The organism is Streptosporangium sp. NPDC050855 (assembly GCF_044456585.1).
GTDB classification, from domain to species: Bacteria; Actinomycetota; Actinomycetes; order Streptosporangiales; family Streptosporangiaceae; genus Streptosporangium; species Streptosporangium longisporum.
Genome location: NZ_JBITFY010000030.1, coordinates 1 through 53479, shown reverse-complemented (window position 1 = coordinate 53479; position 53479 = coordinate 1). Strand labels below are relative to the sequence as shown.

The window sequence follows — 53479 nt, the reverse complement described above, 5'->3', positions numbered from 1 at the left end:
GAGTCTGACAAATGGGACTTGTGGTGTCCATGGTTCTGGTCTTGGACGATGATCGATCTTTGATGACCTGACGAGTTTTCAATCTTGCTTCGCTTGTCATCTTCATCTGTCAGATCATTTGGTCCTCGCTGCCCTTCCCGCTCGTCCCCCGCGGCCTGTCCGGTCGGCGCGCGGCCGACTGTCCAGTCCGGAGGTGACGAGCGCAGCGAGGAGGCGGAGGACTTGACCGGCGGCAAGCGTCGGCCACACTGCCGGCCGAGGGCGAGACGGCCTGCGGATTGCTTCTGAGAACAGCAAGCGCGGGAGTGCCCCGATCCTCTCGACGTCACAAGATGTGACATGAAGCCCGACTTTCCGAGCGTCTCCTACTCGGAGGCCAAGTCCGCCGAGGGCAGCATCGGCCAGCGGCAGGCCGTAGGCACCGGGGCAAGGTTGCGTCCCATCAGGGGACGCTCGGTGGCGCCCGTCGGGTTGCTGGTCGGGCTGCTGGTCGGGTCGTCTTCGGCGGGGTCGAAGCAGTAGGAGGAGGACAGCTCCCACATCTCGACGGTGCGCTGGGTGACGGTGCGCAGCACGACCCGCCCCGCGCCAGCAGATGGCATGGGCCTGACCACATGCGTTGACAGGTATATGGAGCGGGTGTTTCATGAATATTCGCAGGACAGCTCGGATTCCGGGAGGGTCGGAATGACCGAAGAGACTGCATTCATGGACTTCCCGGTCGAGATCCGGAAGCGCGCAGCGAACTACCTCAGCCTGGTGTCGCAAAGCGGGATCCCCGAAGCGTCCACGGTCGGCACCGAGGGCAGTGAGACCACCGAACGTTCCGAGAGCAGCGAGAACAGCGAAAGCAGCGAGAACACCGAGCGCAAGGAAACCATGGAGAGACCTGTCGGCCTGTTCCGTGGTCCACGCTGACGGGACGACGGCATGAGCCCGACTCCCCTGGCGTTGCCGACGGGCGAGGGCGGTTCCGGTTCCGGTTCCGACGAGCAACGGCCGTTCATCCCCGCAGAGGCGAGGCCGGCGGTCGTCGAGGATCTCGCGAGGATCGCCTGGCAGGTCGCGGAGGCCCTGCTCTCCCTGGAGACCCCGCCACGATGACGCTCCTGGTCATCGCCCCGGACACGGACGAGACGGCCAGGCGGTTCGCCGACTTCGCCTTGAGCTGTGGTGTTTCGACGGTGGTGGCGAACGGGTTCGGCCGGGTCCAGATCACGGTGCGCGCGTCCCGCGACCGGGCCTGTCGCACGCGGATCACGGTCGACGGCGTCGAGGTGAGCGGGATCCTGACCCGCGGGGTGGGTGACTGGGGCCGCGAGCCGGACGCGGAGCGGGCATTCGTCTCCGCCGAGACGTACGCCGCCCTCTGGTCTGCCATCGCGCTGTGGCCGGGGCCGGTCGTCAACCGGCCGTCCGCGCAAGGGTTCTTCCCGCGCCTGGATCCTCTGCAGCTCGTCGGGTCCGGCGCCGTCGCGCCGCCGCCCACGGTGATCCTCAATGACGGGTCCGCGCCCGGAAGCGACGTGTACCGGCTGCCCGACTGGACGAGGGTGGACCCCGAGGTCTCTCGGAGCAGGTTCGACGTCGTGCAGATCAGCGACGGCGATCCGGCCCGCGCTCGCCGTATCCTGGTCGCTGGGACCGACGTGTTCGAAGTGAGCGGGACCGGAGAACGGCTCGGCGCAGGCATGGCCGACCTGGTGGCTCCCGTGCTCGCCTGGCTCCGGCGGAGCGGAATGGAGTTCGTCGCCTTCACCGTGGAGCCGGGACGCGGCGTCCCTCGGCTGCTCGATGTGTCGTGTTGGCCCGGCCATTTCCTGTTCCCGCACATCGAGGACCGGGTCTATGCGGCGCTGCTGGACAGGCTCGCCGCGTGATCCTCTGCCTCGGCCTCGCCGCTGATCCGACCTTCACTGCCGGGGTGCAGGCGCTGAGGCGGGCGGGAGTGGAGTTCCGGTCGGTCGATCTACCGTCCCTGGCGATGCGCGGCAGCGTGCGGATCCCCTTGGAGAGCCCTGGTGATACCGAGCTGTCGCTGGCCGGCGAAAGCCACCGCCTCGGCGACTTCGCGGCCGTCTGGTGCCGCCTCATGGACGTCTCCTCAGCCGCGCCGACGTCCGAACTGGCTGCGGCTGCCGCCGGTCAGGCCGAGGCCTTGGCCCGGATCCTGGAGTCGGTTCCCCCCAAGGTGATGAATTCCCCGCTGCGCGAGGCTTCCGGGTTCACCAAGGTCCTGCATGCGGTCACTCTCGGCGAGGTCGGCGGTTGGCGGATCCCCGAGACCTGTCTCACCTCGGACGCGGCGGAGGCTTCGCGATTCATCCGGAGCTGCCGCAACGGCACGATCTTCAAGGGCGCCAGCGCATGGAAGACGTGGGCGACGGTCTTCGAAGCGCGGCATGAACCCCTGCTGCCTCGCCTCGGACACCTGCCGGTGCTTTTCCAAGAGCGCGTCATTGGACCCGACGTACGGGTCCACGTGGTCGGCGACCAGTCGTTCGGCGAGCTGATCGACTCACCGGTGCTCGACTACCGAACGGTGCGCGGTGTCAACAAGTACAGCCCGCTGATTCCGCCCCGGGAAATCGCCGACGGATGCGCTCGGCTCACCGAGTACTGCGGAGTGCCGCTCCTGGGCGTCGATTTCAAGATCGAGCGCGCGACGGGGACCTGGTTCTTCCTGGAGGCCAACTCGATGCCGTGCTTCGAGGGGTACGACGAACGCGCGGGCGGCGCCATTTCCCGCGCGATCGTCGACTGGCTCAGCACACCGGACCGCTGACGACACACATCTCTTGTCGTCCCGACCCGTAAGAACGTCCGGCTTGCCCACGACGTACATGCTGATGTCCTTCTACTGGGACGACCTACTCGGCCTGGCCAAGCCACAACGCGACCCGGACGGGACATTGGCCTTCCATCTCCCGCTCGGCGACACGGCCATCGCGGCGTCGCCTCCGACGACATCGGCCGGCCGGCACTGCGTGTGCTGCGCCAGCTGTCGCAGACGATCGGTGCCACGGTTCCCGTGGTCGGCGAGTACCTGACCGGCGAGCAGATGGCGGCGGCGCTCAGCACGGTCCTCGGTGAGCCGATGGCCTACCCACGACCAGTTCCGCAGCGTCGGCTTCCCCGGCGCGGACGAGCTGGGAAACATATTCCAGTACTTGGCCTCCGAGTAGGAGACGCTCGGAAAGTCGGGCTTCATGTCACAGCTCTCCCGGGAGTACTTCAGGCAGGTTCTCGGCGCGCAACGGCTCTGGCAGGGTGGGCTGGCGTGAGCACCGATGAGCAGCACCTGGTACCAGCGTCGCGTCGCCGTGGCGGCCTGGCCGCCACCCGCGGTGGCCACCAGGAGGTCGAGCGTTCGTTTTTCTGCCGGATTTGCCAGCGCGCCGAGCGTGGGGTGTGGGTGCCGGCGGGCTGGTATCTGCTGGAGCGCGCGCCCGGCGGTAAGGGCCGCCACATCCGCCTCGGCTTGTACTGCAGCGTCGCCTGCCTGGTGCGCGCAGGCGAGATGCTGGAGGCCGGAGCGGCCGAGCACGCCGCCCGGATGGATCTGCCCACTGAAGAAGACCGGCGCCGCGAACGCGCCCGCGTCGTCGACATCGCCCAGACGTTACTCTCGGGCGGGCTGACGATCCGCCAAGCCGCCGAGAGCTTGAACGTGGAGACCTTCACCTTGAAGGCGTGGCTGAAGGAAGCAGGCATCCAGATCAGCCCGGCCATGGTCGCGCCGGTGGCGGCGGGGTCGTTGGGGACGTCGGTCGGGTTGGATTCGGGGGAGCGTCATCCGGTGAGCGTGTTGAACGAGCTGACCCAGCAGAGCCGCATCGAGGCGGTCACCTGGCAGGTGGAATCGACCGGAACGTCGCACGCGCCGCACTTCACCGCGGTCGCCGCCACCCGCCTGCTCGCCTCCGGCGCACCGGTGCGCGGCCAGGGGAGCGGGGCCAGTAAGGCGGCCGCTCGGGCGGCGGCCGCGGCCGCGGCACTGGCCCGCCTCGACGCGGTGTGACGGTGTCGACCGCAGTGTTGTGGAAGGTCTCCCACGATGGCGCCACGTCAGACAGTGCCGCCCCAGTCGCAGGCCGCTCTGCGCGGGTGACAGAAGTCAGATGATGAACGACGTCAGCCGCAGCGCCCGAACATCTGCACGTAGGTGACGGCCGGGGTGATGGATCCGGCAGCCGGGTCCGCGCTTCCCCAGGCTGTTCTGGTGTACAGCTCGGTGAAGGTCGGGTTGAGGATGGCGTCGCGGTGTGGCGTGCTGTTCATCCACCAGGTGACGGCCGCTCGTGGCGTGACGGAAGAGGTTCCCCATCCCGCATAGGTGTTCTCGGCGATGGAGAACGATGCGCAGCGGCGACCGTAGCCCACCGCCTGGGCGCGGCTGAGCGGGGTCGAGTCGGTCTGCGGGTTGATGTGCGGGTCGCACTGGCCGGGGTTGCCCTTCACCGGCCGGCAGTCCTTACCCGGTTCCGTCTTTCCCCACCAGCGCAGTTCGACGGCGGCCGCGGCGTGAGCCGCTGTGGCGGCGCTGAGGTTGAGGGATCCCTTCCTGCCCAGCGCGACGTATCTCTTCAGCGGTTGCAGGTTGGTCCGTTCGGCGTTGATCAGGCACAGGACCGCTGTCTCGATGGTGGTCGCCTGTGCCCTGAAGATGGCGCGTCCCGGACCGGTGTCGGGGAACGCGGATCGGGGCCGGTGGACGAAGTCGATGTTGGCGCAGGTTCCGGCGCCTTTCAACGGCGGGGCCGCAGCGGCTGCCGGCGGTGCCAGCGAAACGGCGCCGGTCAGGCTCAGCAGGACGGCACCGGTCACGGTGACGGCAGCCTGCCGGCGACGTGACGCGAAGCTGTCGGGCACGAGTGGCTGCTGTTTACAGGAACGGCGGGAGAGGCTGTTCATGGAGGGCTCCTCGGCTTTGGTGTTCTTCAGTGATATGCCGGAGCTCTTACAGATGTCTTGCACTGCCCTTAAAACCCCTTAGAACCTGCATGGGTTAGATAAACGGGATTTGGGGTGTCGGTAAGGCTCGTGCAGCCAGGGACAGGCGATCAAGTTCGCCCAGGTCAGTGGTGGCCCTACTGACGGACGGGGAGATGGGCAGCCGGTCCTCACCGGAGCCCGCGCCTTTGGGCACGTGCGCCTGCTCGGCCACCCTCTAGGGGTCCACCGCTCTCCTGTCTCGGTGAGCCGGTCGGGGAGGGCTCGCCAATTTTCTTCGGCCACGACGGCCCTTGCCGCCTGTAGCGTGCTCGTCCCGCACCAGGAGGGCGAGCTGGGGCGTTGCCCGCTGCGTAGATCAGGAAGGTCTGCCAGTGCGCCGAGGGCGGGTGTGCCTACGTCCCCGCGTTCTGGAGCGCGCTTTCTTTCACCAGGTACATAAACGACCCTTGAGAGCCTTCGGCGCCGAACAAGGCGATCACGACAGGGTTGGCCTTCTTGGGGATGTCGAAGACCAGCACTCTGGTGACTTTCTGGCCCGGGTTGATCTGGTCGTAGAGCCCTTGGCCGCTTTCCAGGTTCTGGCTGATCGTCGCCTCGGAGTCGATGACGTACTGATTGGTGTCGGAGTCCAGGAGGCCGGAGTTGGTTCCGTCGAACTGTGCTGGGTTCTTTCCGGTGTTCTTCACCAGGACGTGCACGACCACGTAGGAGCCCTGGGCCTTGTGGCTACCGATCAGGTTGCTGACGACCTGCCGGCGGTTGGCCGACAAGATCTTCAAGGCGAACGGGGCCTCACGGGCGACGGCGCCCAGGGCGATCGGTTTCGGCGCCTTGCTTGCAGAAGGCGTTGGGTCCTTCGTCGGCTTCGGGGCTGTCGATGAGAGCGCCTGGTTGATCTGCGTGGCCGCCTCGTCCACAGCGTTCACCGTGATGACCATCCCCCAGGTGGCAAGTCCCAGGGAGAGCAGGCCAAGGATCGCTCCGGCGAGCGCGACGCCGCCGTTGGAGGCGCCGCCCTTACCGGCACGGGCACGGCCGACGAATCCGAAGATGACCGCGAGCAGGCCGAGGAGGCCTGCGATGAAAAACAGCAGCGGAATCAGCCCGGACAGCACCCCGATGATGCCGAGAACCAGTGCGGCGATGCCCAGTCCGTTGCGCATCGGCGGGCGCTGATAGTGGCCCGGGCCTGGCAGGTGGGGGGCTGGCCCGTATCCGGGAGGTGGTGAGTTGTAGGGCTGAGGCTGGGCCATGTGTGGGGGTTGCTCGTACGGGTTGGACATTTGAAACCCCTCTATGACAGATGTGAACACATCGCCGCAGAGGGATTCCGTCTCATCCAGACCGCTTTGCGATGCGCGAAGGGTGATCGTAATGGCACGGTCCACACCTTTAAAAGAGGCATTGGTACGGAAATTAGGGACTTCTGTGACAGGCGTAGTAGCTCCGAGAGTGGTGAACGCCGGATGTATGGGTCGGCGGTTCACTTCACAAGTCGGCGCGTAGCCTCTCGGAGGAGCTCTGACCTGCGTGTCCGCTGAAATTTTCATTGGTGTCGGCTGAGGTCTCGTCAGCGTGTGTTCGCTGAGCGCGACGTCCGAGCTGGGCCTTCAGCCGGTCTTGGTGACCATGAGGCGAACGAATCTACACAGTAAAGGCCCGCGTTCTCATTTCTCAGGAGTACCAGCACCATGAATGGTGCTGCTGCTCCCGTGAATATGCGACATCCGGGGACGGTTCATCTCATCGGTGCCGAAAAGCCCGGCCTTGTGCGGCGCCGCGGGGAGGGTGTGGAGTGGTGGGTGTGCGGCTCGCTTGCCTTTACAAAGTAGATTCCCCGGTGCTGGTGGGCCCTGACCGTTGGCGTCATCGGTTTCCTCCGCCGTCCTTGCGGCGGCCGGCCGTCATCTGAACCAGCCAGGCGCGCTGAGCGGCGACGGCAGCTGGGTCGTCCAGGGGGAGACAGGGCTCGCGGGGGCTTGTCTCGGAGGTGTGCGGCAGGGCGTGGCGGTCGAGGACCTCGCGCTGGAAGACCTCCTCCGGCTCGGTAGCGCTCGTCAGGAGGCCGTGCTCCCTCTGCTGCGTGGTCGCGGCTGCGGCCGCGGTACGGCGCACCTGGCGGGCCTTGCGGGCTTGGCGGAGTTGCATCGCAGCCAGGGCGCTGGGGCTGCTGGCGGCCAGTTGCGCGCGCGCCGCGGCCGCCGCGGCGGCCGGGTCGGCGGCGCGGGTGGACATGGCGGCCGCGCGCCGCTGGCGGGCCTGAAGGGCCGCGGCGGCTGCGGCGGCCCGGCGTTCGGCGCGGGCCTGGGAGGGCGAGCGGGCTGGAAGGCCGGCGCTGGTCCAGGGGGCCAGGCGGTAGCGGATCCATCCGGGCACATATGAGGGGTCGCTGGTCAGCGTCCAGGCACTGCCATCAGGGCGGTGGTCCAGGCCGTGCAGCACATCATCGGCCGTCCAGCCGGCGGCGAAGAAGGGCCGCAGGATCGAGCGCAGGTGCCGCGCCGACAGGCGCCGCAAGATCACGCTGTGAAAGCGCAGCGCCTGGGCCGCGCGCAGCATGTCCATCTTCGTTCCCGGCGTTGCGGTCAGCGACCACGTCCACGCCGTGCCGCCCGCACCCGGCCGCCCCTCGGCGCCCCCAACGACGGCGCGATCCTCGCCCACGGGGAGATGATCATGCTTCGCGCGCGCGCGACGCGCGCCCGCGTTACGGGGATGAGGATCTTCGTTGGTTCTCTCCAAGAGAACCAACAAGGGGGGTCGTTTTCCATCCCCAGAACCACCTGTCCAGACAGCGGGCACCACCTGGTTCCTGGAAGGGCGGGGCGCTGTGCCGGTCAGCCGAGCTGGCGAGAGCGAGGAGGGCTGTGCTGCTTCTGGGGCATCACTCGCGGTGGGGGCGACCTCAAGGGCTCCGGCAGTGGGCGGCGGGCTGCTGGGTCGCGCTGAGGGCTGCAGGGAGGCGGGAATCATCAGTACGTACTCGGCGCCGAGGTTGGCCGCGCCGTCGTCATCGAGACCGCCTCGGGTGCCGGGCCGAAAGCGCGGGGTGGAGCCGGCCGTGACAGTGCCCAGGAAACCGGACTCGCGCAGCCAGCGCAGCCACTTTTTGACCGCGCTCTCCTTCAGCCCGGTCCGGCGCATGATCAGCGCCCGGGTCGGGATCGAGGTCCACACCCGCTCGGTGACCTCGCTGCGCCGGGCGCGCCACATCAGCACCCGCGCCACCGCGCACACGTTGCGCCAGCCATCGGCGCGCAACGCCGCCAGGTCCGGGTGGGCCTGCACCGCGCGCAGCCACACGCGCTGATCAGCAGCCGCAATTGCGCCGCCGGCCAGGCTGGATGTGGCCGCGACCGCGGACGCGATCGCCTCGCGCGTCAGCGCCTCGCAGGCAGCGCATCCGCTGCCGCGTCCTGCCCCGTGAACAGGGCAGCCAAGAAGATAGTTGACCTCACGGCCCGGCGTGTCGTCGCCAAGGCGTGGTGAGCTCAACGCCTGGCCTGCTATGGTCGTCTCCAGACGTGAATAGGCACGCCTGACCCGCTCAGCTCATCCCGGCCGCCAAACCATGGAGCTGAACGTTCAAGGTGTGTCGTGTGAAGTTGTCTCTCGAGAAGCGCCCCCTCTGGGGGCGTTTTCTTTTTGCCTGGGTAGCTCCTGGGGTTTAAAGCGGGGTATTCAGTCCCGCATCTTTCCACGATCTCCGAGTGCGTGGGGGCTGACGCGCCCGTGGTTCCTGCGGCGTGTCGCGTTCTGTGGTCGCATTCGCGCACGAGAGTGAGCAGATGGCCCGTGGGTGTCCACAAGCGGACAGCCACCCACCAGAAGGCCCCTATCGGCTTGACTCCTTGACTGGACTCTCTTCTTGACTCTGTCAATTGATCTTTGTCAGAATGTTCTGGGGTACAGGATGGCAGATTCGGCGCAGATGTGGGCATTGCGACACCAGGTGTGTCGAGCCGTGCAGCTTCACCGGACTCCGAACCGGGCTTCACCTGAGCGGTGGCGGGGGCGTTCTCGCTGGTAGGGCGGCAGTAGGAACGGCTCTGGCTGTTGTGCAGGAGCGCGGGGTCGTCGGAGGGCGAGGCGGCACACGCCTGGGGGGACTGTGCGGCCTCGTCGACCGGCGCCAGGCGGTGCGCGGCGCTGTCCCCGCCCATGCGGGGCGAGGACAGCGTCAGGATGCGGTTGGTCATGCTGTTAGGCCCCAGCCGTGGCAGGGAAGGCAGGCGCCGTAGCGGGTGGGGATGCAGTAGGACTGCTCGGTGCCGCAGTCGGAGCAGGTGCGCCGGGCCCGCATGGCCTTGTCCAGCGCGTTGAGCTGCTCGGCCGACGGGGTGCGGCGTGGCTTGGCCGCGGCGACCTCATACAGGTAGGCGACCGCGACGCCGCCGGCCGCGCGGCGCGAGCGCCACATCACCTGCGCGCACGGCGCCTGACCGCCGGGCCGAAGCCCCGCGGCGCGCAGCTGCCGGCGGGTGGCCAGCCCGTCCGGGGCGAACTTCCAGGGGAAGGTGGGCAGGCCGCCGAACTTGCGCCCCGTGAGGTCGTAGAAGACCCGGCGTGGACGGCGGCTCACTGGACCTGCCAGCTCTCGTCGAGCAAGTCGAACCAGCCGTCGAACGGCCGGGAGGGCAGTGCCCTCTCGCTCAGCCGCCCGTTGTTGTGCATCGGCATGACTAGGACCAGGACTCGGTCCGCCAGCGTCGCGATCACTGCGCCGCGCTCGCCGTGCATCTGTACTTGGAGCGGTACGTCCTCGTAGAGGGCGCGGGCTGGGGCCAGGCGGGCGAGGAGGGCGGGGTTGATCAGGAGGCGACCGGTCGGTGTGGACGTGGGGGCGAGGTGCCGGGCGAGGGCCTTTCGCCAGGGGAGATGCGACTCCTCGCCGGGGATGGTGTGGAGCTCGTCGCCGATGGTGACGAGCAGTCGGTTCGCCTCGATGGCGACGGTCACGGTGTCCTTGTCGCTGAGGGCCTTGACGAGGTGGCGAATGTGCCAGCAGGAGACAGCGAAGGCGCAGGTGAAGCCCTCGGTAGTCGATTCGAGAGGCTGGCGGACGATCGCCATCGTGTGGCGGTCGGTGCAGACGAGTCGCAGGTCTCCGTCACAGACCTCGATGTGGAGTTGGTCGAGCTCCGGGAGATCGTCCTCGTCGCAGGAGGCGTGTGCCAGGACCACATCGAACAGCGCCTTGAGGTCGCGGCCGGTGGTGTGGAGCAGGGCGCAAGGGCGGGTGATCGTGATGGTCATCTCAGGTCCTCGTGGTCATGGGTGATGGGGGAGGTCCCGGCCCCGCCCGCTGACGTGCGGGCGGGACTGGGCGGTGTGGCCCTACAGCAGGCTGGGCAGGCTGACCACGACGACGGCCAGGGCGAGCAGCATCAGGTCGGTGGCCACGCGCAGGCGCCGGTACTTGGCGGCGGCGATCTGCGACAGCCGGATGACGTCCTTCGCGCGGCGGGTCTCGGGGTCATCAGCCAGGGCGGACAGCAGCTGCTCGGCGTCGTCGAGCGTGGCGTGGGCGGTGAACCCGGTGCCGCTGCCCGGGCGGGGCAGGGAGGGGCGGATGACGGTGAGCACGGTCGCGGCCGCGGCCGCCAGCAGCGCCACCGCCGCCCCCAGCCCGACCCGGCCCGCCGGCAGCATGCCCGAGGCCAGCACGCCGAGGCCGAGCAGCACGCTGGCCGCGGTGCCGGCCACGCTCAGCAGCAGGCCGGCCTTGGTGTCGGTGCGCGCCAGCTCCGAACGCGCGGCGGCCGCCTCGGCGATCAGGTCGGTTGCACCCTCGGCGTCGACGCGCTGCAGGTGGGCCGGGACCGGTCGCCGGGTGGCCAAGACGGGGGCGGGAGCACGGTGCCAGGGCTGCTGGGGGTGGGCCTGCTGCCACGGCAGCGCCACCGCCGGCGCGGTCAGGTAGGTGGACCAGTCGATCGACGCCTTCTCGCCGTCGGCCATCGTGATGACGTCGGCCGTGATCAGCCACTCGACCCACACCGGCGCGATCCCGGGGTCGGCGGCGAACTCGGCGTCACTGAGCTGCAGCGAGGCATACAGCGCGGTGCGTGAGGCTCGCTCCTTCAGCTGCTCGGCGGTGTAGCAGTGCACGGCCTGAAGCTGCGCGATGCCCAGGGCCTCGAGGTCGACCCGGGCGCGATACAGGTGCCAGTTGTGCCCGTCGGGGCTGTCGCTGCCGGCCAGGCGCTCGCAGTGGTCGCCGCGCCAGGTCGTGGCCACCAGCTCCAGGCCGGTGAGCGTCAGGTCCAGGGCGTCGGCCACCAGGGCGCGGGCGGCCTGCTCGGGGTTGGGGTAGGAGTCGACGTGCCCGGTGAGGCCGGTGATGCCGTTCGCCGAGTGCAGCATCAGCCACCGGCCGGCCCCGGCATCGAGCAGGATGCCGACGCGGCGGTTGTCACACCGGGGCGCGGTGGGGGAAACCTCCGTCGAGGCGGCGCTGAGCGGGGTGGTGTACAGGTGCATGATGGTGGTTCCTGTTCTGGATGGGATGGGATGGCGGGCGCGCCCGGCGTGGAGGTCTTGGCAGATGCCACGCCGGTGCGCGCCCGTTGAGCGGGGTGGTCCCTGGCCGGGAGCCCCGGACCCTCACCCGGCGCCTGGCCGGGTGAAGACCCGCAGCCACCGTCAGGCGACCCGGCCGTTCGGCGTATCGCCCCGAGCGGTCGGGGTGGTGTTGAGCGTCTGGGTGGAGTCGCAGACCGTCGGCCTGGACTGCTTGTGCTCGTCGGCGTGCTTGTTCGCAGCTCTCCGGGCGGCCGGGGCGGTCAGGTAGTTGCTGCCACTCCATCGGCAGCACCCGCACCGCCAGGCGTAGCCGTCGCGGTAGGGGTTGGCCCACACGTCGATGCCGAAGCCGACCACGACCGTCCCGGCACCGATCTCGACGGTCGCGGCGAGCTCCTTCAGCAGCATCTGCAGCGCCGCCTGGTTATCGTGCACCGCGCGGTCGAAGGCGGCGCGGGCCCTGTGCAGGTCTCGGTCGTGGAGGGCGGCGGCGATGTCGTCGGCCACCTGGGCGAGCGAGGCGGTCATGGCGTTCCTCTCACGGTGCGGGTCCCAGACGGGCGCCGGGGCGGGTGTTCTACGTGCGGCTTGGGCAGTCACACTCAGGGGTCTGGCACCAGCCGGAGGCGTTGGCCCAGATGCGGTCGTAGATGGCCCAGCCGCCGGGTTTGGCGCCGCCGGTGTGCACGGCGTTTTGGTGTCCGCACCGCTGGCAGGGCGCTTGGAGTTCGGCCAGGGACGGCGCCATGGGTTCACCGTGATCCGCCGAGCAGTTCGGTGAGCAGGGCCCGGTGCGCGCGAAACAGCTGTCCCTGGCAGCGGCCCAGGTCGACCAGGAGCGCCGTGTAGGTGTCGGCGCGTACCCACGCGGCCGTCCTGGCGTCGTCGGCTCCCCGTACGAGGGGAAGCTGGGCCATCTGGCCCAGGTCGACGGTGGCCGGGGTGGTTACCATCCATGCCTCGTCCGTCGCCCGGGGGTCGGGCACGTACCGGGCAGCCAGCACCCGCCAGCGGGCGCTGGGCAGGATCAGGCCGCTTTCTTCGGCCAGCTCGCGGATCGCCGCACTCAGCGGCTCCTCGCCGGCCTCCAGGAACCCGCCCGGGACTGCCCAGCCGTGCTCGTCGTCCCGCTCGATCAGCAGCAGTCGCCGGGTACCGGCGAAGGAGAGGGTGACGACGGCGTCGGCGGCCTGGCCCTCGCCCCAGTGACCCAGCTCGCCGCGGCCGCGCTCGATGCCGGTGGGGGCGAACGGGTTGACCGGGCGGCCGCCGACGACGGCGAAGGCAATCGCGGCGACGCTCTGGCGAGCGGCCCAGTCGATCTGAGCCGGGTCCGTGCACGGATCAGCCCAGCCTTCCTGAACGCCTTTGCCCAGGACGTCGGGGTGGGTGTAGTCGCGAATCACCGGGCACCTGCTGACCGGCCGCTTGCGGCGACGGTGACCAGGTGGTGGCGCATCGCGCGGGCGGCCGGGTCGTTGCCGTAGGCGTACTGCGCGGCCGCCGAGCGGGCATCGACGGTGGTGATGCCGCCGCAGCAGCCGCAGGAGATCGTTTCGGTGTTGTGCGTCATGATGGTGGTGCCTCTCTGAGTGGATCGGTGGGGTGAGCGGGCGCGCCCGGCGTGGGTGTCTTGGCGGATGACCACGTTGGTGCGCGCCCGTCCCGCTATCAGCAGCCCGACGCGTCGTCCTGGGCGTCGGAGTCCTCGGAGCCGTCGCGGTAGGAACCGTCGGTGATCGGCTCGGGCGGCGCCTGGCCGTCGTCCTGGGAGCCATCGCGGTAGCTGCCGTCCTCGATGGGCTCCGGCGGCGCCTCGCCCTGCTCGTAGGAGTCGTCGCGGTAGGAGCCGTCGGTGATCGGCTCGGGCGGGGAGATCGTCGAGGCGGTCGCCGCGGTGGCGGCGCAGGCCGTCCCGCCCTCGTCGCACTTGGCGGCCACGCTGAGCGCGGTCGCCAGGGTCAGCACGATGACGATGGGGCGCAGGGAGAGCTTCTTCAGGGATTTCATGGCGGGTGCGTCCTTTTCGGTGGGTGGAGCGGGAGTGGTCAGGGCTTGGGGGTCTGCTGGGGGGTGGCCCTGGTGGAGGTGAGGGCGGCCTGGATGAGGGTGTCGGCGGACGTCTTGCCCTTGCCGACCTGGCCGCCGATGCGCAGTTGGGCGTCCTCGGTGACCGGGAAGAGCCGGATCTGGGCGGTGGTGGGTTCGTTGTTCTTCATGGGTGGGGCCCTTTCGAGTGGTGGTGAATCAGGGGTCGGAGAAGGTCAGCGCCGGTGCCGGCACGGTGCCGGGGCCAGGCGCAGGTAGCGAAAGCCGGTGATGGCGAACACGGCGAGCAGGGCGATCGTGAGCGCGGCCGGGGCTTCGGTGAGGGCGGCGGCGAACAGCGCGACCATGGCCAGCCCGAAGGCGGTTCGGGCGCGCACGGCCGTGCGGGACCAGACGGGGTAGCCGCAGACCAGGCAGGAGCCGGTGAGCGCGGCCATCGTCGGGTGGATCGGGTCCGGCGCGGTAGCGGGCTGGGCGAGGAGCCCGTCCTGGCATGCGACGGCGTCGCGCGGTGTTTCCCGGGCGGGCTCGGCCTGCAGCGCCGACCCCAGGGCCAGCGGCGCGGACGCGGAGACGTTCGGGATGACGAGCGCCTTGAGCCCGGTGGGGTCGGCGACCCGGTAGCCGGTGGCGGTGTCGTAGGCCAGCAGGCCGGTCACCACCCGTTCGCCCAGGCGGGCCAGCAGCCAGGTCCACGACTGGCCGGTGGCCGTCAGCACCCCGTCCAGGTCGGCGAGGGAGAAGGGGGAGCCATCGGCCCACAGGAGTAGGGCTAGGTGCAGCGTCTGCTCATCGGAGGTGATGCGGTCGCCGTGCGGGACGGCGGGGATCGAGTCGATCATGTCGGGGTCCTTCAGATCGGCGGGATGCGGATATGGGTGTGAGTGCGGGGGTCAGCGGCGCGTCGGCGTCGTGCCGGCGCGCAGGTCGGCCAGCAGCTCGTCCAGCTCGGCGGGGGTGATGTAGACCTCGCGGGCCTTGCTGCCGTCAGCGGGGCCGACCACGCCGCGGGCCTGCAGCAGGTCCATCAGCTGGCCGGCCTTGGCGAAACCGACGCGCAGCTTGCGCTGCAGCATCGAGGTGGAGCCGAACTTCGTGGCCACGACCAGCTCAGCCGCGGCGATCAGCAGCTCCAGGTCCTCACCGACGTCATCGCCGTCCGCGGCCGGTGTGGTGGTGGTGAGGTCGGCGATCTGGTCGACCGCTGAGGCGTGCTTGCGGCAGTGCGATACGACCGCGGCGATTTCCTTCTCGGAGACGAACGCGGCCTGCAGCCGGGCCGGCGCGGTCGAGCCCATCGGGGCGAACAGCGCATCTCCCTGGCCGATGAGCTTCTCGGCGCCCGGGGCGTCGAGGATGACGCGGGAGTCGGCCAGTGAGGCGGTGGCGAACGCCAGGCGGGAGGGCACGTTGGCCTTGATCAGGCCGGTGACCACGTCCACGCTGGGCCGCTGGGTGGCGACGATGAGGTGGATGCCGGCGGCGCGGGCGAGCTGGGTGATGCGGACGATGGAGTCCTCGACGTCGCGGGGGGCGACCATCATCAGGTCGGCGAGCTCGTCGACGATGACCAGCAGGTAGGGGTAGGGCTGGCGCGGCTCCTTCCCGCGTGGCGTGGGGACCTTGCCCGCGCGCACGGCCCGGTTGTAGTCGTCGATGTGGCGGAACCCGGCGGCCGCCAGGTCGTCGTAGCGCCGATCCATCTCACCCACGACCCACTCCAGGGCTTCGGCGGCCTTCTTGGGGTTGGTGATGATCGGGGTGATCAGGTGCGGGATGCCTTCGTAGATGCTGAGCTCGACCCGCTTGGGGTCGATCAGCACCATGCGCACCTCCTCAGGGGTGGCGCGCATCAGCACCGAGCAGATGAGGGTGTTGATGCAGACGCTCTTGCCCGCGCCGGTGGCGCCGGCGATGAGCAGGTGCGGCATCTTGGCGAGGTTGGCCAGGATCGTCTTGCCCTCGACGTCCTTGCCCAGGCCGACGACCAGGGGGTGACGCTCAGCGAGGGCGGCCGCGCTGCGCAGGATGTCGCCGAGGGAGACGAGGTCTTTGTCGGTGTTGGGGATCTCCACGCCGATCGCGGACTTGCCCGGGATCGGCGACAGCAGCCGCACGTCGGCCGACTTCACGGCGTAGGCGATGTTCTTGGTCAGCCCGGTGACTTTTTCGACCTTGACACCGGGCGCCACCTCGACCTCGTAGCGGGTGACCGTCGGGCCGCGGGTGAAGCCGGTCACGCTGGCGTTGATTTTGAAGTCGGCCAGCACCGTGTCGATCGCGGCGACGGTGAGCTCGTTGGCCTTGGTGGAGGCGCGCGGCGCGCTGCCCCGGCGCAGCAGGTCCAGACTCGGCAGCACCCCCGGCGTCCCCGGCGTTCCTGCCGTCCCCGGGGTGGGCGCTTCGACGGTGAGCGAGGCGACATCGCCGGCGGCGGCCAATGTGCCGGGGTCGGCGCCCAGGACCGGGGTGTCGTAGGGGCCGCGCTCGCCGATCAGGTCGGGGTCGACCTCGACCAGGCGGCGCGAGGTGACCGCGTCGACCGCGTCGACCGCGTCGTCCTGGTCGACGTCCTGGCCGTCCGCGGCGTCGGCGCTGTCGTCGCGGCCGGGGTGGTCGGCGTCGTCACGGGTGGCGTAGCGCGGGTTGCCGCCTGGCTGTGAGTCCCGGGCCCCGGCGGGGCGGCGGGTGCGCAGGCCGACCAGGCGGGCGGGGATCTGGCGGATCGGGGTCTGGGTGGCCACCAGCAGTCCCCAGGCCGCGAGCACGACCAGTCCCACGATGCTCAGCGGGGTGGGCAGCAGTAGCTCCAGGGGGGAGGCGATGGCGTAGCCGATCGCCCCGCCCGCGGCCAGCACGTCAGCGTCCGGCCCGTGGGCGAGGTGGATGATGCCCGCGACGGCGGCGGTGATGGTCACCGAGCCCAGCAGGAGCCGCACCAGGGTGATTTCCGCATCGCCGCCGCGCAGCAGCCGCCAGGCCAGGGAGGCGGTGGCGATCGGGGCGGCGACGATGAGGGAGCCGATCAGGGCGCGGGCGGCGAGCTCGAGGAGGTCGATGACGATGCCGCCGGCGAGGTTCCAGCCGGGCAGTACGAGCACCACGGTTGCCACGACGCTGGCCAGGCCCAGGCCGTCGCGCTGGTAGGCAGCGTCCAGGTCGGCGCGGCCGGGGCTCAGCGCCCGGACACCTTTCCCGGCGCCGCGGGCCAGCTTCATCCAGGCCAGGATCGCGGCGGCCCCAGCCAGGCCCAGCAGGGGGTTGCTGCGCACGCTGCGAACGGTGCGGCGGGCGGTGGTCGGGCCTTGTCGGGAGGCGGATCGACGAGCTCGGGTGGCCATGTTCCCTCTTCTCCGTACGGGGGTGATGGTGACGGTGGGTGACTGTGCGCGAGGTGTGCGCTCGATGTGCGGTTGCGATGTGTGACTGTGCGCTTACGTTTCGCGTGTGCGGTAGGCATGAGCGGGGCTGTGCGCGGCGTGTGCGGTTACTCTGCGTTGATGTGCGCAGGGGCATGGATCTTGTGCGCCGGGGTGTGCGGACCGTGTGCGCGGGGTGTGCGGAGCTGCGCACACCACCCCTCCCCTATAGAGAAAGAGGGCCCGCCCGACGCCGCACACCGGTCACGGCGTTCGGTCACATTCGGTAAAGCGGGCCGGGCGCTCGCGCGGCGTGCACGCAGCGTGCGCCCGGCCGAGGGTGGCCGGGGCCGGGTTGCCTACCGGCGGCCCGCGTTCTCCAGCGGGGAGGCGATCAGGTCCCAGCCATCAGCGTCGGGCCGGGCCGAGATGCACTCCAGCTCGGTCCAGCGGTCGGTCTGGCGGTAAAGGAACCGGCGGGCGCGGCCGACCTGCTGCAGCAGCTCGTACATGTCGGCGGTGCGGACCGTGGTGCGGCCCTCCCGGTACCAGGTGTCCAGCGCCATGTCCCAGACGCGCTGGGCTTCTTCGGTGCTCATCTCCGGCTTGGCGGGCTGCTCGGCCTCCTCGCCGTCGCCGTCCTCGCCGTCCTCGCCGTCCGGGTCGTCCTCGTCGTCGTTGGTGGCGACGATGACGCCGCTGATGACGGTGGTGGGGTCGACGTCGGCGAGGTCTTCGGGGCGGGCGTCCTGGCCCAGGTGCTCGCGCCGCGAGTCCTGTAGCGCCTCCTGCATCGCCTCGCGCTCCAGGGCGGTCTCTTCTGCGGCCTGCTCATCCATCTCGCTCTCCTGGTTCATCTGAGGGGCGGCCGACCGCGCCGATCGCATGGCCGGCACGGTGGTGGGCGCCGGCGCCGTGCCCGCCGCCGGGATCGCAGGTCCGGCCGAGGTCGGCTTGGGGGCGGGATCGGTGCTGCGGGGGCCCCAGACAGGGCCGGTGTAGTAGGTGCGCTGGGTGAACAGCTCGCCGAACAGCTCGGCGGTGACGGCGTCCATCGGGTCACGGAACGGCGCCCCGGCATCCACGGTGTCCATCAGCTGCTGGGGTGTGGGGTTGTAGACGCGCTGCATGCTCGACCAGCGCTTGGGCGGCACGCCCAGGCCCGCGACGTAGGAGTAGCCGCGGCGGCTGACTCCCCAGGTGGGCAGGTTCTCACGGCCGATCGCGGCCAGTGCGGGGGCGGGCAGCACGTACTCGGCGTCCTCGGCCGAGTCCACGCCGAAGCAGATGCCGGCGGTGTGGTTGGCCCGGGCGTCGGTGCTCATCGCCTTGTAGGTGATGCGCTGCAGGCTGGAGACCACCATGATGCCCGCCGAGCGCGCCTTGCCCAGCAGGTGCTCGTAGTCGGCGCCCAGGGAGGCGAAGTCGGAGGACTCCTCGATCCAGATGAGCAGCAGGTTCAGGCTGGAGCGTGGCGACCACCGGTCCAGGCCCTCGCTGGCGAGGTGGCTGGTGCGGCCGGTGATGACCTTGCGCAGCCGCTTCATGACCCGTCGGGCCTCGCCCAGATCGTTGATGACCCAGGTCAGCGCGGCCGCGACCGGCCCGAAGGTCTGCATGCCCTTGGACACGTCGATGCCGATGATGTTCAGGCGGCGCCGGATGGCCAGGTTGCCCAAAACGACCCGGGCGCAGACGCTCTTGCCCGCCCCGGTGACGCCGCCGATCTTGACGTGCGCGACGTCCTCGGCGTCGGGGTCGGTGTCGTAGTTGCCGAGCAGCCGCACCAAGCACAGGTCGGTCTGGTACTCCCCCAGCGCGAACGGCTCGGTCGGCAGCGCGCCGAACAAGGTGGCGTCCACGCCGGGCCAGGGGATGCCGCCGGGGATGGCCAGGTTGTCGCGGGTGGGCATCTCCAGCTCGCCGACCCCGGCCCGGTTGGCGTCAGCGGCCAGGTTGGTGCCGCCGGGCACCGCCTGGGCGTGCGCGGCCAGCGCGGGCATCAGCGCGCGGGCGCCGTCCAGGGTGCCGCCGTCCTGGGTGACGACCTTGGCGCGCACCACGCCGCGCTCGTCGACGCTGGCCCCGTGGAACTGCACCCGGGCCTGCTTGATGGCCTCCAGCAGCGGGTTGCCCGCTCCGTCGGCGGCGCCGGGGGCGGCTCCGGCGTACTTGGTGCCGCGCCAGATGACCCACAGCACCCACACGATCAGCGAGCACAGGGTGTAGGCGGGCCAGATCGGCCCCATGCCGACCACCAGGCCGAGCACGAGGCAGACGGTGGCCAGGGAGCCGGTGACGACCATCAAGATGCGCAGCAGCACCCGGGGGCCGGCCGACAGGTGCGCAAAAAAGGTGACCAGGGCGCCGATGGCCAAAAACAGGATGCTCAACAAAGGCGTCCAGACCGGGTCGCCGCCCCATTTGGCGTGCGCGGCGATGATCAGGATGGCGAAGACGGCGCAGCCGATGGCCGGGGTGACCAGCGGCAGGCCGTGTACCAGCAGCCAGCCGCCGCCCAGCCGGCCCGAAGCGTCGGCGGTTTCCACGTGGACCATCTGTGCGCCGGTGGCGAGCCGTGGGGTCTTGCTGCGACGTGCCATCACGCACCGTCCCTCGTGTCGTAGCGGCCCTGCCGCTGGCTGTTGGTGGCCCTACCAGAGCCGGTCTTCTTGTTGGCCTGCTGCTCGGCCAGCAGGTACTCCTGATGGACGGCCGACATCCGCACGATGGCCTTGGCCGCCTCCAACATGGCCTCGGCGGCGTTGTTGCCGTGTCCGCGCAGCCGTCCGGCCAGGAAGATGCGCTGCAGCCAGCCCACCCGGCGCCCGTCAGGGGCGGTGCGGTGGCGCAGCCAGGCCGCGGCCTGGCGGGAGTCCTCGCTCATGGTCAGCGAGATCGCGCACAGCATCGCCCGCACGGTCTCCTGGTAGTCGCGGTACGCCTGGTGGCTGCGCGTCACGTCGCTGTCGACGAACGCGGCGGCGGCTTCCACCAGATCGATCTGCTTGGACATCGGTTACCTCACCTGCCTACTCGTGGCCCCGAACAGCGGATGTGCTGGTCAGCGGTCTATTTCTTGGGGTCCTCGCGCAGCGATTCTTTTTCCAGCCGCACGTACTCGTCGTGGACGCCGGCCATCTTCTGCAGCGAGGAGACGGCCTCCAGCAGGGCGTCGGCGGCGTTGCGGCTGTGCGCCTTGGTGCGGCGCGACAGGCCCACCCGGTCCAGCAGCGGGACGCGCTTGCCCTTCTTGGGCTTGTGGTGGCGCAGCCAGGTGGAGACCAGCTCCCCGTCTTGGACCAGCATCAGCGCCAGGGTGCGCGACAAGGCCTGGACGTTGTAGATGTGGTTTTCCAGGGCTTCGTGACCGGCGATGATCTCGGCGGTCTCAAAACGCACCATCTGGGTGCCCAGGTCCTCGCTGCGGTTGCTCACAGGTCCTCCTCATGGATCACGGCGTCCAGCAGGTGCCGGGCGGTCTGCTCGGTGCTGCTCTGGGCGATCAGGGTTCCGTCGGCCAGCACCTGCACCGAGGTGGTGGCGGCCGCCGAACGGGCCCAGGAGCGCACCACGGCGCGGAACCGGCCGCGCAGGCTGCTCTCCTCGGCCAGCGCGAACGCGATCAGCACCGCGGCCGCGGCCAGCAGCCCGACCGCGACGGCGTGCGCGGCCCGCTCGGGCCAGCCCGGTGCGAACGCCGCCGCCAGCCACGTCACCAAGGCGCTCACCGGCTTGCCTCCCCGCTCGGGCGCGGCTGCGCGCCGGGGTTGTGCGGGGCGTGTGCGGCGGTGTGCGCACCATGTGCGGTGATCTTGTGCGGGGGGTGTGCGGGGCCGCTGACCTGCTGTGCGGCCGTGTGCGGGCCGGGGTGGGCGCCGGTGATGACCGGCCAGTCCAGACGGCACCACGCGGCGCGGCAGGCCTCGGTGACGGTCACCTCGTAGGCATCGGCGAGCTCGCGCACCAGGGTCAGGCCGCGCTGGTACTCCCCCTCCCCGCGGGCGGCCGGCACCAGGGCCGGGCCCTGGTCGGTGCAGGTCAGCGCGACCGCTCCCGCCTCGCCGGTCGAGCCGGGCTCGACCTCGGCGCGCAGCGTGAACCGGCCGCCCACGGTGCCGGACGCGCTGTGCAGCACGGCATTGGTGGCCAGCTCCGAGACGACCAGCGCGACGTCGTCGGCACGCGGGCATCCAGCAGGAAGGCAGGTCAACACCCAGGCGCGCACCTCGGCGACGCGCTCCGGAGCGCCGGGGAACGCACGCTCGTGGGCGAGGGTGACGGTGACGGCCATCACGCCACCTCCCCGCAGGTCAGGACCGGCAGGGCGGGGGCGGCGCACGCGGCGAGCAGCACCACCGGGCGCGCTCCGACCGGCGGGAGCTGGCCGTGCGCGGCCAGCGCGTGCCGGATGTGCACCAGCGGGTCGACCTCGCCCAGCCGCGCGGCCGCCACCGTCGCGCGGGCCGCGGCCAGCAGCTCGGCATACTCGGCCACCAGCAGCGCCAACTCATGGCGGGTCAGAGCGTTGTTCCTGGTCAGGACGGTGCTCATGACGGTGCTCATGAGGTCACCTCGCCCAGGATCGTGGCGATCGCGGCATCCACGTCGACCTGCTCGCGGCCGTGCGGCACGAGCCGGAAGGTCTGGTCGATGAAGTCGACGACCAGCTCGCGGACCGCGTACAGCAGGAAGGGGTAGCCCGACGCGGGGGTCAGGGTGATGGCCAGGTAGATGTCGCCGAGCTCCTCGTGCGGGGCCACCAGCACATCTCCCTGCCCGGCCGGGGCGCGCAGGCCCTCAGCGAGCAGGTCACGGGCGAAGACGTACTCGGCGGTGACGGTACGGCCCTGGGTGAACAGCAGGGCGACCGCGTACGGATCGCTACTGGAGTAGGTCAGCACCGCCGACAACGGCGTCTTGGGGCTGTCGGCCGGCCACAGACGCACGTCGTAGACCACCTGAGGCTTCATGCCGACACCTCCGTACGGATCTCATCGCGCAGGGTCTGCGCCGTCTTGGGCGCGCAGCGCAAGATCTTGCGGATCCCCTCGGCGGTGGCCTCCTGAGGATCGATGAGCCCGGCCCCGATCGCAGCGCGCAGCGCGGTGCGGTGCGCCTCGATCGATCGACGCGGCGCGCTCGGATACTCCGGATCGATCGGGTCCAGCAGCGACTCCGACTCGATCGAGGCCTCGATCGATCGGGACTCGATCGGAGGGTCGATCGAAGGGCGAGGTGCGGCGATCGAGTCCGGGCCACTCGATCGAGGCGCCTCGATCGACGCCGAGGACGATGCCTTCCGCGGCCGCGCCGGGACTCGATCGACCGATGCCGCCTCGATCGACACCGGACGATCGGCCTGGACCGACGGGCGGCCGATCGAGGGGAAGGCGATCGATCGGGCCACGTCCTGGCGCTGCGCGGAAAAGGCGCGCAGCCGTGCCATCGCCTCCTCGCCCTCGGCGGACTGCTGCGAGGTGGAGGCGCCGGGGCGGACGATCGATCCGTCGACGATGACGAGCCGGCCGTTCTTGGCGGCGGCTCGATCGGCCTTCTTCTCATACGACACGATCGAGCGGGCCAGCTTGCGATCCCGGCGCGAGGAGGACGGGCCGACGCCGAAGCGGTCGATCCACGCCTGCTGCCACGCTTCGTCGATCGAGCAGCCCTGCGCGCCCTGGATCGAGGCGGCCGACCACGACAGACGCGGGTAGCGAATCCGCCGCCAGGCCGCCCGGCGCAGCTCGGCCGCCGAACGCTTGGCGATCGCCTGCTTCTTCAGCGCCGCCCGCAGCTCCCACAACACGATGCCCAGCAGCGAGGCGACCGCGTAGATCACCCCGATCTGCAGGCCCGCCCACGGATCCAGCGGCGTGGCGGCCTTGTCGACCTGGTGCCACAGGTTCATCGCCGCGGCGGTCGCGGCCATCAGCACCGTCATCAGCCGGTAGCGGCCGGTCGGCAATCCCTTGTCCAGAGCCAGGTTGGTCAGGTACGCGGTGTAGAGGACGCTGCCTTCCATCGCGATCGGCAGCGTGACCGCCGCCGCGCCCAGCTGCATCTGATCGCTGGCGAACGCCAGCTGCCCGCCCCAGGCGATGAACATCGGCGAGCCCATGGCCACCGCGCCGACGATCGCCTCCGAACGCGAGCGCAGCGCCGCGGCCAGGCCTCGGGCACCGGCGCGCATCGCCTCGGTGCGCTCCTTGCTGCGCTTGGCCGCCTCCTGCTTGCGCTCGGCACGCGCACGGCCGGTCTCCGCCTCGTCCTGGCGCCGCAGCCGGCGGCGCTCGGCCTCGGCGGCCAGCGCGGTCTGGGTACGGATGGCCTCGGCCTCGGCGCGGGCCCGCTCGGCCTCGGCGCCGGCCACGGCGCGTTGTGCGCGCGGGTCGTAGAAGGTGCCGCTCATGAGCCGCTCACCGCCTCGACGACGACGGGGGCTACCAGGGCGTTGGGCTCGGCGGAGTAGAACACCACGTTGCTGCCCTGCATGTCCTCGGGCGCCTTCTGCAGCATCCAGTCAAACAGCGCGGCCCGGGTGGACTGCGGGGAGGCGGTGACCGTCTGGTACATCGTCAGCTGCTTCATGCCGGAACCGGTGGCCTTGGCCAGAGTCATCACGACGAAAATCTGCATCAGATGCTCACCGCCTCAGCGGCCTCGGCCTCGGCCTGGGCGAGCAGCAGGTCGGCGAAGACGCCGGAGAGCTCGATGGCCAGCGGCGAGGTGGCGCTCCCGGAAAGCCATGCCCGCCGGTCGGCCTCGCGCTCGCCGACGAGCGTGAACAGCTCATCCAGGGTGGGGATGGGGCGGATGTGGATCTGCAGGTCGTGCTCGCGCTCGATGTCGGCCATGACCTGCTCGACCGGGCGGATGCCGTAGATGTCCAGGACGTCCCCGGCGGGGGTGATCACCCCGACGTGCGCCCAGCGCCACGGCGGCCCGGGGACCTCCAGCAGGGCCAGCGGCCAGCCGGTGCGCCAGTGCAGCGCGCGGGCCAGCACGACGCAGGAGCTGTAGGCGTACAGCTCGATCGCGGCCTCGTCGACCACACCGGGCCGTACGGTCAGCCGCTCGTGGCCGTGGAAGGTCGGCCGCTCGAAGGAGACCTCAAGGCAGACATCGGCCAGCGGCCCCTCGCCGGCCATCGCGGCCAGCGTCGGGTAGCGGAGGCGGTAGGAGGCGGTCATCAGACGCTCACCGCCTCGGTAGCGTCTTCGCCCTGCGCCTCGACGATGCCGTCACGCAAGGCGGCGTACACGGCCGACTCCCAGAAGCGCAGCAACCGGCCGCCCGGCGTGCGAACGGCGGTCAGGGCACCGGTACGGGCCCACCGCACAACCGTCTTGGGGTCGACCCGAAATACCGCTGCGGCCTCCTTGGAGGTCAGCAGCCTGTCGCCGGGCATGGTGAGATCAGCGATGATGGACATGAGTCGGTTTCCCTTCAGGTGACGACTCAGGCGGCCTCGGTGTATCAGCACCGAGGCCGCGCGCTTGGAGCGTGCAATCCGGACATAGTTCACTTGCACAATTCAGGAACCACGTCGGACACTGCGTACTAGTACACAAGTTAGATGCGTACTATGACACCGTCAAGGCCTTCGAGGTCGCCTACGCAATTCGCCCGTTCACGAGGAGCCTCGATTCGGCGGGTTCCGGTGTATTAGTACACTGTCGTCTGATCGCGATGGTGTGAGGAGAAGCAGTTGGCACCGCAGGTTCACCGCTCTGACCCCCCGTACATGCAGGTGGTCAAGCACATCAGGGAGCAGATCGAGTCGGGAGCTCTCCACGACGGTGACACCGTGCCTTCCACACGGAAGATCGCCGAGGACTGGAAGATCTCATTGGCTACGGCGACCAAAGCATTGGCCACCTTGCGATCCGAAGGGCTGGTTCGCGGAGTGTCCGGGGTGGGCACCGTGGTCACCACCTCCGAGAGAGTGCACACTCCGACAGGCCGTGTTCTCTCGAACCGTCGCACCGGTCGGATCTATCCTCCCGACGAACATGCGCGCATCGAGGAGGCCGAACTTGTCTCAGCGTCTGAGCAAGTCGCCGACGCGCTCGGCCTCTCGGTCGGAGCTCCGGTGATCCGTCGGCGACGGGTGACCTACAAGGGCGAGACTCCGGTATCGGCGTCGATCTCCTGGTTCGACGGCGCGCTCGCCGAGATCGCCCCCAAGCTGCTGGAAACCGCGCGCATCCTTGAAGGCACCTTCGGCTACATCGAAGCCGCGACAGGTCGCCAGCTGAAGACGGTGCGGGATCAGGTCGCGGCCGACGAAGCAACCGGACAGGACGCCAACGACCTGCGGGTGCAGGTAGGTTCTCCGGTCTTGCGAGGGCGCAACTGGATCTATGACACGGATGGCGGTGTCGTGGAGTACGGAGAGTACGTCTCGGCTACTCGCCGCTGGAAGTCCTACGACTACGAGATCAACTAGGGAGATCACGTGAAACTGCTGCATTCAGGCAAGGTGCGGGATGTCTACCTGGACGGCGAGGACCTGATCCTGGTCGCGTCCGACCGGGTGTCGGTGTACGACGTCGTGTTGCCGACCCCCGTTCCTGACAAGGGGAAGGTTCTCACGCAGTTGTCGCTGTGGTGGTTCGACCAGCTCGCGACGCTGGTCCCCAATCATGTGATCTCCGCGACCGACGTCCCAGAGGAATGGGCCGGCCGGGCCATCAGATGCCGTCGATTGAAGATGATGCCCGTGGAGTTCATAGCTCGCGGATACCTCGCCGGGCTGGGTCTCAAGGAGTACGAGAAGCAGGGCACAGTGTCAGGTATCGCCCTGCCTCCTGGCCTCGTCGAGGGATCTCGGTTGCCTGAGCCGATTTTCACTCCCACCACGAAGGCCACCGTCGGACATGACGAGTTCATCACCTACGACGACGTGGTGACCGAGATCGGCGCTGAGACGGCCGCGGCCCTCCGAGACCTCACGTTGAAGGTGTACACCCACGGCGCCACCGTGGCCGCGGAGCGAGGGGTCATCATCGCCGACACCAAGCTGGAGTTCGGGCAGGCTCCCGATGGCACGCTCGTACTCGGTGACGAGGTACTGACCTCCGACTCCTCCCGCTTCTGGCCCGCCGACTCATGGGAGCCCGGCCGCCCCCAGCACGCGCTCGACAAGCAATTCGTCCGCGACTGGTCGAGCACCTTGGACTGGGACCGCACGCCGCCGGGACCGGCCATCCCAGACGAGATCGTGCAAGCGACGCGAGCTCGCTACATCGACGTCTACGAACGCATCACCGGTCGAATTTGGGAGTGAAAGCTCATGCCTGAGTATTACGACCCCGCCCAACTGGTCAGCGAGGTACAGGAACTCCTGTACGCCCGAGGTCTCAATCCGGCAGTGGCTCCCGGCCGGGCCGGAATGGCTCAGGGAGGTGCCGGGATGTTGCTACGCGCTCTCGGCATCACCCCCGGGATGGACATGGTGGACGCCCTGGCCCGATCGGTGGACAAGCCATGGAGTGACACGGACTGAGAAACGATCATGAGATGAAAGCCCTGGCCAGACGGCTGGGGCTTTTGTCTTCGAGGGCCTGTTGCTCCTCGACGGAAGACCGTACGGACACGAAAATCCCGACATCACACGTCCGTGAGCGGTGATTACGGCGTAATCACCTGATCATCTGAGAGAGTTGCTCCGCCATCCGAAGTACCAGTGCAGTCGCTGGGAAGCACACGGAACAGGAGCCTCATGGCAAAGGTACATGTCGTCCTCAATCAGAAGGGCGGCGTCGGCAAGTCCACAACGACGATGAACCTCGCCGCCGTCACAGCCGACGCGTCTGGCGAGCAGGAAGCCACTGTCGTCGTCTCGATCGACCCACAGGGATCCGCCGTTTGGTGGTCCAACCGGGTCGTGGAAGCAGCCGAGGAACTCGCCAAGACCGACCCGGAGAAGGCCGCCGCCCGGGCATTGCCCTTCGACTTCGTTCAAGCCAGTGCCGATGACATCGAAGATCTTTCGAACCTCCGCGACCTCCCGGGCGTTAAGCACGTCTGGGTGGACACCCCCGGTTGGATTCCCACCCTCGACGAGGACGCCGACGACCCGTTCGACGGTTCGAGCTTCGCTGAGGCCCTGCGCCGGGTCCTGGCGTGTGCCGACGACGTGCTCATCCCGATAGAGCCCGAGTCGCTGGCGTTCGAGCCGACGTTCAACACCGTCGAGAAGGTCGTGAAGCCCCGCGGCATCCCGTACCTGGTGGTGGCTAACAATTGGGATCCACGCGACGGCCGCGCCGATTTGGACGAGACGCTGGAGTTCGTGCGTGGCCAAGGGTGGCCACTCGCCCGTACGGTCGTTCGGCACTACAAGGTGCACACCCGCGCTCCGGCCGAGGGCCTGGTCGTCACCCAGTACCCGAAGAACCGAGTGGCGATGGAAGCCCGCGAGGACTTCTACAAGCTAGCGCTGGAGCACGAGCGGATGCGGAACGGAAACGGCTGATGGCAGGACAACGCACGAGCCTGGCGAGCTTGAGGGTCGGCAAGGCCGCTCTATCTGAACCCGCCAGTGCCCCGAAGTGGCCGGACACGGTCAAGCTCGAAGATCTGGCTGACAACCCGGATAACCCTCGGGAGGAGCTGCGAGACCTGGAAGGCCTGGCGGCGACCATCAAGGAGCGTGGCATCCTGCAGCGGCTCGTGGTTGTTCCACGGGCCACGTGGCTCAGCACACATCCGCATCACGCCGAGAAAATCGGTGATGCGCCGTTCGTCATTCTCATCGGCCATCGGCGGCGTCATGCGGCTGAGCTCGCCGGGCTGGACGAGGTCAGAGTCGAGGTCAGGGAATCCGCTTCCGGCAGTCGCACCGACGCTCTGATCGAGAACATCCAGCGATCCGACCTGGACCCGCTGGAGGAGGCGAACGGCATCCGGGACCTCATGGAAGAGGAAGGTCTCTCTCAGCGTGGCGTCGCCGAACTGCTCGGCAAGTCACAGGGCTGGGTATCGCAGCGGCTCGTCCTGCTCAAGCTCATCCCGGAGTTGCAGCAGGCGATCACCAACGGAACCCTGAAGATTGAGGACGCACGAGAGATCGGGAAACTGCCACCGCAGGAACAATCTCTGCCCGTGGTGCCGGCACCCGCTTCGGAACTCGACCCCGTACGGCCTGTCCGGGGTGTGCACGGTCCTGCGGGCGTGCCAGGCGACCACGCTCCTTCACCGCGGGCGGGGAACGGCACGAAGGCGTCGAAGGGAGGCAGTGATTACGGCGTAATCACCCTCGGACCACCAGCGGCGATCGCAGCGGCGCTTCGCGAGCGGTTGACGCTGGAGGACTTGGAGACGCTCGTGGAGTTGCTGTCGGCGACGACAGCCCGCTGATTACGCCGTAATCACTCACAGGGCAGGAGCCTGAAGGTTCCTGCCCTGTGAGTGAGGCCGTGATCAGCGTGGCCGACCTGAACTGAGCAGAAGTCGGCGGGTGGTGCGGGTCGGGACCGACCCACGGGCGCAGGGAGCACACGACCTCATCCTGGCCTGAGTCCGCACCGCGGGAACCATCTCCGCAGGCGCGGGCAGCACGCGTCCAGTAGCCGCGACCACACGTCGGGCCCGGGATCATCCCCGCGGGGGCAGAACGTGCCGCGTCACGCCCGGGGCCGGGCTGGGACGCCTGCGGCCCCGAATGATGTCCGAATGAGGATCACCCCTCGCGCGACCCGCGTCGAAAGCCGATGATGAACGGGTGTCCCCTCCCTCCGCCGCCTCGCGTGCTCGTGACACGACCACCCCGGCCGCCCCCTTCGCCTGGAGGCCCGTCGGCGCGGTCGCACTGACCACGCTCGCCGTACTGCTGGTGGCGAGCCCACGCTACGGCTACCACCGGGACGAGTTGTACTTCCGGATGCTGGGCGAGCAGCCCGCCCTCGGATACTTCGACACCCCGCCGCTGACCCCGCTGATCGCGCGGGCGTCGATCGCCGTGTTCGGCGACACGGTGGTCGCCCTGCGGGTCGTTCCCGCCCTGGCCGCGTCGCTCGTCGTCGTCCTGGTCGCCCTCCTGGCACGAGAGCTCGGCGGCGACCGGCGAGCGCAGCTCGTCGCCGCGGCGGGAATCGCCACCACGGGCGTGCTCCTGATCGGCGGGCACTCCCTGCTGACCCTGGGAATCGACCTTCCGCTCTGGGTCGCGGCGGCGCTGTTCGCCGTGCGGGCGCTGCGGGGCGACGGCCGCTGGTGGCTCGCGCTGGGCACCGTCGCGGGAGTGGCGACGTACAACCGGCAACTGATCGTGCTGTTCCTGGTCAGCCTGGGCGCGGGCGTGCTGGCGGCGGGACCGCGCGACGCGCTGCGGGACCGCAGGCTCTGGCTCGGCGCGCTGCTGGCCCTCGTGATCGCCGCACCCAACCTGGTCTACCAGGCGACCCACGGCTGGCCGCAGCTGGTGATGGCCGGGGCACTGGACGCGGACGAGGGCACCGACAACCGCCTCGCCTTCATACCGCTGCAGATCCTGCTGCTCGGCCCGCCCCAGGCGGTCGTCCAAGTGGTCGGTGCCGTACGGCTGTGGCGAGAGCCCCGCCTGCGCTGTCTCGCCCTAGCCTATCCGCTGGCCTGCGCGCTGACGCTCTACTCCGGCGGGCGCCCCGACTACATGGCGGGCCTGCTCGTGCTGCTCTTCGCCGCGGGATGCGGCCCGGTCACCCGGTGGATGTCGGGTACGGGACGGCGCGCGCTGGTCGTCGGTGCCCTGGCGGTCAACGGGGTCGGCTCCGTCGTCCTCGCGCTGCCGGTGATCCCTCCCTCGGCCCTGGAGGGCACCCCGGTCACCGCGGTCAACGAGGTGGCGCGCGAGTCGGTCGGATGGCCGGAGTTCGCCACACGGGTCGCGGCGGTGGTCGGCGGGCTGACGCCCCAGGAGCGCGCGCGGACCGTACTCCTCACCGAAAACTACGGCGAGGCCGGGGCACTGGACCGCTACGCCGGGGAACACGGTCTGCCCGAGGTGCACAGCGGGCACAACGAGCTCTACTGGCGTGGCCCGCCCTCGCCGTCCGCCCGGATCGCCGTGGTGGTGACCGACTCCCCTGGCGTTTACGCCCGCGCGTTCGCCTCCTGCGAGGAACGCGGCAGGATCGACAACGGCGTCGGCCTGTCCAACGACGAGCAGCACCTGCCCATCCTCGTGTGCCGCGACCCGCTGCGGCCGTGGCAGCAGTTTTGGCCCCGGATGCGGCACAACAACTGATATCGCGCCACCCGCGAGGCCGGTGCTCCGGCCGGTGACCGTTTTCCGGCGGCACCCGTTCCGAGCCCAATCGCCGGCAGCTCCGTTCGCCGGCTGCTCCGCCTTCCGATGGAGCGTGAAGTTCGTGTCCCCGGGGCAGACGCGGAGCCCGGGTTCACCGCTCGGCGAAGGTGAGCCCGCGTTCGGCGAGGGCCTCGCGCAGGAGGCGGACGGCCCTGGGACCCACGCCGTGCAGCCGCAGGAGCTCCTTCTCGGTCGTGGAGGCTAGCTGGGCGAGCGTCGTGTAACCGGCGGCGGCCAGGGCCTTGCCAGCGGGACGTCCGATATTGGCGGGAATGTCGCCGGGGATGTAGTCCTGGTCGCGGGTCGTCATGATGCCTCCCTAAGATCGATGTGTCTGGAGTGAGGCGCTCTGGATGCCCAGGGCGACGGGGCGTGACGCCAGATGGTAGATCGCCCGCTGCGCGCAGCCCGATCCAGTCGGGCTCCGCGGGCTCCGAGGGCTCCTATGCGGGATTCGACATCGACGTGGCCACCTATGTCGCCGCGGCTCTCGGTGTGCCGGAGACCGGCCTCACCTTCGTACCGGTCTCCGCGACCACCCGGGAGAAGGCCCTCGTGGACGGATCCGTTGACCTCGTCCCCGCCGCCTACCCGATCACCGAGACCACCGAACGGTCCGTCACGTTCGCTGGGCCCTACATCACCACCCACACCGACCTGCTCGTCCGTTCGACGTCGAAAGACGTCAAGGCCGTCGCCGACCTCGAAGGCCGGAAAGTGTGCGTCACCGACCCCGCCCTGATGGCTGTCTCCGACGGGCCGGCCTGGTCGAAGGCCGACTCGGCGAGCGACTGCCTCACCCAGGCGCTGGACGGCAAGACCGACACCTTCGCGGCCAACGAGTCGGAGCCGGCGGGATATGCCGGCCAGAACCCCGGCAAGCTCCGGCTGCTCGGCGCGGCGCTCGCGCCCGTCAGTTTCGGGATCGCCCTGCCTCGAAACGACGTCGGCGCGCCGCGTGTCACCGCCATCGTCAAGAACATGATCGCGGACGGCACCTGGGCGAAATCACTCGCTCGGAACCTGCCGCAACTCACCAGAACCGGCCCGCCGCCCCTGCCTGACAGCCGGGCCACCTGGACGACCACCTGATGTACCCCGGCTTTCGTGGAGTCGCTTTGATCGGCCACATGCCTCCGCCCCTTCGAGAGGTCGGCATGTCGAAGAGATGTCTCCCCTGAGTTCCACCGCAAGGTCGGAGGCCCTGCTGAAGGCCGGCCGAACCGTGCGCATCCGCGGGGGGGTTTCAACGGGCTGCTCGAGACCTAGGCAGGGTCGCTTCGAAGGGGTGGCGGATGGGGTGTCGGGTGTTCTGTCAACGGTGCTCGATGATGTGCAGGATGTCGGCGGGTGTGCTGGGCTCTTGCTCTGCGTGTTCAACGGGATCAGTCTGATCCGGGCAGGAGAGATGGCTGATCTGCTCACCGTGCTCATCCAGGACGACCAGGAACGCCTCGACCATGGTGGGGTCGAAGATTGCGCCGGCGTGACGGCGTAACTCGGCCACTACCTTCTCGATGGGGAGCGCGGGGCGGTAGCAGCGAGCGGTCGTCATCGCGTCGAAGGCGTCGGCCACGGCGATGAGGCGAGCGATCTCGGGAATGTCGTGGCCGGCCAGGCCACGCAGGTAGCCACGGCCGTCGAAGCGCTCGTGGTGATACAAGATCCCATCGAGGGCATGGCCGAGGAGAGTCCTGGCGGCACTCGTCTCGCGAACGCCTCGCAGCAGCTGTGATGCGTGGCCGACGATGCTCACGCCGTGGGTGACGTGTGCCTGGATCATCTGAAACTCGTGTTCGGTCAGTGGCCCGGTCTTGTCCAGCACAGTGATGGGGACGGCGAGTTTGCCGATGTCGTGCAGCAATCCGCCCAGGCGAGCGGCCGCCAAGTGATCGCCCGACAGGCCGATCTGCCGGCCAAGGAGCGCCACCAGGTCGCCGATGCGCCGGCTGTGGTGAAGGGTGTAAGGGTCTTTGGCGCCCATCGCGGCCAACAGCACCTCGGCCAAATCCTCGATGCCGGCCTCGGTGTCGCCTGTGCTCTCGTGAGGCGGCACCGAGCGGTGCCATGGCCGCGTGGCGGTGGTGGCCTGCCGCCGGTAGGCGGCGTTGACGATGAGGCGCTCGGCCCGGATGCCGGCCACGGCCTGGTGAAGATCCGGCTCGAGGAAATCATCGAGCCGCCCGGACAACAGGTGGGCCAGCAGGGCGGTGGTGTTCTCGGCGCCGGCAGGGAGGGCTCGTAGCAAGAAGGTCTGAGCCGCTTGGGCATCTCCGTGATCCAGCGCGGTCAAGCCCTGGTCATAGGCCGACAGCTCCGCATCGACGGCTTCGGCCAGCTGGTCCAGACGCGCCGCCTCGCCCGGATCGGTGTCGGCGCGCTGCGCGGCGATGGTGAACCGAGCCCGGGCCGCCTCGTCGTCGCGGTCGTCTTCGCCGGTGCCGTCCGTGGCCAGGTGCCGGACCAGCTCATCGATGCTCATAGAAGATCTCCTTTCTGCCACGGCTGGTCGCCACCGGTGCGCTCGTCATGGTCTTTGAGTCGCCTGAGTGTCTTTCTGGCCGCGTTGAGCTGTGACTTGACGGTTCCTACGCTGACGCCCAGGATCTCGGCGGTCTGTACCTCCGACAGGTCGGCGATGAGACGTAGTCCGGCCACGTCGCGCTGCCGCTCGGGCAGCCGGCGAAACCAGTCGATCAGCATGTCGACCAACTCCACCCCGGCGGCGGCGTCAACGGGATCGGCCAGAGTCGCGAGGTAGTCCTCGTGGTCGTCGCGGTACCCGCCGCAGTGGTTACGGGCGGCATGCCGGTGCCACAGCCGGATCGCCACCTTGTACAGGTAGGCCTTGGGCTCGTCGTAGTAGGCGATGGTCGCCCAGCGTCTGCGCACGATCAGGAAAGCGTCCTGGACGATGTCGTCGCAGTCACTGTCGGCGCAGCCCTGAGCGAGCAGATAGCGGCGCAGCGGCCGGCGCTGTTGCAGAAAGAACGCCGACAGGCCTTCATCGACCGGGCACGCCTGGAGCGTCACAGGCCGGGCAGAAGGGCGGGCGGGTTGCGGCATCGGCGCGCTCACGAGGGCATATCCGCAACCGTCGGTGTCGTGCCGTCGTGGTGGTGCCAGGACGGGCACGCTGATCGTGCCTCGCCGGCACGGGCCAGACACACGACCTCCACGATCGTTTCCTGCTGGGCGTACACGGCAGCGGCTTTTCGTTCGCGCCTTCGCCTGACTTCCCGCACCACCTCCCCACCCATGACCACGAACGCGACCACAGCAGCCACCGTCTCAGAATCGATCACGACGACCAGCACACCGGTCACCTCCCTTCCTCAGCCTCTTTTCACCAGACGTTTCCTTAAAGGCGGCAAAGCCGCCAAAGGTTGGGGATTGGAGGTAATCAATGCTGCACCGCGTTGGTCCCGCAAGGGAGGACAGTGCCAGCGATGCCAGGCCGACCAGGTCTGCGCCCAGCAGCCCCAGCGACACGACCACCACAACGGTCACGGCGCGGCGGGTGCAGAAGCGGCCAGATAACGGCAGTTATCCCGCAACTACCTGAGATTCCTCGTGAGGTGGCTGGCCCCGTTGCATGTTCTTCTCCGGTGGCTTGTCACTCGTCGCTGTGGTTCGTTGGCCAGAATGGAAGCCCCCCTTCTGCGGAGATGTCATGCCACGAAGGCTTTCGTATGCGGACGCGGCCAAGCTGCTTGGAGGTGGTGCTCTGGTAGAAGCGCTCGATCGGCTGACCGGTGGTGTGCTGCTCGCGGCGACGGGTGGGGGAAGTGAACTCGCCCTCAGCTTGTTCGATGCCAAGGGAGAACTGGCCCGGCTGAGCCATGAGCTGGTGAACGGATTGAGTGACCGGCTGAGGGGGCTCAGCCGCTTCGATCGCACCGACCGCCTGACCGCCGCTCAAAAAGTGCTGGTGGTCACCGCGTACTTCGACGTCGTGCACCAGGTGGAGCTGCCGTTCAACGCCGCTCGGCTACGACTGGACACCTGTACACAGGTCGGGTTGGCGACCGGGGAAGTCCTTTCGTCGAGGCGGTCGGCTACTCTGACGGCCCTGCTCATCAAAGGTGACATCCCGGGACCTTCTGTCCGCGACCGACCCGGCACCATGGCCGAGGAACTGCACCGTTTCTACCGCCTGCTCGGTGAAGACCTCATCTCCTACCTGAGCGACCTGCCGGTGTGGGAATCCCTGCCCTCGCCCTCGCGCGAACGTTTCGCCCATGTCCTGGCCGAGACCGTTCCTGATGCAGCCACTCGCCGTTATGAGGAGCTCTTCAGGCGCCTGGCGGTGGACTTCCCCGAGGTGGCGTTCTGGACCGAGCGGCTGGATCACGAAGCGACCAGGCAGAAGGTGCGCGAACTCGCCGTCGGTTTGGAAGGGCTCGCGCAGGTGCTGGAGGACATCTCCAGTGGGCGCCTGCCCGATGAGCGCCGGCAAGGACTCGCACGCCGCTACCGCAAGCAGCTGGAGCGTCCCATCGTGATGACCGGTGACGCCCCTGATGGACTGGTCATTCCCACCTTGGGCGATGCCTACATCAACCCCGACTTCCGCGTCGCCCCCGTCGTCGTCTCCGACCAGCTGGATGAGGAGTCATGGTGGGAACACCATCCTCAGCGCGATGACCTGCAGAGTTTCCTGATCGGTCACCTGACCTCTCCCCACGCGACGCAGTGCCCGCTGATCGTGCTCGGCCAGCCAGGGTCGGGAAAGTCGGTGCTGACGAAGGTTTTGTCGGCGCGCCTGCCCGCCAACGACTTCATGGCGATCCGCGTCCTGTTACGCGAGGTACCCGCAGACACCGATCTGCAGTCCCAGATCGAGCATGCGATCCGGGATGCCACCGGTGAGAGCCTGTCGTGGCCCACGCTGGCCCGCTCGGCCGGAGACGCACTTGCGGTGATCTTGCTGGATGGGTTCGATGAGCTGCTCCAAGCGACCAACATCGGCCAGAGCGACTTCCTGGAACAGATCGCCCGGTTTCAGGAACGCGAGGCCGACCACGGGCGCCCCGTGGCCGTCATCGTCACCAGCCGTACCGCGGTGGCCGACCGGGCACGCATCCCGGCCGGCGGCGCCGTGGCCGTACGCCTTGAACCCTTCACCGGCGAGCAGATCAGCCGGTGGCTTGCGGTGTGGAACGCCGCCAACGCCTCCTACCTGGCCGAGCGCGACCTGATACCGCTATCGGCGCAGGTGGTCATGCATCAGCGTGATCTGGCCTCACAACCGCTCCTGCTGCTAATGCTCGCTCTGTATGACGCATCAGGCAACGCGCTGCAACAACACGGCGAAAATCTCGACCCCGCCGACCTCTACGACCGGATCCTGGTGCGTTTCGTCGAACGGGAGATCCGCAAAACCAGCCCCGCGACGCACGGCGAGCCACTACGCGAAGCCGTGGAAGAGGAGTTACTACGCCTGGCCGTGGCTGCCTTCGCCATGTTCAACCGCGGCCGCCAGTGGGCGACCGAGGAAGAACTCAACGCTGACCTCACCGCGCTGCTCGGCACCGCGCCCCAACGTCCCGTCATGAGTTTCGCCCTCCCCTCCACCCCGGCACAGATCGTCATCGGCCGATTCTTCTTCGTCCACCAGGCGCAGGCGATCCGTGACGACACCCGGGTCACCACGTGTGAGTTCCTGCACGCGACGTTCGGCGAGTTCCTGGTGGCCCGGCTTATCGCCCGGGAACTCACCGATCTGGTGGCGGTCACCGAGGTGGCAACAACCCGCCACCGGACAGCCGCCGAGGCGGGCTTCCTGCGTGCGCTGCTCTCCTTCTCCCCGCTGACCACGCGGGGACAGGTCATGGGTTTTCTCGCCACCCTGTGCCGGCGCTTCGGTCCTGCTCGCACTCAGGCGTTGCGAAGTCTTCTCCTGGCCTACTTCCATACCTCGATGCAGGCGGTCAAAGACGTCACACACGCCGACTACGAGCCGGAACGTCGCACCCCGCCGGCCCGACACGCCGTCTACTCGGCCAATCTGGTCCTGCTGGTCACGCTCGTGGGCGCTCCGGTCGCCAGCCGGGAACTCTTCCCGCGCTCCCGGTATCCGGCTTCGGAATGGCGTAACTGCGCTTTTCTCTGGCGATCACAGTTCAGCGGCGAAGGGTGGCGCAGCCTCGCGGAAGCCATGCGGCTGGAGCGGATCTGGCACGCCGGGGAGCGGGATGTGGTCCTCAGCATGGGGCCGTGGACAGCACCTGCGCTCGACCCGTTCTGGTCCCAGAGGATGCCTGAAGATCACCCTATGCGTCAGGGAGGATGGCGCCGCGTCATGACCAAAGACCTGCGCCGGGAAAGTTACTTCACCTGCGACCTGGCCGAAGACGCCGCCTGGCATGGCCTAGAGCCGTTCGCTGCCCTGTCACTGATCCCCGAATCCGACCTGGACCGCGGTGAGGCGATCACCGAGTTCTCTTCCCGGCCCGACGGGCGCGCCCGGTCGATGGCCCACGCTCTGGTGAGTCTCTGGCTCACCTCGGGCCAGAGCCACGTCGTGAACGAACTCATCAGCGTGTACGAAATCTGCCTGGAAGTCATCGAGTGCAGTCATGCCCATGAGGACATCACCAGCAAAAACGCCTACTTTGCCATCGTGTTGCGCCAACTCGCCGCAGACGCCGAGAGGATTCCCGCCCTCGACCGGGCGAACATGCTGCCCTGGTTCGAGCGAACCGTCCTCACGGCCGATTTCCAGCAGCGCCACCCCCAAATCCAACGTTGGGCACGGCAGGCGTTCGGCGATATCGAAACCTGATACCTCTGGGAACGACAGTGGCTAGGTCAACAAGCTACCCGCCCACCGGCCCACCTCTTTGCCGGTTCGATGCTGAAGAATCCAGATATACGCCAAATACCGGACCGGCACACGAGTCATCGTCGAGCCGTGCTGGTCATATCCGACGCGATCGCCTACACCGACGACCAGCATCTCCTGGTCGACGGCCGACCACGTTGTCCCGGACCGCTACCCACTGCAGTTGAGTGGTGAGGGTGGTCAGATGCCGGTGCTGACCATGGTCGGCCACGAGGAAGGGCTCCGACGCTTCGAGTGGGAGTGAGAGTGGGCATAGCGTCCGTTCTGGCCGGGAATCGGTAACAGGTCAGCAATTGCGCTTGGCTCTTCGCCCGTCGGCGTCAAGCTGGAAGACGTGCCGTCCTATTCATCGTCGCCAAGTCCTGAGAACGCACCTCAGCCTCTGGGCCGCTCCCGCACCCGTGGCGCCGTGACCGTTGTGGCGGTGGTCGTGTCGCTGGGATTGTTGGGCGCGGGGCTGGTCGGGTTCTTCACCGACCCGCTGGACCTGCCGAACGAGGTGCTGGCGGTGCTGGACCAACGCGCCAGCGTGATCAGCATGTTCACCGGCTTGGCCGGTCTGCTCATCGCCGGCACCGCCCTGGTACTGCAGCTTCGCTCTTCCTCGTCTATGGGCGAGGCACCGCCTGCGGAGACCGGTGGCGAGAATCACGTCGACCTGTCCGGCGGGACTTTCCACGGCCCGGTTACCGGCATGACCACCACCCAGGTGAAAGCCGACGGGACCAGCGCGGCCACGATCGGCCGCGACAACTCCGGCGTCATCGTCACCGGCGCGAACTCCTCGATCACCCTGAACACCTCATCGGCTGGGGCAGCTACAGCCGGGCTGGCGTTGCCACCGGTGGCACAGGTGCCGGTCAATGGCCTGATCGGTTTGCCGCGGCGGGCTTCGGCGGTGTTCGTCGGCCGCGAGGACCACCTGCGAACCCTGGCCCAGGTACTTGGTCAGGGGCCGGGGGTGATCGCTCAGGCCGTGGTTGGGCTGGGTGGCATCGGCAAGAGTGAGCTGGCCCTGCACCACGCCACCAGCCGCCGCCACGACTACGACCTGATCTGGTGGATCGACGCCGACGGCGCCGACGCCGCCCAGGCGGGCCTGGCTGGGCTGTGCCGGGCGTTGTGCGCGAGCGTGTCCTCGGCGGCCGCCGCCCACGCCACGGTGTGTGAGGCCGAGGCGTGGGCGCTGGCCTGGCTCAGTGCCCACCGACGGTGGCTGCTGGTCTTCGACAACGCCGACGACCCCGCCCACGTGCAGCCGTATCTGGGGCGGTTGCACACCGGCCATGTGCTCATCACCAGCCGCCGCAGCACCGACTGGAGCGACGTGGGCACCGTGGTGCGCCTGGGCGTACTGGAGCAGACCGCGGCGGTGACGCTGTTGCGCGAGTTGATCGGCGAGGCCACCGCCTGGGACCAAGCCCTGGCCGAAGAGCTCGCCGCCGAGCTGGACGGGCTGCCGCTGGCACTGCGTCACGCCGGCGCCTACATCGCCACCGTGCCCGGCATGAACCTGGCCCGTTACCTGCGCCTGCTGCGCACCACCCCCGCCCCGGACACCGGCCGACCGGGTTTGCTGGAGGAGGTGGTGGGCCGCTCCCTGGCGATCACCACCGACCGCATCAGTCAGACCGACCCGCTGGCGATCAATATCCTGCGTCTGCTGGCCTGTTACGCCCCTGAGCTCCTGCCATGCCAGGTGCTGTACGGCATGTGCGACACCGGCAACGCCGGTGAGACAGAGGTGGCCGAGGCGCTGCGGGTGCTGGCCTCCTACAGCGTGATCGGCCGCTCGGCCGACGGCACCGCGGTCAGCGTGCACCGCCTGGTCCAAGCCGCCACCCTAGCCACCCTGACCACCGACGAACACGAAAGCACACAGCGCCATGCAGCCGCCCTATTGCAGGCCGCCTTACCGGACGACGCCAAAGCGCTGGCGAACCGAGCGGTGTATACCGAACTGCTGCCACACGCCCGCGCTGCCCTCGCCCCTGGTTCAGTCGCCATGGGCAAAGTCATCATCTACCTGGATGCTGTCGGCGACTGGCGCACCGCCCACGCCCTGCAACATCAACGCTTAACCGCGATAAGCGATCAACTAGGCCTCGAGCATCCCCACACCCTAACCGCCCGACACAACCTCGCCTCCTGGACAGGAAGGACCGGGGACGCGGTGGGAGCACGAGAGATGCTCACCCAGCTGCTTCCGGTAGTTGAGCGTGTGCTGGGAGCCGAGCATCCCGACACACTGACCACCCGGCACAATCTCGCCCGCTGGACGGGACGGGCGGGGGATGTGATGGCGGCGCGGGAGATGTTGGCGCAGCTACTTCCAGCGCGTGAGCGGGTGCTGGGGGCAGAGCATCCCGACACACTGGCCACCCGCCACAACCTCGCCTCCTGGACAGGACGGGCTGGCGATGCGGTGAAAGCGCGGGAGATGTTCGCTCAGCTGCTCCCCGTGCGTGAACGAGTGCTGGGGGCAGAGCACCCCGACACACTGACCAACCGAAACAACCTCGCCTCCTGGACAGGACGGGCTGGCGATGCAGTGAAAGCGCGGGAGATGTTGACGCAGCTGCTCCCGGTGCGCGAGCGAGTACTAGGAGTCGAGCACCCTAGCACGCTAGCTACCCGGCACAATCTCGCCCGCTGGACAGGACAGGCGGGAGATACAGCGAAGGCGCGGGAGATGTTGACGCAACTGCTCCCGGTGCGCGAGCGAGTATTAGGAGCCAAGCACTCCGACACGCTGACCAACCGAAACGACCTTGCCTCCTGGACAGGACAGGCGGGGGACGTGGTGGGAGCGCGGGAGATGTTGGCGCAACTACTTCCAGTGGCCGAACGGGCACTGGGCGGTAAGCATCCCGGCACGCTGGCTACTCGGCACAACCTCGCTCGCTGGACGGGAGAGATTGGAAATGTAATAGAGGCACGGGAGATGTTGGCACAGCTACTTCCGATGCGTGAGCGGGTACTAGGAGCTGAGCACCCCAGCACCCTGGCCACTCGGCATGAGCTTGCCCACTGGACAGGGGAGGCAGGAGATGCGGTGGAGGCACGGGAGATGTTGATGCAGCTGCTCCCGGTGCGCGAGCGGGTACAAGGAGCTGAACACCCCAACACACTGAGAACCCGGAGCGACCTCGCCAACTGGATCAAGAAGGCTCCACAAGAGCCGTGAAGGGAAGATCCGCCTGCTGGACGTGGCGACCTGTCAGATCAGTAGGCCCAGCCACGCGAGCGTCGGCGTCAGCCTCGCGCAGCGCCTCCGGGTGGGCGACGGTGTCCATTAAAAGCAGGGTTCGGTTGGTGAGTTTCGTGAGCGGAAGCGGGCTCCTAGGAACCATCGGGGTCATCAGCGCTTCCTGCTTTTTGGGCGCCGCGTCGTGGTTTCGGGCGGTGTGCGCCCCGGCGGGGGCCTGGATGACGGACCTCCGGCCAGTTCTCAGCGGCACTGGAAGCCGAGGTGTTATCCAGGGCGTCGGCGCTCATGCTGCGATATGTCTGTATCAGGGCGGCGATGTGCTCAGGGGAGACCTCGGTGTTGACCACGAGGGCGGCGAGCAGTTGGGAGCGGCTGACGTTCTCGCGGGCTGCGAGTCCGGCCGCGACGAGTTGCTCGAGTCGATCGTCGACGGCTTGGGGCCAGGTGACCAGGGTGTTGCGGCGTTGAGCGCGCCACAGCAGTTTCATCGCCGCTCCCACGCTGATCATGATCTATATTCAATATATATTGCGTGCATGGTGAGCATGCTGCAAGCCCCGTCCCGGCCACAGACACAAGACTGTGAGCCGCCTGCTGCGGTGAGGATCGCCGGGCGGATGCTGCGGCCCACGCCGGTCTTCGACACTTATTGGCGTTTTGCCGCAGCCAGGCAGCAGGTGTACCTCGCGCGACTGGGGGAGGCGCCACCGCCCGCATGCCAGGATCCGGTACTGGCACAACACCGCTTCACGAACTGCTTTCGCGCTGCGGACCGGGTCAGCCAGTACTTGATCGGCCAAGTGTCCTACCGCGGAGATCAACAGTGGCGCGAGGTGTTCTTTCGCACCGTGCTGTTCAAGGTCTTCAACAAGATCCAAACGTGGCAGCTCCTGGAGAAGCATCTAGGTGAGGTGACCTGGAGCGGCTATGACTTTCGGGTCCTGGACGGCGTGCTGTCGAAGACGTTCGCGGCGGGGGATCGGCTGTATTCCGCGGCCTACATCACTCCTCCGCCGGCGCTGGGGGAGCAACGCAAGCACAGCAACCACCTGCGGCTTATCGCATTGATGATGGACCAGGAGGCGCCGGAGCGGGTGCAGCAGGCCGCGTCGATGCGCGAGGCGTATGAGGTGCTGCTGGCCTTTCCGGCGATCGGCCCGTTCCTGGCCTACCAGTACCTGATCGACCTGAACTACGCGGCGCAGATGCCCTTCTCGGAGATGGACTTCGTCGTTCCGGGCCCAGGAGCTCGCGATGGGATCCGTAAATGCTTCGGTCCTGCGGCCGGCGGCCTGGAGGCTGAGGTGATCCGCTACATGGCGGACACCCAGCAAGAGCACTTCGGTCGTCTTGGGCTGTCGTTTGAGGGGCTACGGGGTCGTCCCCTGCAGCTGATCGACTGCCAGAATCTGTTCTGCGAGGTCGACAAGTACGCGCGAGTGGTGCACCCGGAGGTCGCCGGTATCAGCGGGCGTAGCCGCATCAAGCAGCTGTACCGGGCCGATGCCGCCCCCTTGAGCGCGTGGTTCCCGCCCAAGTGGGGAGTCAACGCTTAACACTCCAGCCGGTGAGAGCCCGGCAGCCGGTGCGCTGATCAGGCAGACAGCTGCGTCTGGTTCTGAATCACCGGACGGATGGCGGTGACGTGCTTTTCGATCTGGGCGTGGCCGGCGATCACCGTCAGGCTGCCCGGATGTACTTTCGCCTGCTGGGCAAGGTAGGCCAGTAGGCGTCCTAAGCCCAGGTAGTTGCCATAAGCGCGGGCCACCATGTAGTGGCTGCGATACAGGGCTACCGCGTGCAGGGTGTGCGCGCGATCCAGCTGGAACGAGCAATGGCTCAAGCACGGGAAACCGCGGTACTTGTTGTCGGTGCCGGCGACGTGAACCGAGGTCGACCAAGTGCCCTCCTCCGGTTCGGTGTCGTGAGGGTGGACGACGTCCATCTCGTAGGCGGCGCTCATCGGCCCTCGGCCAGAGGTCTGTAGGCGAATGCGGGCGATCAGGGTGGTCAGCTGGTCGACCGGGCCTTTCTTGCCGGGGTAGGCGACGATGCGGCCGAAGTAGGTTCCGCTCCTGTTTTGCGGGTCGATGCGCATGAGCGGTTCGTACATCTGTTGGTAGCGGTGCACCAGTTCCTCGGGGGAGGAGCAGGTGGCTGCCAGCCCGGCGGGGAAGAGGGTGTTGGCGACCGTTTCGATGGGCGCATATCCGTGCTTGTCACGGACCTGGTCGAACTGAGCCCGCACCTGCGGGTCCTCGGCAGCGGCGTTAGCGATGCGGACCACGGTGTGAAAACCTTTCTGTCCCGGATTGGTTTTCACATCCAAGGCCCGGCAGGCGGCGGCCCAGGCTAGGGAGGTGTTCTTCGCGGCGACGCTGAAGGTGTGCATCAGTGCTCCTGAGATCGTGACGGCTAGCGCGGCCTGGCAAGAGCTGGGGTCGGCGCGGTCAGGTCGGCCAAAGCTCCAGGACGCCGACGCGCGGCGACTGCCGCGCGACGGTGACCTCAAGCAAATCGGCAGCGCCCGGCACGCGGATCGTTACCGTGGCCGTGCCGGTGAGGGCGTCGGTGACCTCTGCGACAGTTGCGGGGGCATCCTCGTCCCAAAACAGCTGCCCTTCGGGGTTGTCGGCGGGGACCAGGCAGTCAGGTAGCGCGTCAAAGTGAGCGCCGGGAGTGCGCAGCACGACCAGGTCGCCCATGTCCACCCGCACCGTCGCCTGGTGAGCGGTCATGTTGATCACATGGACATGTGCCTTGCTGGGCACCGGGCCACCGGCCAACGCCGTCTTGATCGCGGCGGGTTTGGTTTTTAGCCAGGCGGCCTTTTGTGCTCGCGTCAGGAGCCGCAGCCGGTGCAGGTGGTTCACGGTCCCGGTGTAGGAGGTGCCTAGCCAGCGGGCTACTTGGTAGGCGTGTTCGGGCATTCGGGGGCGCTCGACACCGATTCGCCGCAGCGCCGAGCCCACTGCGGGCGGGGGCATGAGGAACCACGCTGCGAAGGCTTCCGCGGTCTTCTCCTCATCGGGCCAACTGCCATCCCCCCAGCCGACGGTACGGTCCAGTTCCTTGTCGAGGGCGGTGCCATGCTCCAGGCAGTGGTGACCTAACTCATGTGCCGCTGTATGCCTTTGGATGACGATGTCCAATTTTTCGTTCAGGAGCACCGCCGGCCCGCCGTCATGCGGGGAAAAGTAGATGCCAAACAGGCGCGGCATGGGCCGCGCCATCCCGACCAGCCCGGCTTCTCGTAACGCGCCGTGCACGTCAACGTAGTCGTCGCGATCGATTCCCAGGTCGCGGTGGGCCTGCACGGCCGCCATCGCGGCGACCGCGTGGGCGACGTCCCAGTTCACTCAGCCAGCCTGGACGGCGTCACGTGTCCGCCGCCTTGCTCTGTGTCCGGTGCCTCCTCCTGGGCGCGCCGGTACTTCAAGAACTCGGCGAAACTGAGGACCTCCTCCCAGTCCCCAGCGGTCAGGCCGACTAGGGCGCGGGGCATCCCGGCCAGGGCATGCTCACCCGGATCGGCGTCTTCTTCCTTGGCCAGGAAGTAAGACACCGGCCGGGTGTAGAGGCGGGCGAGCTTCTTGAGCTCCAAGCTGTCGACGCGCCGGGCGCCGCGTTCGATGTCACTGACCGCGGAGCGTGGAATGCCGGTCATGTCGCACACGTACTGCTGTGACATGCCCAGGTAGTCGCGGGTGTGACGCAGTCGTTCGGCGAGCAGGTCCAGTTCGGGGTCGCGGTTACGCGCGTCGGCCGAAGCAGGGGTCATGAGTGGTGCCTTTCCTTGATCACCTTCAAGACGGTGGCGGCGAAGGTGTACACAGACCGCGTGGAGCGGGCGGTTTCTTCGTTGGGGGGAACGGTGATGCCGTAGCGCTCCTCGACCTGGGTCAAGATCTCGACGACCAGGATCGAGTTGACCGGCAGCTCCTGGCCACTCTGTTCCAGTTCCATGCGCAGTTCGCCGGGGTCGCGGTCTTGTCGTTGCGCCAGGAGTTCCAGGACGAGGGTGACGATGTCCTCCAGGGACGGCTCGAGCGTTTTCAGGAGTCTCTCCCGTTCGTCGGATTATCCGGCATCACTGTTCTACTATACGACAACGTCGGCGATGCCGACGGTCGTGCCGGGTTATCCAACAGGAGGCGTGATGCACTTCAACCGTTACCAACAAGCGGCGATCAAGACCCTTCAGCCCGCCGCCCCCGGCGCCGACCCTGTGATGGTCCCCTTGCTCGGCCTGACCGGTGAGGTCGGATCTCTGGCCACCGCCTACAAAAAGCACCTGCGCGATGGGCCTGGCATGGCCTCCGGCAAGCATCTCTTACGCGAGGAACTCGGCGACGTCCTGTGGTACGTCGCGGCCCTCGCGCACCGCTTCGACCTCGACCTGGAAGACGTCGCCGCCGCAAGCCTCGTAAAGATCAACGACTGGTGGCTTACCACCCCCACGGCTGAGCGCGTCTTCTTCGACGCCACCTTCCCCCAGGCTGAACAACTCCCGCGACAAGCCACCCTCACCTTCACCCTGCAACAACGCGACCGCGATGGCCGCAGCGTCGCGGTACTGACCCACGACGGCAGGCCGTGCGGAGACCCCCTCACCGACTCCTCCCACATCGACGACGACTACCGCTTTCACGATGTCTTCCACCTGGCCCACGCCGCCGTCCTGGGCTGGTCCCCCGTCACACGCTTCCTGCTGCGCTGCAAACGCAAGAGCGACCCCAGGATCGACGAGGCCGAAGATGGCGGCCGCGCCATCGCCATCGAAGAAGGCATCTCCGCGCTTGTGTTCGCCTACGCCGCCCGCCACGGCTACTTCGAGAACGTGCGCCACATCGACCACGAGTTCCTCAAGACCATCGCCACCATGACCTCCCACCTCGAAGTGAGCGTCCTGCGCGCGGCCGACTGGGAACAGGCGATCATGACCGGATACGCCGCTTGGCGACAGCTTCGCGCGAACGGAGGAGGCACCCTTCACCTCGACCTGAACCAGCAGACGCTAACTGTCGAGTAACCGCAGCCCGGCCCGCGAACGCCAGCGGCCCGCCAGGAGTGGGCCGCCTTGAAGAAGGATCAGGAAAAGTCTCATTCGATCTTGGACTGTGGTGGTGTTGGGATGACCGCCATGGTGGTCACGAAGCGCGGCAGCGTGTCCGGCGCCGGTGGCCACGAGGTCGGCTCGGCGCGTTGCCAGCCGTGCGCAGCCAGCGTCTGGTCCATCCAGGCGCTGACCTGTTCGGGGGAAAGACCCCGCCGGGGCGGGCGCAGCGCCTGGTCCTCGGGGGCGCCTGGCAGCTGCAGGCGCCAGCCTCCATCGGGTCCGGGCCGTCCCCAGATCCACCGCAGGATCGCCGACCGCAGGCCGGGGGCGTGGACCAGGCGGTCGTGCACCGCGTCGGCCGCTGGAGGTGCGGGGGGCGGGCAGGGGGCCGTCATGCGCGCTGTCCGTCTTGGCAGGGGGCGCCGAGAGTGCGCAAAACGTTGAGTGCGGCCAGGGCGTCGGCCCGTGCCCGGTGGCCACCGTCCAGCGGCAGCCACCGGCCGATGCGGTACCAGGTGGACAGGGCCTCCATCAGGCACTCCCACCGGTCGCCGCCGGGCAGGACGGCTGGATCGAGTCCGGCGTTGGCGTGCGTGGCCGCCACGGCCCGGCGGTCGAAGTCGGCGTTGTAGGCCAGGATGCGGCGATCGCCGATCGCGGCCAGCAGGTCGGGCAGGACCTGCTGCCAGGTGGGTGCGTCGGCCAGCTCGGCGTCGGTGATGCCGTGCACGGCCCGGGCGCCGGGCTCGACCCCCACGCCTTCCGGACGGACGAGGGTGTCCAGCAGCACCCGGCCGTTGCAGGCGTCCAGAACGCAAATTTCCACGATCACGCCGTGCAGGCCCGTCGTCTCGGTGTCAAGCACGACGGCCTCGCCGGGCTGCTGACAGGTGCGGGCCCAGCGGATGACGCGGCCGACCGCGGTGGACAGGGTGATCTGGTCGGCGTACGGGCGGGCGCCGTGGTGAGCGGCCAGCGCCGCGGCGACCTCGGCCTTGGTGGGGTGGCCGTCCTCGTTGAGCTCCCAGTCGATCGTCCACGTGTCGCCGGCGTTCCACCAGCGCGGCCAGACCTCCACCGAGTAGGTGTCGCCGAGCTGGGTGCAAAACGCGTGGACGGCGGCGGCCCGGGTGGCGGGCAGGCGGGTGTGCTCGCGCAGCGGGGAAGGCTCGCCGGACTTGACCGCCCGTACGGCCTCCCAGTCCACGCCGGGCACATCGGTCAAGACGGCCTCCAGGTCGGCCACCCGATACAGCGGCACCTCGACGCTCTTGCGCACGCCCACCTCGCGGGTGGCGTAGGCGGCGGGCCTGACCCATCCGGCGGCGACGATGTAGTCCAGGTCCGTGCGACGCATCTCCAGGTGCACCGCGGCCTGGTCGGGTCCCAGCAGCTGCTCGCCGCGGACGCTTTCCATCAGGTCCTCGTCCTGGGCCAGGGCGGCGAGGTCGGCCCGGCCGAAGCGGCCGAAGCGGCCCGGAGTGATGGTGCGCTCGGCGACCACGCGGGTCAGGTCGGCCTCTTTCCAGCCCAAGAAGGCGGCCGCCTCGCGCGGCTCCAGCGAGTCGGCCAGCCACGCGGTGCGCACCCCGACCAGGTCGGCCAGGACGGCCAGGTGCTGCTCGTCGGCGGCCAGGGCGTGCAGCGCGGCGACGTCGTAGAGCTCCCAGCCCTTGTAGTCGCCCACCACGCTGGTCAGGCCACGCTCGGCCAGATCTTCGATATCGGCGGCGGCCACCGCCAAGCCGGTCAGCTCGGCGAGCACCTCGGCGCTGCGGCGGGCCCCCAGCGGCTGCGGCGGCGTCGCGGCGCGCAGCTGCTCGGCGCGGCCGATGAGTTCGTCGGCCAGGGCCCGGGTCCAGAACTCGCCCCGGTCCGGCGCGGGCAGCACCCCGGCCTCCCGGGCGCGTTTCCAGTCGCCCCAGCTCATGCCCAGCGCCTCACGAAGCTGCGCCTCGTCCAGGTCGTCGGGCAGGCTGCCCAGGATCTCCTGGCGCCTGGCCACCAGGTCGTCGACGACCGGTCCCGACCAGCGAGGGGTCTTCATGTCCGGCGGCGGGACGAGTTCGGCCGCACGGGCGCGGGCGAGCTGGTCGGCGCTGATGCCCATCGCCTCCTGCAACTGGGTGGCGGTGTGGGCGGTCCTGCGGCGGGCGGCCTTCGTGGTCGTCGTGGTCTGGTCGGTGCTCACAGGAAGCTCACCCGTCCGATCACGGCCATCAAGTCCCCGGCGCGGGCGGCGTTCTCCAGCGCGGCCTGGCTGCTGTCGGCGACCGGGCCGCACAACAGCACGTGCTGGACGCGATCAAGCAGGTCCCACCAGTTATCGGGCAGCCGCACCGCCTCCGGGGCCTGCCACAGGGTGATGTCGTCCCCCCCTTCGGCGTCGACGTGGGCGATCTCCTCGATCGAGCGTGAGGCGATCTCGGCCCGGATGCGCCAGGCCGGGTCGACCTCGGGCGAGGCGATCAGGTCCCAGGACTGCCAGCCGTGCGAGGCGCAGCGGGCCCGCAGGTCCTCGACGCCGGCGCCGGAGGACTCGGGGGCCAGCACAAGGGTGGGCAGCGGTCCGGCGGGGGAGGTGACCGTGCCCGGGTACAGGACGTAGCTCACCGGCGGCCCGTCGTCGGCCTCGTCCTCGTCGGCCTGGTCGTGGGGCAGGTCGAGCAGGACCGGCGAGGCGATGGTGGCGCCGCCGGCGGCCCAGTGGTCGAGCGCGTCGTCCAGGACTTGTGCGAGGTCGCCGTCGCTCATCGCCTCGATCGCCGCCCACGCCCGGGTGCCTTCGCCGCTGTCGTGTGCTTGTCGCACCAGCGGGTGCCATGCCCGGGTCGGCGGGGAAGCCAGCGGGCCCGCGGTGGGCCACAGCCCGTAGACACCGCCCGCGAGCACCGCGACAGTGGGCCGGTCGGCGAGCAGACGGGGAATGAGCAGCTTCTGACACGAGGCGCATCCCGCCCGGCAGCCCGCGACGGTGGCGGCCGCCAGGCGCAGGTCCACCGTCTGGCCCGCGGCGTAGGGGAGCTCAGCCAAAAAGCGGAGGTCGGGAGCGGAGTGGTCGACGTGGAGGGCGGCCTGGCTGTACGGCTCGCCGGTGGTGGCCATCCGCTCTCGGATGGCGCGCTTGCGATTGTCGGTCGCCATGATCGGTCCTCATGGGCCGGGGTCCCACGCACCCCGCCCAGGTCGCGATCAGCATCAGCAGGGCGAAGTCGTCTCATTCGCGCGGAGCTCTGCTCCTTGTCCTCATCACCGCCCGGCGCGTGGGGCCGGCGGTTCGGAAGCGGGCGGGCACGAGCCGCCACTGCCTCCGAAGAGTAGAGCGGCCCGCCGAGAATTTCCATCGCATCCGGCAGGCCGCTCACGATCGACCTCTGTCAGGCCCCGGGGGAAGGGGGCGGCGTCCGGCGGTTGGTGTTCATCAGGGCCAGCCAGGCCGGGTGATGACCGCAGGAGATGAAGTCGGCCATCTCCTCCGGCGGCCAGTCCTCGGTCAGGCCCGCGCTGATCTCAGGGTCCCGGCCGCCGTCTCCGCAGACGCGGCAGGTGCGGATGTGGGTGGCCATGTCGAAGACCTGGGCGGCACTCCAGCGGGTGCTCACGGCCGGCCTGCGAAGGTGCGCTCGGCTTTCCTGGCCCTCTGCTCGGCCCGGCGCTTGGGCGCGGCCAGGTCCTTGGTCGTGGTGTTCCTCACGGTTGTCCCGTCCTGCTGCGAAGAGGTCCGCACCGACCGGTGCGGGTGCGAGGATGAGCGGGCGTCCGGGGCCGGTAACGACGGCCCCGGGCGCGCTCAGGGGTGCGTTCACTTCTGCTTGCGCTTGGTGTTCTTGCGGCCGTTGACGTCGCCGTCGCCGTCGCCCAGGTGGACGGTGCCGTCGTTGTGGCCGATGACGGTGCTGCTCGTGCTGGTGTGGGTGCTCACCGTGTTGCCCCGGGTGATCGATCCGGTGGTGATGTCGCCGACGACGATGTCCTCGCCCTCGATGCTCTCGATGCCCTCGATGTGGATGGACTCGCCGTCGAAGAAGATCTGTGCCATGAGGTTCTCCCTGCCAGGTGATGGGGGTGGATGGTGCGGTGATGTCGAGGGTTCAGGCGACCGTGATCACGGGTGTCGCCTTTTCGTGATCTTCAGGGCTGCGGTGACGGTGGCTGTGAGGGTCGTCTCGACAGGGGCGCCGTGCCGGTGGGCGACGTAGATCAGGTATCGGTTGCGCTCAGGGGAGGGGCACTGGCTCGGTGCGCCGAGCACGGCCCGGCCGGTGCGGACATCCAGGCCCCATTCGACGTTCGTGGTCATGCCCGGCAGGGTCTTCATGTCCCTGGGGATCCAGAACAAAATCGCATCGGCGCCATCCCGAGCCGCTGACTCCCAGTCGACCTGGTGCTCGTAGCGCTCGGCGCGTCGGCGCCCGCGGGACTCGGGGCACAAGACGGTGAGCGGCTGGTCTCCATCCCATTGCGCGGCCAGCTCGTCGATCGCCTCAGGCCGCCAGGACGGCACCGGGGCAGCCTGCTCAGGGGTGGGGCCGGCGAGAAACACCGAGGGGCCGGCCGGGATGGGCTCCCGGGCACACACCAGCCGGATGTTGGCCGGCACCTCCCCAAGGGTCCAGTGCGGCTGAGCCGCGGCGGCCTCGGCGGCGGCCTTGCGTGCCGCCGCCTCGTGCTGCGGCGTCCAGGGCAGCGGCAGCTCGTCGCCCTGGCGGCGGGGGACGACGTGGACGTGCAGGTGGAACACGCTCTGCGTCGCCGCCGCCCCCTTGGACGTGATCACGTTCACGTTGTCCATCCCCGCGGCCAGCTCGGCGGCGCGCGCCATCACCGTGCTGCTGAGGGTGGGATCGACGCCGACGTCGGCGACGTGCCGGCGAGGGATGACGATGACGTGCCCGGCGGTGGCGCCACCGGAGCGGGGGGTGAAGGCGATCGCGTCGTCCCATTCAGCGATGACACGGGCGGGGGCTCGGCCTGCGGCGATCTCGCAGAAGATGCACTCGGCAGTCATGATCAGGCTCCTTCGGTCCTGCGGGCGTGGTTACGCGACGACGGGTTTGGTGATGTCGAGGTGGTCGACCTCGACGCCGTAGCCGGCCGCGCGCAGCCAGGTGGCGACCTCTTCGGCGATGGCGACCGAGCGGTGGCGGCCGTCGCGGCCGACGAAGTGCCCGCGGACGATCTGGTGGGTGGGGTTGCCCCAGTGCTCGACGAGGGTGCGCAACTGGTCGGCGGTGCGGCCGACGATGTCCAGGGCGCCGGGGGTGTCGAGCACGTAGGCGCGCACCTCGGGATCCAGGCCGGTGAGCTGGATCATCCGCTCGCGCACCTCGGGATCCTCAGGCGGGTTGCGTAGCGCGGTGGTGACGTTCACCGCTAGCGCGACCTCCTCGCCAGGGGCTTCGCGGTGCAAAATCCCGTAGCTTTTGAGCACCACCTGCAGGAGGTATCCGCCGGGCGGCCGGGTGGTGACGACCTCGGCCGGTGTGCGGTCTCGGTAGTCGATGCCTTGGGAGGCCAGGTCGGCGTAGACGGTGTCGCGGCTTACCCCTGCGGTGCGGGCGAGGGTGGCGATGGTGTGTGTCCCGGCGCGCCAGGCCGCTGCGGTCAGGCGGGGGCGGATGTGGGTCTGCTGCTGGGCCCAGGTGGCCAGGGCCCGCAGCGCGGCCTGTCGGGCATTGACTGGGGGAGGGTCGGGGGTCTGGTTCGCGTCCATGACCTCATCATGTGTCGAACCATTCGACATGTCGAGCGAATCGACACTTCTATGTCCGGTTGGTTACAGCGCCTCGGAGTCTCGCTCCAGGGCGCCGGCCTGCGCGGGAGGTTCGGCCTCTGCGGCCCGAAGGAGCGGCTCCAGCACCTGGCGGTGCGGCTCCAACATCCGCAGCGTGCGTTGCAGCACCCAGTCGGGCATCGAGTCATCGTCAGGCGAGCCGGCAGGCGAGGAAGGGAAAGTCATGGGTCATGCTCACCTGACCTGCTGATCGACCGCAGGGCATCTCGGGACATCGCCTCCCGTGAGCAGCTCGGATGCCTACTTTTCCAGCCTGTGCCGCGGTGTTCGCGGTGAACGCTCACACCGTGCTGTCGTTACAGCCGCCCCTGGTCGGGCATGATCGGAGGGTGCTGACCCCCCGGCGCCTAAGCGCTTTTCTGCTGTCCGGCGTGTTGAGCGCCACCGCTCTGACCTCCCTCGCCCTCTCCCCCGCTTCCGCTTCTGCCTCTGCTGCGGTCGCCGCGCCGGTTGAGCAGGCCGTCGCCTCCGGTATGCCGACCCCGATCAGTGCGGCCGCGGCCCGTACCGCGCTGCGCGCCCTGAGGGTCGCCGCGCCGCGGTCGATGGCCGGCTACAGCCGCGCGAAGTTCCCGCACTGGATGAGCCAAGCGCGCAAGGGCGCCGGCTGCGACACCCGGGAGGTGGTGCTGGCTCGCGACGGACGGGGCGTCACCCGCGATGATGAGTGCCGGGCGGTCTCGGGCAGTTGGCGTTCGGTGTATGACAACCGCACCTACACCCGCGCCGCCAGCATCGACATCGACCACATGGTGCCCTTGGCCAACGCCTGGCGATCGGGCGCCAACACCTGGAGCACCCAGCGGCGCCGCGCGCTGGCCAACGACCTGACCCGGCCGCAGCTGATCGCGGTCTCGGCCACCTCCAACCGCTCCAAGGGCGACCAGAGCCCCGATCAGTGGCAGCCGCCCCAGCGCTCCTATTGGTGCGTGTACGCCCGCGCGTGGGTGCAGGTCAAAAAGCACTACACGCTCAGCGTCACCAGCCCGGAGAAGAAGACCCTGACTGCGATGCTGGACACCTGCAGGTAGCAGGGGCGAGACGGGCTGGCGGAGCGGAGCAGCGATGAGCAAGGCGACCGGCAGGAGGGTCGGCAAGGTGGCTGGCACCGCGTCCGCCAAGCGATATCGGGGCAAGGCTGTGGCCGGGCCGGGCGGGGTGATGACCGACGAGGCCGGGGTCATCACCGGTGATCTCACCGTCGCCATCACCGTCTCCGGTGATCAGGTGCAGGTACAGGTGCAATACACCGGCGCTGAGGAGTGGTACACCCTCACCGGCAGTCCCGCCCCGCTCGCCGGCCGCACTGGGTCGGCGGTGAAGACCGCCATCTTGCGCGCCATCCGCGCCGGGCTCCCCGAAGGACTGACCTGAAGCGCGACTCCTTTGATAGCTACTCAGGCCCAGGGTGGCGTCGCTCGTCGCCACCCAGTGCTCCGCGCCCCGCGGGCTACCTGCCATGCCGGTGAGCCATGACAAAACTCGGCTCAGCGCTCGCCTCGCATGATCGCAGCCGCATCCTCTTGCGTTCCGCCTGCGGCGAGCGCGAGCCGGGTGAGGGCGGCGTCTTGGTCGAGGCGGGCCAATGCGGAGATGAGGGCGCTCAGCTCAAAATCCATACCGCCATGCTGGCTCCGGCCGCTGATCGTCCGCAGGCAGAAACGATGAAGACCCCGCCTTAAGGAAGCAGGCAGGGTCTTTGCGCCGTGCGGCTATCGGCAGTCGATCCATGCGGCTCGGGAGTTGTTGTATGAGCAGGAGTCGATGAGTTTGCCGGATCGGTCTCTCACATACCCGGTGTCCGAGGTCTGGTTCCAGATGTAGGCGAACGTCCCTCCGGCCCGGCCCCAGTAGCGGGTCGTGGCGGTATCCCTGTCCTTACCCGTCCGCACGGTGACCGTCTTTCCCGGCCCGAGAACGAACGTCCCGAACCTGTAGACGTGATCGGGCCTGGTTGTCTTGTCGCGCAGCGTCCATCCCCCGAGGTCGATCGCCCTGCTGGTGGTGTTCTTCAGCTGCGCCCACTCGCCGTTCAGGCTGCTGTTGGCCCCGTTGTCCGGCGACCCTGGCGAGTTGTAGTGAATCTTCGTGATCTGGATCGCGGGCAGCGCAGCGGCCTGCGTCGGCGCAACGGGAACGAGCGCCACTGCCACGATTGCGGCAGCAGACAAAGCCAGGGGGAAGGAACGCACCAGTGGAGTCCTCAAGCTAGGAAAAGTGGGGCAGTGGTCAGACGGCCGGCTTGTGAGCCAGGTTGACCGGTGGGCCTCGTTTCGTTGGGGCTCCAGGGGGCTCGCCCCGAAGTGTGGACACCGGTTGTTATGCGGCGAGCAGCACCCCATCGATGGTCTGCTGCTCGTAGTCGATGGGGCTGAGGTAGCC

General features: G+C 68.7%; 62 protein-coding genes. 18 read left to right on the top strand and 44 right to left on the bottom strand.

Features of this window, described 5'->3' with window-relative positions; translation table 11 throughout:
- Window positions 1–365: 365 nt before the first annotated feature.
- Complete coding sequence (locus ACIBCT_RS37525; protein ID WP_399196771.1) at window positions 366–602, bottom strand: hypothetical protein; 237 nt, start codon at window positions 600–602, stop codon at window positions 366–368.
- Between the two features lie 85 nt (window positions 603–687).
- Between ACIBCT_RS37525 and ACIBCT_RS37520 the strand changes: the two genes are divergently transcribed.
- From ACIBCT_RS37520 to ACIBCT_RS37500, 5 genes are all read left to right on the top strand, one after another.
- The gene (locus tag ACIBCT_RS37520) at window positions 688–918 is read left to right on the top strand and encodes a hypothetical protein (RefSeq protein ID WP_399196770.1); all 231 of its coding nucleotides are present in this window, start codon (window positions 688–690) and stop codon (window positions 916–918) included.
- A 12-nt stretch (window positions 919–930) separates the two neighbouring features.
- Window positions 931–1104, top strand: coding sequence for a hypothetical protein (locus tag ACIBCT_RS37515; RefSeq protein WP_399196769.1), 174 nt, complete (start codon window positions 931–933; stop codon window positions 1102–1104).
- The gene (locus tag ACIBCT_RS37510) at window positions 1101–1880 is read left to right on the top strand and encodes a hypothetical protein (RefSeq protein ID WP_399196768.1); all 780 of its coding nucleotides are present in this window, start codon (window positions 1101–1103) and stop codon (window positions 1878–1880) included. Before ACIBCT_RS37515 ends, ACIBCT_RS37510 begins: the two co-directional genes overlap by 4 nt.
- Complete coding sequence (locus ACIBCT_RS37505) at window positions 1877–2785, top strand: RimK family alpha-L-glutamate ligase (RefSeq protein ID WP_399196767.1); 909 nt, start codon at window positions 1877–1879, stop codon at window positions 2783–2785. Before ACIBCT_RS37510 ends, ACIBCT_RS37505 begins: the two co-directional genes overlap by 4 nt.
- A 495-nt stretch (window positions 2786–3280) precedes the next feature.
- Window positions 3281–4021, top strand: a complete 741-nt coding sequence (locus tag ACIBCT_RS37500) for a putative dsRNA-binding protein (protein ID WP_399196765.1) — start codon at window positions 3281–3283, stop codon at window positions 4019–4021.
- Between the two features lie 113 nt (window positions 4022–4134).
- Here the strand turns inward: ACIBCT_RS37500 and ACIBCT_RS37495 are convergent, their stop codons facing one another.
- From ACIBCT_RS37495 to ACIBCT_RS37485, 3 genes are all read right to left on the bottom strand, one after another.
- Entirely contained in the window at window positions 4135–4914 is a 780-nt protein-coding gene (locus ACIBCT_RS37495) for a CAP domain-containing protein (protein ID WP_399196764.1), read from the bottom strand.
- A gap of 434 nt (window positions 4915–5348) precedes the next feature.
- Window positions 5349–6119 (bottom strand): DUF4190 domain-containing protein, encoded by a 771-nt coding sequence (locus ACIBCT_RS37490; protein ID WP_399196763.1) that lies wholly within the window; start codon window positions 6117–6119, stop codon window positions 5349–5351.
- A 703-nt stretch (window positions 6120–6822) separates the two neighbouring features.
- Window positions 6823–7479, bottom strand: coding sequence for a hypothetical protein (locus tag ACIBCT_RS37485; protein WP_399196762.1), 657 nt, complete (start codon window positions 7477–7479; stop codon window positions 6823–6825).
- A 538-nt stretch (window positions 7480–8017) separates the two neighbouring features.
- Here ACIBCT_RS37485 and ACIBCT_RS37480 point away from each other — a divergent pair.
- Window positions 8018–8266, top strand: a complete 249-nt coding sequence (locus ACIBCT_RS37480; RefSeq protein WP_399196761.1) for a hypothetical protein — start codon at window positions 8018–8020, stop codon at window positions 8264–8266.
- A gap of 885 nt (window positions 8267–9151) precedes the next feature.
- Here the strand turns inward: ACIBCT_RS37480 and ACIBCT_RS37475 are convergent.
- From ACIBCT_RS37475 to ACIBCT_RS37375, 21 genes are all read right to left on the bottom strand, one after another.
- Window positions 9152–9538, bottom strand: a complete 387-nt coding sequence (locus ACIBCT_RS37475) for an RRQRL motif-containing zinc-binding protein (protein WP_399196760.1) — start codon at window positions 9536–9538, stop codon at window positions 9152–9154.
- A complete protein-coding gene (locus ACIBCT_RS37470) occupies window positions 9535–10212 on the bottom strand; it encodes a hypothetical protein (protein ID WP_399196759.1) in 678 nt (225 codons plus the stop codon). Before ACIBCT_RS37470 ends, ACIBCT_RS37475 begins: the two co-directional genes overlap by 4 nt.
- Before the next feature lie 81 nt (window positions 10213–10293).
- Entirely contained in the window at window positions 10294–11439 is a 1146-nt protein-coding gene (locus tag ACIBCT_RS37465; protein WP_399196758.1) for a Pycsar system effector family protein, read from the bottom strand.
- A gap of 162 nt (window positions 11440–11601) precedes the next feature.
- On the bottom strand, window positions 11602–12009 hold the full coding sequence (locus tag ACIBCT_RS37460; RefSeq protein ID WP_399196757.1) for a hypothetical protein: 408 nt from the start codon (window positions 12007–12009) through the stop codon (window positions 11602–11604).
- Window positions 12010–12233: 224 nt separating this feature from the next.
- Window positions 12234–12887 (bottom strand): NUDIX domain-containing protein, encoded by a 654-nt coding sequence (locus ACIBCT_RS37455; RefSeq protein ID WP_399196756.1) that lies wholly within the window; start codon window positions 12885–12887, stop codon window positions 12234–12236.
- Window positions 12884–13054 (bottom strand): hypothetical protein, encoded by a 171-nt coding sequence (locus tag ACIBCT_RS37450; RefSeq protein ID WP_399196755.1) that lies wholly within the window; start codon window positions 13052–13054, stop codon window positions 12884–12886. The genes ACIBCT_RS37455 and ACIBCT_RS37450 overlap by 4 nt, the downstream gene beginning before the upstream one ends.
- A gap of 98 nt (window positions 13055–13152) precedes the next feature.
- Window positions 13153–13491, bottom strand: a complete 339-nt coding sequence (locus ACIBCT_RS37445; protein WP_399196754.1) for a hypothetical protein — start codon at window positions 13489–13491, stop codon at window positions 13153–13155.
- 38 nt (window positions 13492–13529) lie between these two features.
- Window positions 13530–13700 (bottom strand): hypothetical protein, encoded by a 171-nt coding sequence (locus ACIBCT_RS37440; protein WP_399196753.1) that lies wholly within the window; start codon window positions 13698–13700, stop codon window positions 13530–13532.
- Window positions 13701–13745: 45 nt separating this feature from the next.
- Window positions 13746–14372: a hypothetical protein gene (locus ACIBCT_RS37435; protein ID WP_399196752.1), complete on the bottom strand. Its 627-nt coding sequence runs from the start codon at window positions 14370–14372 to the stop codon at window positions 13746–13748.
- A gap of 51 nt (window positions 14373–14423) precedes the next feature.
- Entirely contained in the window at window positions 14424–16871 is a 2448-nt protein-coding gene (locus ACIBCT_RS37430) for a DNA translocase FtsK (RefSeq protein ID WP_399196751.1), read from the bottom strand.
- A 377-nt stretch (window positions 16872–17248) separates the two neighbouring features.
- Complete coding sequence (locus ACIBCT_RS37425; RefSeq protein WP_399196750.1) at window positions 17249–19492, bottom strand: hypothetical protein; 2244 nt, start codon at window positions 19490–19492, stop codon at window positions 17249–17251.
- A complete protein-coding gene (locus tag ACIBCT_RS37420; protein ID WP_399196749.1) occupies window positions 19492–19905 on the bottom strand; it encodes a hypothetical protein in 414 nt (137 codons plus the stop codon). The genes ACIBCT_RS37425 and ACIBCT_RS37420 overlap by 1 nt, the downstream gene beginning before the upstream one ends.
- 56 nt (window positions 19906–19961) lie before the next feature.
- Complete coding sequence (locus ACIBCT_RS37415; RefSeq protein ID WP_399196748.1) at window positions 19962–20327, bottom strand: hypothetical protein; 366 nt, start codon at window positions 20325–20327, stop codon at window positions 19962–19964.
- Window positions 20324–20620, bottom strand: coding sequence for a hypothetical protein (locus tag ACIBCT_RS37410; protein WP_399196747.1), 297 nt, complete (start codon window positions 20618–20620; stop codon window positions 20324–20326). Before ACIBCT_RS37410 ends, ACIBCT_RS37415 begins: the two co-directional genes overlap by 4 nt.
- Window positions 20617–21183, bottom strand: coding sequence for an ATP-binding protein (locus ACIBCT_RS37405; protein ID WP_399196746.1), 567 nt, complete (start codon window positions 21181–21183; stop codon window positions 20617–20619). The genes ACIBCT_RS37410 and ACIBCT_RS37405 overlap by 4 nt, the downstream gene beginning before the upstream one ends.
- Window positions 21183–21455, bottom strand: a complete 273-nt coding sequence (locus ACIBCT_RS37400) for a hypothetical protein (RefSeq protein WP_399196745.1) — start codon at window positions 21453–21455, stop codon at window positions 21183–21185. Before ACIBCT_RS37400 ends, ACIBCT_RS37405 begins: the two co-directional genes overlap by 1 nt.
- Window positions 21452–21862, bottom strand: a complete 411-nt coding sequence (locus ACIBCT_RS37395) for an SsgA family sporulation/cell division regulator (protein ID WP_399196744.1) — start codon at window positions 21860–21862, stop codon at window positions 21452–21454. Before ACIBCT_RS37395 ends, ACIBCT_RS37400 begins: the two co-directional genes overlap by 4 nt.
- On the bottom strand, window positions 21859–23301 hold the full coding sequence (locus tag ACIBCT_RS37390; RefSeq protein ID WP_399196743.1) for a DUF2637 domain-containing protein: 1443 nt from the start codon (window positions 23299–23301) through the stop codon (window positions 21859–21861). Before ACIBCT_RS37390 ends, ACIBCT_RS37395 begins: the two co-directional genes overlap by 4 nt.
- Entirely contained in the window at window positions 23298–23528 is a 231-nt protein-coding gene (locus ACIBCT_RS37385; protein ID WP_399196742.1) for a hypothetical protein, read from the bottom strand. The genes ACIBCT_RS37390 and ACIBCT_RS37385 overlap by 4 nt, the downstream gene beginning before the upstream one ends.
- Window positions 23528–24082 (bottom strand): hypothetical protein, encoded by a 555-nt coding sequence (locus ACIBCT_RS37380; RefSeq protein ID WP_399196741.1) that lies wholly within the window; start codon window positions 24080–24082, stop codon window positions 23528–23530. Before ACIBCT_RS37380 ends, ACIBCT_RS37385 begins: the two co-directional genes overlap by 1 nt.
- Window positions 24082–24324: a helix-turn-helix domain-containing protein gene (locus tag ACIBCT_RS37375; protein ID WP_399196740.1), complete on the bottom strand. Its 243-nt coding sequence runs from the start codon at window positions 24322–24324 to the stop codon at window positions 24082–24084. Before ACIBCT_RS37375 ends, ACIBCT_RS37380 begins: the two co-directional genes overlap by 1 nt.
- Window positions 24325–24636: 312 nt before the next feature.
- On the opposite strand from ACIBCT_RS37375, the gene ACIBCT_RS37370 reads away from it, so the two are divergent.
- The 5 genes from ACIBCT_RS37370 to ACIBCT_RS37350 all read left to right on the top strand — a co-directional run bounded on the left by ACIBCT_RS37370 (window position 24637) and on the right by ACIBCT_RS37350 (window position 30123).
- On the top strand, window positions 24637–25341 hold the full coding sequence (locus ACIBCT_RS37370; RefSeq protein ID WP_399196739.1) for a GntR family transcriptional regulator: 705 nt from the start codon (window positions 24637–24639) through the stop codon (window positions 25339–25341).
- Between the two features lie 9 nt (window positions 25342–25350).
- Window positions 25351–26181 carry a phosphoribosylaminoimidazolesuccinocarboxamide synthase gene (locus tag ACIBCT_RS37365; RefSeq protein ID WP_399196738.1) on the top strand — a complete coding sequence of 277 codons (831 nt, stop codon included), beginning with the start codon at window positions 25351–25353 and terminating at the stop codon, window positions 26179–26181.
- A 435-nt stretch (window positions 26182–26616) separates the two neighbouring features.
- Window positions 26617–27372, top strand: coding sequence for a ParA family protein (locus ACIBCT_RS37360; RefSeq protein ID WP_386246240.1), 756 nt, complete (start codon window positions 26617–26619; stop codon window positions 27370–27372).
- Window positions 27372–28256: a ParB/RepB/Spo0J family partition protein gene (locus tag ACIBCT_RS37355; protein WP_399196737.1), complete on the top strand. Its 885-nt coding sequence runs from the start codon at window positions 27372–27374 to the stop codon at window positions 28254–28256. Before ACIBCT_RS37360 ends, ACIBCT_RS37355 begins: the two co-directional genes overlap by 1 nt.
- Before the next feature lie 364 nt (window positions 28257–28620).
- A complete protein-coding gene (locus tag ACIBCT_RS37350; protein ID WP_399196736.1) occupies window positions 28621–30123 on the top strand; it encodes a glycosyltransferase family 39 protein in 1503 nt (500 codons plus the stop codon).
- Between the two features lie 154 nt (window positions 30124–30277).
- Here the strand turns inward: ACIBCT_RS37350 and ACIBCT_RS37345 are convergent, their stop codons facing one another.
- On the bottom strand, window positions 30278–30496 hold the full coding sequence (locus ACIBCT_RS37345; protein WP_399196735.1) for a helix-hairpin-helix domain-containing protein: 219 nt from the start codon (window positions 30494–30496) through the stop codon (window positions 30278–30280).
- A gap of 62 nt (window positions 30497–30558) precedes the next feature.
- Between ACIBCT_RS37345 and ACIBCT_RS37340 the strand changes: the two genes are divergently transcribed.
- A complete protein-coding gene (locus ACIBCT_RS37340) occupies window positions 30559–31278 on the top strand; it encodes a transporter substrate-binding domain-containing protein (RefSeq protein WP_399196734.1) in 720 nt (239 codons plus the stop codon).
- Window positions 31279–31501: 223 nt separating this feature from the next.
- Here the strand turns inward: ACIBCT_RS37340 and ACIBCT_RS37335 are convergent, their stop codons facing one another.
- Genes ACIBCT_RS37335 through ACIBCT_RS37325 form a run of 3 tightly spaced genes read right to left on the bottom strand, consistent with a single transcriptional unit; the run spans window position 31502 to window position 33512 of the window.
- The gene (locus ACIBCT_RS37335; RefSeq protein ID WP_399196733.1) at window positions 31502–32668 is read right to left on the bottom strand and encodes an HD-GYP domain-containing protein; all 1167 of its coding nucleotides are present in this window, start codon (window positions 32666–32668) and stop codon (window positions 31502–31504) included.
- Window positions 32665–33264, bottom strand: a complete 600-nt coding sequence (locus ACIBCT_RS37330; RefSeq protein WP_399196732.1) for an RNA polymerase sigma factor — start codon at window positions 33262–33264, stop codon at window positions 32665–32667. Before ACIBCT_RS37330 ends, ACIBCT_RS37335 begins: the two co-directional genes overlap by 4 nt.
- Window positions 33261–33512, bottom strand: coding sequence for a hypothetical protein (locus tag ACIBCT_RS37325; RefSeq protein ID WP_399196731.1), 252 nt, complete (start codon window positions 33510–33512; stop codon window positions 33261–33263). Before ACIBCT_RS37325 ends, ACIBCT_RS37330 begins: the two co-directional genes overlap by 4 nt.
- A gap of 347 nt (window positions 33513–33859) precedes the next feature.
- Here ACIBCT_RS37325 and ACIBCT_RS37320 point away from each other — a divergent pair, with 347 nt between their 5' ends.
- A complete protein-coding gene (locus tag ACIBCT_RS37320; RefSeq protein WP_399196730.1) occupies window positions 33860–36973 on the top strand; it encodes an NACHT domain-containing protein in 3114 nt (1037 codons plus the stop codon).
- A gap of 469 nt (window positions 36974–37442) precedes the next feature.
- Window positions 37443–40220: a tetratricopeptide repeat protein gene (locus ACIBCT_RS37315; protein WP_399196729.1), complete on the top strand. Its 2778-nt coding sequence runs from the start codon at window positions 37443–37445 to the stop codon at window positions 40218–40220.
- A 155-nt stretch (window positions 40221–40375) separates the two neighbouring features.
- Here the strand turns inward: ACIBCT_RS37315 and ACIBCT_RS37310 are convergent, their stop codons facing one another.
- Window positions 40376–40753, bottom strand: a complete 378-nt coding sequence (locus ACIBCT_RS37310) for a hypothetical protein (RefSeq protein WP_399196728.1) — start codon at window positions 40751–40753, stop codon at window positions 40376–40378.
- 27 nt (window positions 40754–40780) lie between these two features.
- Between ACIBCT_RS37310 and ACIBCT_RS37305 the strand changes: the two genes are divergently transcribed.
- Window positions 40781–41800 carry a nucleotide kinase domain-containing protein gene (locus tag ACIBCT_RS37305; RefSeq protein WP_399196727.1) on the top strand — a complete coding sequence of 340 codons (1020 nt, stop codon included), beginning with the start codon at window positions 40781–40783 and terminating at the stop codon, window positions 41798–41800.
- A gap of 38 nt (window positions 41801–41838) precedes the next feature.
- On the opposite strand, the gene ACIBCT_RS37300 is transcribed toward ACIBCT_RS37305, so the two are convergent.
- The 4 genes from ACIBCT_RS37300 to ACIBCT_RS37285 are packed head-to-tail and all read right to left on the bottom strand — an operon-like array spanning window position 41839 to window position 44249.
- Window positions 41839–42636: a hypothetical protein gene (locus ACIBCT_RS37300; protein ID WP_399196726.1), complete on the bottom strand. Its 798-nt coding sequence runs from the start codon at window positions 42634–42636 to the stop codon at window positions 41839–41841.
- A 58-nt stretch (window positions 42637–42694) separates the two neighbouring features.
- A complete protein-coding gene (locus ACIBCT_RS37295; protein WP_399196725.1) occupies window positions 42695–43603 on the bottom strand; it encodes an ImmA/IrrE family metallo-endopeptidase in 909 nt (302 codons plus the stop codon).
- The gene (locus tag ACIBCT_RS37290; RefSeq protein WP_399196724.1) at window positions 43600–44025 is read right to left on the bottom strand and encodes a helix-turn-helix domain-containing protein; all 426 of its coding nucleotides are present in this window, start codon (window positions 44023–44025) and stop codon (window positions 43600–43602) included. Before ACIBCT_RS37290 ends, ACIBCT_RS37295 begins: the two co-directional genes overlap by 4 nt.
- A complete protein-coding gene (locus ACIBCT_RS37285; RefSeq protein ID WP_399196782.1) occupies window positions 44022–44249 on the bottom strand; it encodes an acyl carrier protein in 228 nt (75 codons plus the stop codon). The genes ACIBCT_RS37290 and ACIBCT_RS37285 overlap by 4 nt, the downstream gene beginning before the upstream one ends.
- Before the next feature lie 154 nt (window positions 44250–44403).
- On the opposite strand from ACIBCT_RS37285, the gene ACIBCT_RS37280 reads away from it, so the two are divergent.
- Window positions 44404–45276, top strand: coding sequence for a nucleoside triphosphate pyrophosphohydrolase family protein (locus ACIBCT_RS37280; RefSeq protein WP_399196723.1), 873 nt, complete (start codon window positions 44404–44406; stop codon window positions 45274–45276).
- A 71-nt stretch (window positions 45277–45347) separates the two neighbouring features.
- Here the strand turns inward: ACIBCT_RS37280 and ACIBCT_RS37275 are convergent, their stop codons facing one another.
- The 8 genes from ACIBCT_RS37275 to ACIBCT_RS37240 form a co-directional block, all read right to left on the bottom strand.
- The gene (locus ACIBCT_RS37275) at window positions 45348–45698 is read right to left on the bottom strand and encodes a hypothetical protein (RefSeq protein WP_399196722.1); all 351 of its coding nucleotides are present in this window, start codon (window positions 45696–45698) and stop codon (window positions 45348–45350) included.
- Window positions 45695–47494, bottom strand: coding sequence for an exonuclease domain-containing protein (locus tag ACIBCT_RS37270; protein WP_399196721.1), 1800 nt, complete (start codon window positions 47492–47494; stop codon window positions 45695–45697). The genes ACIBCT_RS37275 and ACIBCT_RS37270 overlap by 4 nt, the downstream gene beginning before the upstream one ends.
- A complete protein-coding gene (locus ACIBCT_RS37265; protein WP_399196720.1) occupies window positions 47491–48447 on the bottom strand; it encodes a hypothetical protein in 957 nt (318 codons plus the stop codon). Before ACIBCT_RS37265 ends, ACIBCT_RS37270 begins: the two co-directional genes overlap by 4 nt.
- A gap of 233 nt (window positions 48448–48680) precedes the next feature.
- Entirely contained in the window at window positions 48681–48905 is a 225-nt protein-coding gene (locus tag ACIBCT_RS37260; protein WP_399196719.1) for a hypothetical protein, read from the bottom strand.
- 200 nt (window positions 48906–49105) lie between these two features.
- Entirely contained in the window at window positions 49106–49342 is a 237-nt protein-coding gene (locus tag ACIBCT_RS37255; protein ID WP_399196718.1) for a hypothetical protein, read from the bottom strand.
- Window positions 49343–49408: 66 nt separating this feature from the next.
- Window positions 49409–50311 (bottom strand): HIT domain-containing protein, encoded by a 903-nt coding sequence (locus ACIBCT_RS37250; RefSeq protein WP_399196717.1) that lies wholly within the window; start codon window positions 50309–50311, stop codon window positions 49409–49411.
- Window positions 50312–50341: 30 nt separating this feature from the next.
- Complete coding sequence (locus ACIBCT_RS37245; protein ID WP_399196716.1) at window positions 50342–51016, bottom strand: hypothetical protein; 675 nt, start codon at window positions 51014–51016, stop codon at window positions 50342–50344.
- Between the two features lie 63 nt (window positions 51017–51079).
- On the bottom strand, window positions 51080–51217 hold the full coding sequence (locus ACIBCT_RS37240) for a hypothetical protein (RefSeq protein ID WP_399196715.1): 138 nt from the start codon (window positions 51215–51217) through the stop codon (window positions 51080–51082).
- A 116-nt stretch (window positions 51218–51333) separates the two neighbouring features.
- Between ACIBCT_RS37240 and ACIBCT_RS37235 the strand changes: the two genes are divergently transcribed.
- Entirely contained in the window at window positions 51334–52128 is a 795-nt protein-coding gene (locus tag ACIBCT_RS37235) for an HNH endonuclease family protein (RefSeq protein ID WP_399196714.1), read from the top strand.
- 34 nt (window positions 52129–52162) lie between these two features.
- Window positions 52163–52471: a hypothetical protein gene (locus ACIBCT_RS37230; protein WP_399196713.1), complete on the top strand. Its 309-nt coding sequence runs from the start codon at window positions 52163–52165 to the stop codon at window positions 52469–52471.
- 113 nt (window positions 52472–52584) lie between these two features.
- Here ACIBCT_RS37230 and ACIBCT_RS37225 read toward each other — a convergent pair whose 3' ends face one another.
- Window positions 52585–52716, bottom strand: a complete 132-nt coding sequence (locus tag ACIBCT_RS37225; RefSeq protein WP_399196712.1) for a hypothetical protein — start codon at window positions 52714–52716, stop codon at window positions 52585–52587.
- Window positions 52717–52809: 93 nt separating this feature from the next.
- A complete protein-coding gene (locus tag ACIBCT_RS37220) occupies window positions 52810–53289 on the bottom strand; it encodes a lamin tail domain-containing protein (protein ID WP_399196711.1) in 480 nt (159 codons plus the stop codon).
- Window positions 53290–53479: the final 190 nt, after the last annotated feature.

Excerpts from the sequence above, each read along its gene's own strand:
- ACIBCT_RS37525 (WP_399196771.1), bottom strand. The coding sequence starts at position 602 with ATGCCATCTGCTGGCGCGGGGCGGGTCGTGCTGCGCACCGTCACCCAG.
- ACIBCT_RS37520 (WP_399196770.1), top strand. The coding sequence starts at position 688 with ATGACCGAAGAGACTGCATTCATGGACTTCCCGGTCGAGATCCGGAAG.
- ACIBCT_RS37515 (WP_399196769.1), top strand. The coding sequence starts at position 931 with ATGAGCCCGACTCCCCTGGCGTTGCCGACGGGCGAGGGCGGTTCCGGT.
- ACIBCT_RS37510 (WP_399196768.1), top strand. The coding sequence starts at position 1,101 with ATGACGCTCCTGGTCATCGCCCCGGACACGGACGAGACGGCCAGGCGG.
- ACIBCT_RS37495 (WP_399196764.1), bottom strand. The coding sequence starts at position 4,914 with ATGAACAGCCTCTCCCGCCGTTCCTGTAAACAGCAGCCACTCGTGCCC.
- ACIBCT_RS37490 (WP_399196763.1), bottom strand. The coding sequence starts at position 6,119 with ATGCGCAACGGACTGGGCATCGCCGCACTGGTTCTCGGCATCATCGGG.
- ACIBCT_RS37470 (WP_399196759.1), bottom strand. The coding sequence starts at position 10,212 with ATGACCATCACGATCACCCGCCCTTGCGCCCTGCTCCACACCACCGGC.
- ACIBCT_RS37465 (WP_399196758.1), bottom strand. The coding sequence starts at position 11,439 with ATGCACCTGTACACCACCCCGCTCAGCGCCGCCTCGACGGAGGTTTCC.
- ACIBCT_RS37460 (WP_399196757.1), bottom strand. The coding sequence starts at position 12,009 with ATGACCGCCTCGCTCGCCCAGGTGGCCGACGACATCGCCGCCGCCCTC.
- ACIBCT_RS37450 (WP_399196755.1), bottom strand. The coding sequence starts at position 13,054 with ATGACGCACAACACCGAAACGATCTCCTGCGGCTGCTGCGGCGGCATC.
- ACIBCT_RS37445 (WP_399196754.1), bottom strand. The coding sequence starts at position 13,491 with ATGAAATCCCTGAAGAAGCTCTCCCTGCGCCCCATCGTCATCGTGCTG.
- ACIBCT_RS37440 (WP_399196753.1), bottom strand. The coding sequence starts at position 13,700 with ATGAAGAACAACGAACCCACCACCGCCCAGATCCGGCTCTTCCCGGTC.
- ACIBCT_RS37435 (WP_399196752.1), bottom strand. The coding sequence starts at position 14,372 with ATGATCGACTCGATCCCCGCCGTCCCGCACGGCGACCGCATCACCTCC.
- ACIBCT_RS37430 (WP_399196751.1), bottom strand. The coding sequence starts at position 16,871 with ATGGCCACCCGAGCTCGTCGATCCGCCTCCCGACAAGGCCCGACCACC.
- ACIBCT_RS37425 (WP_399196750.1), bottom strand. The coding sequence starts at position 19,492 with ATGGCACGTCGCAGCAAGACCCCACGGCTCGCCACCGGCGCACAGATG.
- ACIBCT_RS37420 (WP_399196749.1), bottom strand. The coding sequence starts at position 19,905 with ATGTCCAAGCAGATCGATCTGGTGGAAGCCGCCGCCGCGTTCGTCGAC.
- ACIBCT_RS37405 (WP_399196746.1), bottom strand. The coding sequence starts at position 21,183 with ATGGCCGTCACCGTCACCCTCGCCCACGAGCGTGCGTTCCCCGGCGCT.
- ACIBCT_RS37400 (WP_399196745.1), bottom strand. The coding sequence starts at position 21,455 with ATGAGCACCGTCATGAGCACCGTCCTGACCAGGAACAACGCTCTGACC.
- ACIBCT_RS37395 (WP_399196744.1), bottom strand. The coding sequence starts at position 21,862 with ATGAAGCCTCAGGTGGTCTACGACGTGCGTCTGTGGCCGGCCGACAGC.
- ACIBCT_RS37390 (WP_399196743.1), bottom strand. The coding sequence starts at position 23,301 with ATGAGCGGCACCTTCTACGACCCGCGCGCACAACGCGCCGTGGCCGGC.
- ACIBCT_RS37385 (WP_399196742.1), bottom strand. The coding sequence starts at position 23,528 with ATGCAGATTTTCGTCGTGATGACTCTGGCCAAGGCCACCGGTTCCGGC.
- ACIBCT_RS37380 (WP_399196741.1), bottom strand. The coding sequence starts at position 24,082 with ATGACCGCCTCCTACCGCCTCCGCTACCCGACGCTGGCCGCGATGGCC.
- ACIBCT_RS37375 (WP_399196740.1), bottom strand. The coding sequence starts at position 24,324 with ATGTCCATCATCGCTGATCTCACCATGCCCGGCGACAGGCTGCTGACC.
- ACIBCT_RS37370 (WP_399196739.1), top strand. The coding sequence starts at position 24,637 with ATGCAGGTGGTCAAGCACATCAGGGAGCAGATCGAGTCGGGAGCTCTC.
- ACIBCT_RS37360 (WP_386246240.1), top strand. The coding sequence starts at position 26,617 with ATGGCAAAGGTACATGTCGTCCTCAATCAGAAGGGCGGCGTCGGCAAG.
- ACIBCT_RS37355 (WP_399196737.1), top strand. The coding sequence starts at position 27,372 with ATGGCAGGACAACGCACGAGCCTGGCGAGCTTGAGGGTCGGCAAGGCC.
- ACIBCT_RS37345 (WP_399196735.1), bottom strand. The coding sequence starts at position 30,496 with ATGACGACCCGCGACCAGGACTACATCCCCGGCGACATTCCCGCCAAT.
- ACIBCT_RS37335 (WP_399196733.1), bottom strand. The coding sequence starts at position 32,668 with ATGAGCATCGATGAGCTGGTCCGGCACCTGGCCACGGACGGCACCGGC.
- ACIBCT_RS37320 (WP_399196730.1), top strand. The coding sequence starts at position 33,860 with ATGCCACGAAGGCTTTCGTATGCGGACGCGGCCAAGCTGCTTGGAGGT.
- ACIBCT_RS37310 (WP_399196728.1), bottom strand. The coding sequence starts at position 40,753 with ATGATCAGCGTGGGAGCGGCGATGAAACTGCTGTGGCGCGCTCAACGC.
- ACIBCT_RS37305 (WP_399196727.1), top strand. The coding sequence starts at position 40,781 with ATGGTGAGCATGCTGCAAGCCCCGTCCCGGCCACAGACACAAGACTGT.
- ACIBCT_RS37300 (WP_399196726.1), bottom strand. The coding sequence starts at position 42,636 with ATGCACACCTTCAGCGTCGCCGCGAAGAACACCTCCCTAGCCTGGGCC.
- ACIBCT_RS37290 (WP_399196724.1), bottom strand. The coding sequence starts at position 44,025 with ATGACCCCTGCTTCGGCCGACGCGCGTAACCGCGACCCCGAACTGGAC.
- ACIBCT_RS37280 (WP_399196723.1), top strand. The coding sequence starts at position 44,404 with ATGCACTTCAACCGTTACCAACAAGCGGCGATCAAGACCCTTCAGCCC.
- ACIBCT_RS37275 (WP_399196722.1), bottom strand. The coding sequence starts at position 45,698 with ATGACGGCCCCCTGCCCGCCCCCCGCACCTCCAGCGGCCGACGCGGTG.
- ACIBCT_RS37265 (WP_399196720.1), bottom strand. The coding sequence starts at position 48,447 with ATGGCGACCGACAATCGCAAGCGCGCCATCCGAGAGCGGATGGCCACC.
- ACIBCT_RS37255 (WP_399196718.1), bottom strand. The coding sequence starts at position 49,342 with ATGGCACAGATCTTCTTCGACGGCGAGTCCATCCACATCGAGGGCATC.
- ACIBCT_RS37250 (WP_399196717.1), bottom strand. The coding sequence starts at position 50,311 with ATGACTGCCGAGTGCATCTTCTGCGAGATCGCCGCAGGCCGAGCCCCC.
- ACIBCT_RS37245 (WP_399196716.1), bottom strand. The coding sequence starts at position 51,016 with ATGGACGCGAACCAGACCCCCGACCCTCCCCCAGTCAATGCCCGACAG.
- ACIBCT_RS37240 (WP_399196715.1), bottom strand. The coding sequence starts at position 51,217 with ATGCCCGACTGGGTGCTGCAACGCACGCTGCGGATGTTGGAGCCGCAC.
- ACIBCT_RS37235 (WP_399196714.1), top strand. The coding sequence starts at position 51,334 with ATGCCTACTTTTCCAGCCTGTGCCGCGGTGTTCGCGGTGAACGCTCAC.
- ACIBCT_RS37230 (WP_399196713.1), top strand. The coding sequence starts at position 52,163 with ATGAGCAAGGCGACCGGCAGGAGGGTCGGCAAGGTGGCTGGCACCGCG.
- ACIBCT_RS37225 (WP_399196712.1), bottom strand. The coding sequence starts at position 52,716 with ATGGATTTTGAGCTGAGCGCCCTCATCTCCGCATTGGCCCGCCTCGAC.